The following is a 55,657-nucleotide window of genomic DNA, read 5'->3' as shown; positions in this document are numbered from 1 at the left end:
TGTTGCGAAGCGATCAAGCCTGTTACGAAGGATCGCTTCGATGAGTGACACATCCGGAAGCGTGTATTCGATAACGTCGTCGAAACGACGCAAAAGCGCCCGGTCCAGTAGTTCGGGATGGTTCGTCGCAGCGACGATTAAGGCCTGGCTTTCATCCTGTTCTACGAATTGAAGGAAGGAATTGAGCACACGCCGGATTTCTCCGACGTCCTGCCGGTCTCCCCTCTTCGCTCCGATCGCATCAAACTCATCAAAGAGATACACGCCGCGGGTCGCGGTCATGGCATCGAAAACCAAGCGCAACTTCGACGCGGTCTCGCCCATAAACTTTGTGATGAGGCCGTCCAAGAGAATGGTGAACAAGGGAAGATGCAGTTCTCCCGCCAAGGCGCTCGCCGTCATCGTCTTGCCGGCGCCCGGCGGACCGACGAGCAAGATCTTGCGGCGCGGCTGAAGTCCGTGGCTTTGGAGGCTCGCCTGCTGCCGCTGCTCGGCTAAAATACGATCGAGACGTTGGCGAAGGGGTTGTGCCAGAACCATGTCTGTTAGGCGGATGTCGGGGTAACGGGCACTCAGCAGACCGGCGAGTTCACCCTTCGGCTGCACAAGTACGATCGCCCCGCCCGCCCGGCGCATGCTCGGCTGGCGCGTCTTTGCTGTATCAACGAGATCTTTAACCTCCTGCGCCAGCTTACCATGCCCCTGCCGCGCCTCATGGGCGGCCAACTGGAGAGCCGTCGACAGGAAACGGTCCTCATCGCCGGCGATGTGGCTTTTCAGAAGAGTCACAATGTGGCGAGCGGTGGTCATCGTAATCTGCCGTTTCGTTCTGCTTTTGGACTATCAGCTGCAGCGCAATTTGCAACGCAATTCCCCCAAGGTTAACAACCAATCCCTTACTATACCGTTCCGCGGAACTAAGTGACGGTCTAGCGGCCCCGCCCCGAAGTTAGCATAACCTTTTTATGTCTGCCGGTCAGAACTCATAAAATCCCCCACGCCCGAAACCTTCCCCTGCCCGTCATCTCGCGAAGACCGAGCTCCTGCACGATGCGCCTCGCTCCTTGAGGCGTGACCTCAAGCGTCTTCGCCACCATCCCGGCCGAGATCAACGGCCGCGCCATGACCAACTCGACCAGCTCCGGCAGCCTGGACGACGTTCGCCGTCCCTCCAGCTTGCGCATCATCATCTGCCGCGCCAGCACCAACCGGTCATGCTCCTTGAGCCCCGTCTCGGCGGAGATTGTCAGCGCCCTTGCTATCGCCAGCAACCGCGTCTCACGGTCACGATGCCGGCGCCGCTCGACCGGAATGGCCTTGAGCCCGAGATTGATCGCTGCGTGATGACCGCCAGTGGTAACGCCGCCCTCGCGCAGGACCGAGGCGGCGAGCAAACGCCCTAGCCAAGGCGCATGCTGGAGGACAGCGATCTGGTTCCAGGCATCCAGCGCCACGATTGCCTGCAGGACCGGCGGCAAGTCCTGGGCACGCGCGAGCACGGCCCGCCACTCCTCCAGCCGCTCGTCCTCATCCCAGTCGAGGTCATAAACGAACGGATCCTTTTCCGGAGCGTTTTTGGCGCTCCCCGGCTTCTTCGCCTCTTCGATCGCGACCCCGGATCGGGCGAGTACTGCATCGATCGCTGCAAACGCATCACCCAGACCATCAATCTCGGGATCTTCCGCATCCCCTATCTCGGCCGGAGCGTCGCTCACCTCAACACTGCCATCCCGCACCCCCTCCCTGTCTCCACCCAATGATGCTCCGGCCCACGACCGGCCGCGGAGGGAGGCGAGGCCTTGATCAGAGAGGGCCCAGGCGGGGGGATGGGCGGCGATGCGACGGCGAGTTTTCAGGATGTCGCGGGCAATGGTGAGTTCATGGGTGGGAGCACGGATATCCCGGAGCGCGTCATGCAGGACGAGGTCTTCGAGATGAACGAGTTCACCGTCGACCCAGAGCGAGGCATGCGCGTCGAGGAAATGCGACCGCTCGAGAAAGCCCTCGCCGACGGGGGAGCGGGCAATGCGCTCGTCGAGACGGGCAAGAGCAACAGCGGCCTCGGAGATCGGCCGCAGCAGGCTGTGGATGGGCAATTTGGCGAGATCGTAAGACATTGAATTTATGGTAAATGATTTGTTAAGCGAAAGCTATATCCGCAATAGCGTTCTGTACTCCTCACAGCTATGCCGATGGTCTATGACCTCCGATAAGTATCTCTTATCGGATGTGATTGATTTCGAATCGCAAATCAGAAAGAATCCGGTAAATCCACGGCCGCTCGGCCGTTAAAAGCCGCCGATCCGGAGTTTCTCTGTGGCCAAACCGTCCATTTCCAAGACCGCAGTCGATCGTCGCGCCGACGAACTCGACACCATTGCCAGCGTGCTGCCGATCGATCGGCGTGACGAACTGGCCGAATTGTTGACCGACCAAGACATCGAAACGCTGCGCCATCTGGTCAACGAGGGCATGGGCGAAAACACCTTGCGCGCCCTCACCTCCGACCTTGGGGTCGGTTCCGGCTGGGGGCGGAATGACACCCTAAGCGTTTGCCTCCGTGGGCCAAAGATATTCGCCGGTCAGCAGGATATGCGCCCAGCCCAGAGGAGAGATGTGGGCTAAAAGTTCGGGTGGCACATCGAGGCCTTCGTTTCGCCGTTCGGCGACGGCGTGGCCAAGGTGGACGGTATTCCAGTAGATGATGATCGCCGTCAGCAGATTCAGCCCGGCGATCCGGTAATGCTGCCCCTCAGTGGTTCGATCACGGATTTCACCTTGACGGCCGATGCGCAGGGCACTCTTGAGGGCATGGTGGGCTTCGCCCTTGTTGAGGCCAATCTGGGCGCGGCGCTGCATATCGGTATCGAGGATCCACTCGATGATAAAGAGAGTGCGCTCGACGCGGCCGACTTCCCGAAGCGCGGCCGCAAGATCGTTCTGTCGGGGATAGGATGCGAGTTTCCGGAGCAACTGGCTCGGTCTGATCTTTCCGGCGGCCATCGTGGCAGCACAGCGGAAGAGATCAGGCCAGTTTGACACAATCAGTTCTTCGCGGATTTTGCCGCCCACCAGCTTGCGTAAATCTTTGGGTGTCCCCGCGGGATCGAAGACATAAAGCCGTTTCGACGGTAAGTCGCGGATGCGCAAGACGAGCCGGTAGCCGAGCATGGCACTGGTCCCGAACAAATGATCGGTAAACCCCGCCGTATCGGCGTATTGCTCGCCGACCTGCCGGCCGACTTCATTCATCAGCAGGCCATCGAGGATGTACGTAGCTTCACTGACGGTTGCGGGAATAGTCTGTGAGGCGAACGGCGCGAACTGGTCATTGACGTGGGTATAAGCCTGGAGCCCAGGCTCACTGCCGTACTTGGCGTTGATCATGTTCATGGCCTCGCCCTGTCGTGCCGAAGGGAAAAACTGACCATCGCTTGATGCGGTTTTTCCCATGCCCCAGAACCGGGACATCGGCAGCTTGCCCTGCGCGGCCACGACCATCGCCAGCGCCTGGTTCATGCCCTCGCTTTCGACATGCCAGCGGGCAAGGCGCGAGAGCTGCCAGTAATCATGCGTGTTCGAGGCTTCCGCCATTTTTCGAAGGCCTAGGTTCAGCCCTTCGGCGAGCAGAACGTTCAGCAAGCCGACCCGATCGCTGCATGGCGCTCCGGTTCTGAGATGGGAAAAGGCGTCCGAGAATCCGACCGCCGCGTCAACTTCCAGCAAGATGTCAGTGATCCGCACAGGCGGCATTCGACGATAAAGATCGAGGACCAGTTCCTCTGCGCTTTCGGGAACGTCTGCGGTCAACCGGTCGATCCGCAACGTTCCATCTTCAATGCTACCATGGGGGATGGTCCCGTCGCGAGCGGCACGTGCCAGCCGCGTCAGACCATCCGCAAGGCGACCCTTGCGGTCAGCCAGCCAAGCTTGAGGATCGAGAGGAACAGCCATCCTGGCATTCGCCTGCGCCGAGGTCATCGGAACAAGCACCTGCTTGAGATCGCCGTAGCGGCGGGAATGATCCAGCCATATGTCTCCAGACCGGAAAGCATCGCGAAGATGAAACAGCACCGCGACCTCCCATAAACGACCATCGCCTCGGTCTTGCGCTCGGAGATGGCGATGCCATTTCGAATTCGGCCGCAGGAATGATATACCTGTTGATGTCGGCGCACGTGTTTCGCCGATGGCTTTCGCGGCTGCAATCAATGGCTCCGCCACCGACGCAGCCTTGAGCTTCAGGCATCGCAACATCCGCGGCGCATATCGGCGAAAACGATGATACCCTTGTCCGACGTGAGCCAACGGCTCGTCTGCCAATGTACTGGTGAGTTGCGTCCCTACGGCAACCAGCTGTTCAAGCTGATGCCATTCGGCCGACCGTGCCAACACATTGTCCAACGGAACACCATCGTCGCGAGCTTCCAGCAAAGAGGCTCCCAATGCCGTGAAAGCGCGAAGCGTATCGGTGACTGCGGCCTTGGAACCGGCAATCCGCTCGTCATGTAGCCGTTTCGCCTCTCGCCAAGTTTTCCCAACGATGCGGTCGTGGGTTTCGATGATGGCATCGGCGATCGCGGCTTCCCATTCGACGACGCAAACGGCGAGGATCGCCCACCGCCGATCCGAACTGATGTCGCGCAGGCCATCCGTGAAGTAACGCTCGCCCTGCCGACGCAGGCGCGCGATGCGGTGTGGCGGTACGCCTAGGAGGATCTGGGGATCGACTTCCAGACCGCGCAGGAACTCCAGCCGATCAAGCAAGCGGTTCGCTGATGCGGAATTGCTGCCGACTTCGAACTGGCGAAGCCAGATGAAACGGCTGATGTTTCCGTCAACCATTTCGGTCAGAAGCCCGTCCAGTTGCTCGCGCACACTAAAGTCGAGCCTTTCCGCTATCCGTGTCTCAATGCATCGCTCGGCGGCAACAAGGGCATCGGCGCACAGACGCTCGATCGTTGACGCCGCCGGCAGGATGGTCACCATTTTCCTGCATTGCGCGACGAAGCGCCGCGCCAGATCTTCGTTCGACCTGGCATCTTCAGCCTGATCGAAAAGCCAATCCCGCAGATCACGGGCCCCGCGCCCCGTGAATGTCTTGTAGCCGTAGATCTCGCGCAACGCCTCCATATGTTGCTGGCGGGTCTGACGCCGGGCGGCATAGGTGAGAAGCGCATCGGCCGGAACGCCGAGCTGAGCTCCGATGAAGGAAAGGACTTCATGCGGAATCATTTCGCCCGGAGCCAGCGCGCGCCCTGGATAGCGTAGTGCACAAAGCTGCAGGGCGAAACCCAGCCTGTTTTCTGGTCTGCGGCGTTCCTGAATGTTTGCCAGATCGTCGTCGCCCAATGTGTAATGCTTCAGCAGTGATAACTCGTCCGTCGGCAGGTCGAGCAACGCCGAGCGCTGTCGCTCGGCGAGAATATGTCGTCTTGGCATGCGCGCGTTGTCCCTGTTGAAGTACAGTCTGTTTTGGACAACAATCGCCCCATGCAAATCAAGGCTTTGCGAGCCACAAAACCACGAGGGTTCAATTGGGACAACGCGTGGCCATCTATTGCCGGGTTTCGACGGCTGATCAGTCCTGCGAACGACAGGAGCGAGATCTGACCGCCTTCGCCGGACGTGCCGGATATAAAATTGCCGGCATATATAAAGAGACGGGCTCGGGCGTGAAGCTGGACCGGGCCGAGCGCAAGAAGATCATGGCGCTCGCTCAGGCCAGACATATCGACGCCATCCTGGTCACAGAACTCTCCCGCTGGGGACGCTCGACGATCGATCTCCTCAACACGTTGCGCGAGCTGGAAAGCTGGAAGGTCTCAGTCATCGCCATGAACGGCATGACCTTCGATCTGTCATCTCCTCATGGCCGTATGCTGGCGACTTTCCTCTCCGGTATCGCTGAATTCGAACGCGATCTTATCAGCGAACGGGTCAAATCGGGCTTGGCCGTTGCCAAAGCGCGCGGCAAGAAACTCGGTCGACAGCGGGGGCAGCGCCCGAAGTCGGACCGTCTGGCTCCGCGAGTTCTGGCGCTCGTTGCTGAAGGCCGCAGCTATCGGCTCATTGGTCGCGAACTTGGGCTCAGCAAGAACACCGTCTCCGATATCGTGCAACGTAACCGCAACGCTATCGTCGCTCGCGAGCCAAATCGTTGAGCCCGATAAAGGTCCCGATGACATCGAGCGAGAACCGGAACGCCGGTTGATCGCCGGGCAACGCCGGCTCCATGACCAGAGATACGCCTACATCGTCTCCCGTTCGCCAAAAGCGAACTGATTGTTTCGGTGTTACCGGCTCCTTAGCTGGCGTACTCTGAGCCAGACATTGAGAAAACTGGCGGCGATCAAACCAGAGATGCCGACGTAGGCCAGGACAAGGCTTGGCATGAGACCGAGAAACACGACCGCTATCGCCAGCGTACTGAGCCCCCCGATGATGAGAGCCCACGGTTGATGATGGCTGCGTGTTCCAAGATATAGCCCGAGTAGGGTGACGGCCAGAAACGCTGCTAACAATGGGAACAGGATCGCATCTCTTTTGATGAAGCCAAGCCCGACGGCCGATACAATCGAAAGGAGTACCGGGGAACCGAGGCAGCAGAGCGCCGCGAAGACCGATCCGGCGGCCCCGAATTTGTCCAGGTGCCGTTTCCAAAAGGTACTTTGCTCGATGGTGTTCGCGGCCATAGCTGCAGTCTCCTACACACCTGCAACTTCGCACCCGCCGGGTGGATATTTTCGACGGCGCCGTTCACCCTTTGAGGCAGCAGCGTGCCGATGTGGAGCAGCGAAGAGAGGTGATACCGCTCTCCGCCCGCCGCCGCCAATCAGCCGGCGGCTATTGCGCCACATGCGACGGATAGCCGGCGTTGGTCGTCGCAGCAATGAGGGTCGGTACGCCGGTGACTGCGTCATCGAAAGAGACCGTGGCGACAGCACCCGACATTGCGTCGGCTTCCTTTGCCTGGACCGCTGTGACACCCGAGACACGAGAGAGGGCCGTTTTGACGATGGGGGCGCAGAGCGCGCAGGTGGCGTTGTCAACGTTCAGTATAACAGTCTTCTCGCCGGCCACGGCGGCGAGCGGGGAAAGCAGAGCGAGGAGAACGGCAACTGCGACAGGGCGGATCATGGGATCATTCTCCTTTGGCTTAGAGGAACAGGGGCGCAAGTCTCGGGAACCCTAGTCCGACGATGACGAGGACGGTGGCAACCCAGAGGCCGGCTTTGGCGATCCGTCCCGACTTGGGCTGGGCGCAATAGGAGCCCTCAGCGCAGGCGACCTTTGGCTCGCGATAGACGAGATAGAACCCGTAGCCGAGGATACCGAACGTCATGGCGGCAAAAATCGGTTGATACGGTTCGAGGGCGGTGAGGTTGCTGATCCAGGCTCCGCCGATGCCCACGGTGAACAGGGCAAACGGGATGACGCAGCAACTCGAGACGGCGATCGCCCCGAGAATGCCGCCGGCGGCGAGCAGTTGCTGGCGTCCGCCCCGCTGGTGTTCCGATGTCACGTGGATGGCGGCGGTCGCCGACGTTCGGGATCCTTTGAGACCTGATGATGCCTCCATAATTGCTCACTTTCTGCATCGTTGAACAGCGATTTGCGAAGTAGCCTACGCCTTGTAGTCACTACAGACTCAAGGGGGATTTCAACGATTTGCGATCACGCTTCTGTGAGGGCGTTGGAAAGTGGAACCCGTTGAGCAGTCGCTGTCGTCTGAAGACCGTAGCTGGGGTTTTCAAGCATCATGAACCGTGGCGCTACCAATCTCTGTTTCCGCAGTGCCTACGTGGCCAAGCGATCAAGATTTTGTCTTGACCCTGTACCGAGTACAGGGTGTAACGAATCTCTTTGGCAGCGATCGCGTCATCGGGATACCCGACGCGGTCGTGCTTGTGATTAATGGACCGCGCCGCAGCGATGCTATGGATCTGCGATCAGAACGGAGAGCGCCTTGGACGACAAACCGACCGCCGGCATCGTGACCGCGATCATCATCGCGCCTTTAGTCGCGCTTTGCTGCCTTGGACCGGTAGTCATCGGCTCGGCGGTGGGCGGCGTTTTGGGCTGGTTCAGCGGGCAAGGTCTCGTGATAGGGGGTGTGCTGACACTCCTGGCTGGAGCCGCCGGCTATGCCCTCATGCGCTGGCGCCGGGCTTCATCTCGTCGGGAAGATGCCTCCCCGACATGCACATGTGACGAGCCCAAAGCACGGCCCGGCAGCCGCCAACCACCAACCATCCTTTGAGCCGGCACACTCCAATCGCGAAATACCCCGTACACTCGGAGATACGCCCTTGCCCATGACCACGCCGGCCGCGGACCTCGCGGAAACGATCGAAGAAAACTCCATTCTGACGCCGCAATTCAACGCGGATGGGCTCATTCCTGCAGTCGCCACGGATGCGGCGAACGGTGTGGTGCTAATGCTGGCGTGGATGAATGCGGAGGCGCTGGAAAAGACGATCGAGACCGGTCAGGCCTGGTACTGGAGCCGGTCCCGCAAGTGTCTTTGGCATAAGGGCGCGACGAGTGGGCAAGTCCAGCAGGTCGAGGAACTGCGCATCGATTGTGATCAGGACGCGGTGTGGCTCAAGGTGCGCGCTGGCGGAGACGGCGGATGTTGCCATACCGGCCGGGCGAGTTGCTTCTATCGCCGGATCGTTACGGCGCCGGGTCGCCCGACGCTCCGCCGGGTGCCGGATGCCCCGCCGAGATAGGTCCTCAGGGTAATATCGATGTTTTCGAGCGCGACCAGGCGCTCCAGTATCACGGTCAGAAGACCGACCAGCCGCCGAAAACCCTCCAAAGCCACCTCCGGAAAGCCGTTCCGCCGGCGTGTCGCGATGGAGAGAGTATTGATCGTGCCATCACCGAAGCGCAGCGGAACGATAAGATAGTCGGTAAAGCCGTCAGCCCTAAGTTCGCCGTAGAGGTCGCACCGAAACGCTCGGACGTCCTGCAGGCGAGGAACGCGGAGCTCCGTGCGCGTCGTGTGCACATGATGATCCGGGGAAGCGAGATAGCCCGGTCGGTTCTTCAGACCATGCGGCCAATCGATGACACGAACTCTGTCGTCGTCGGCAAGCCAGAGATAGGTCCGGGCACGGAAGGCCGGATGCAGCGGCTGCGCGCTCACAAAGATGCGATCGACGCGAAGCGTTGCCGCGGACAGCAACCGTCCGATATCGCGGATCACCGCACGCGCGTCGGTCGACGCAGCGGCGCTGTCGGAGAGACCGAGTGCGAGGCGGCCGAGATGCATGCCCGGATCGCCGTAGGGTGCCTCGGAATCACAGACCCGGCGCTTGGTCATGGGCGTAATCCTGCTGAACGGGCAGGACTAAGACGCTCGACCGTCGGGAATCGCTGACTGGGGGACATTCCTTTGCTCATGCTGTCCTCGATGGTAAGGCCGTTGGCCGTTCGAAACGATCGTGTGTCTGCCGGTGGGGCGCCTCCCAAACTCTGCTCCCCGTCGCGTCGAGCGTTTTCAGAGACGCCCGCAATCGAAATGCCAGCCTTGCCGCATCAGCTACACCATCGAACTGATGTCCGACGCATAGCTGGGATAGGCGAAGATGATGCCCTTGATCCTGTTCGCGGTCAGCCCTGCGCCCATAGCCATGGCAAAGAGATTGATTTGTTCCTCCGCTCCGGGGCCGATCAGATGTGCACCAAGAATATGGCCGGTCCCGTTCTCGACCAGAACCTTGTAGGCACTGTAGCGCGCCCCGACCCGCAGCGACGAGTACCAGCCGGCGGTCTTTTCGAAATGCGTGTCAAAGGCCAGCCCCTTGTCGCGTGCTGCGGCTTCGGACAGGCCGACCGAGGAAAGCTGCGGCAGCGTGAAGACAACGCTTGGGATCGGCGGATAACTGACCGCGCGCTCATCCTTTCCTGCGAGCAGGTTCTTGCCTGCAATCCGGCCTTCGTTGGCCGAAACCGGGGTCAGATTAGGCCCACTGTCGGCACAGTCGCCGGCTGCAAAAATGGCGGAATTTGTGGTCCGCATGTAGGGGCTGACCTTGATGCCTTTGCGGCCGTATTCCACGCCCGCGGCCTCCAGGTTGAGATGCTCGATGTTGGGCACGCGCCCGGTGGCATGAACCACCAGATCACAATTGATCGTCTGCTTTCCTTCCGGCGTCTTATAGGTAACGGTGAAATCCGACCCGTCTTTCTCGATCTTCAGAACCTTGGCCTCGGTCCGCAGGTCAATCCCCAGATCGGCGGTCGCCTCGGAAAGGATACCGACCAGGTCGGGGTCGAAATTGCCCAGCGGTCGCTCCATCATCTCCAGAACCGTGACTTCCCGCGCCCCTGCGCGTTTGGAGATATGGGCAAATTCCATCGCAATGAATCCGCCGCCGACGAACACGACCCGGTCCGGCCGTTCGGGCAGCTCGAGAAAGTCGGTGCTAGTCGCCAGCAACTCCTCGCCGGGGATATTCAGCGTCATTGGCCGAGCGCCGGTGGCGATATGAAAGTTCCGGGACGACAAGATCTCGCCATTCACCTCGATCTTGTCTCGCCCGGTGAAGCGTGCCTCGCCATGCAACACGGTGATACCGGCTTTCTCCAGCCCGCCCTCGATGCGACCAGGCATCGCGTCGGTGAACGTGCGCTTGAAGGCGATCATGTCCGCCCAGTCGACGGATGTCTGTGCTTCCAGCCCCTTGCCGCTCAAGTTGCGGGCCCAGTCAATGCCCTCAGTCACGGCGATCAGCATCTTTTTGGGATCGCAGCCTCGCAATGCACAGGTGCCGCCGAAAGGAAGGGCGTCGATGCTGGCGACCTTCCAGCCAGCGTCAGCGGCCATCCGGGCGACACCATTTCCACCCGTCCCACCTCCGATCACGATCAGATCGAAGCTTTTGTTATCGCTCATGCAATTCTCCTCTCCTAAAAGACTACTTTTCCCCCTGACAAAAAACCTAACCCCCACAGCAAGGTTTGCAACGCCCTGCCTGCAATAATACCCTTCTCAACATGACATCCGGCGACGCTTTTGAGCAGAACTACTTGCGCCGACCGTATATCGGTTGACCGACGGGGCCTTTGCCGTCGGTCTTGCCATTTGCCCGCGCGCGGTGCCGCCACAAGTAGATTCCGACAATGGCCAAGACGGCCGCTGCCAGCCAGAAGTAGCCGCCGCCGACCAGCCAACTGGCAAGGCCGGCAAAGCTGATCGCGCCTGTTGCTGCCAGTACAATCGCGCCGCAGCAGACGATCTTAGCCGCGAGCAATCCCGCAAGGCCGTATCCGTTCGAAGGTTCCATCGAAGCCTCCTATCCGGCGCAGCATGACAGCTTCGCCACGTCCTTGCCGAAGCCCTGCGCCGCCAGTTTCAACCCTTCGACCGTGGTGAGATAAGGGAAGATTGTCTCGCCGAGCGCCTTCGCCGTCATGCCGTGCTTGATGGCCAACACCACCGTCTGGATGCTGTCGGCGCCCTCGGGCGCGAGGATCTGTCCACCAAGCAATCGGTCGCTTTTGGCGTCGGCAACCAGTTTGATGAGCCCGCGCGTGTCGCGCGCGGCCAGCGCCCTCGGGACCTGGTCAAGAGATACGATCGAAGTCTTGGTCTCGAAGCCGGCGTCGCGAGCCGCCTGTTCGGTCAGGCCGACGCCCGCGACCTGCGGATCGGTGAACGTCACCCACGGCATGGCCGCATTGTCATAGACAAGGCTGTCACCGTTCAGTGCGTTTTGGGCAGCGAGCTTGGCGCCATAGGCTGCCATATAGACGAACTGGTCGCGACCGGTGACATCACCTGCCGCATAGACGCCAGGCTTTGAGGTGCGCATCCGCTCATCAACCAAGACGCCGCCATTACCGCATAGCTTAACTCCCGCCTCGGCAAGGCCAAGACCGCCGGTGTTCGGGGACCGCCCAGTGGTCAAAAGCACCTGCTCGGCCGCGATCACTTCGTCCGCTCCGTCGATGGCGACCGTCAGTTCGACACCGCGGTCCGTGCGCGCGATCCGGCGATAGGAGAGGCCGGTTAGGACGGTAATGCCCTCGTCGCGAAGATAACCGGTCAATGCTGCGGAGATTTCCGGCTCGGCTTCCGGCAACAGGCGGCGGCGGGTTACAAGTGTCACTTCCGCCCCGGCACGGGCGAACATCTGCGCCAGTTCACAGCCGATATAGCCACCGCCGATCACCAGCAGCGAACGCGGCAGCTCGGAAAGCTCGAGCGCGGTCGTGCTGGTGAGGTAAGGCACATCCCCAATGCCGGGAATGTCCGGCAGGGCCGGCGCTGATCCGGTAGCAATGATGATTTTGCCAGCCATGATCGGATCGCCGTTCACAATCAGAGCGCCCTGACCATTCAGGCGCGCTTTCCCTTCCAGATAGGCGACGCCGTTGTATTGTGGCAGAAGGTCGACATATTTCTTCTGCCTGAGCGTGGTCACCAGGTCGTCCTTGGCGGCGACCAAACGGCCCCAGTCAGCGACGTTGGCTTCCCCGGCAAGACCGGGAAAGCGATGCGCGGCGCGTGCACCATGCAGCGCCTCGGCAGCGCGGATCATCGTCTTCGACGGTACGCAGCCGACATTGACACAGGTGCCGCCGATCGTGCCGTGGCCGATCAGGGCGACATTCGCCCCCTGCTCAGAGGCCGTGATTGCGGCCGAGAACCCGGCCGAACCGGCACCGATCACCGCAAGATCGTAGCGGCCATTGCCTTTTTGGGGCGCACAGCAGTCAGACATGAAAATCTCCTAATGTTTCCTGGTATCGATGTGTGAACGATGTCGCCACAGCAGGTAACCGGCTGCGGCAATGATGAGGATGAGAATTGGCACCAGACCGTAGACCGCTGTTGTCAGCGCTCCCACGCCGATCAAACCTGCCGCCACCAGCAGGATCGGCACCAGACAGCACAGCGCCGCGATCAAGACGCCAACCACTCCGACGCCAAGCATGGACCGGTCAGGCACGGACTCAACTCCCGATCGCCTTGGCAGGATAGCCAACATTGGTGGAAGCAGCGGCAATGGCCGCGACCGTCGCGGTCGACGGGTCATAGGCAACCGTCGCCGTCTTGGCCTCGAAATCCACCTTGACCGACTTCACGCCCGCAACGCCTTCCATGGCCTTGCGCACGGTGACCGGACAAAGGGCACAATACATGTTCTCGATTGCGAAGGTCTGCGTCAGCTCCTTGACGGTAACCGTTTCCGACGCGGATTGTGCGGACGCGGGAAGGGCAAGTGGCAGCATAATAGTACCGCTCAAGCCAAGCGCAGCCGCGGCGACCAGATGTTTCGACAGGTATTTCACGTGGTTATCTCCTCGTTTCAATAGAACAGCGGCGCCCACCAGCCGATGGTGCTGGCGAGCACGATGAGGATCGTTGCGATCCAAAGCGCGGTCTTGGTGATGATGGCGGAGCGCGGACGGGCGCAGTAGGAACCCGGCTCGCACGCGGCTTTGGGCTTGAAATAGACCTGCCAGAAGCCAAACCCGAGCGGCACGAGTGTCGCCGCCGCGATATAGGGCTTATAGGGTTCGAGCATCGTCAGGTTGCCAATCCATGCGCCCGATACACCGAGTGTCACCAGGAGCAGCGGGACGATGCAACAGGCCGATGCCAGAAAAGCGCCGATAACGCTTATCGCCGCGAGCCCGCCCTCGCGCCGATCCGGTTCGGCGGCCGCCTTCGAAGAATTCAATGTCTTGCTACCAATTTCGTTCATCGCAAACCATCCTCGATTTCTGACTGAAAACAGGATAGGCTCTGTAGCCAGTACAGACTCAAGAGGTATTTTCACCATGAATTCTCTTCTTTCCGCCAAGGGACTGCAGCGCCACCAATTGGCCCGTGCGACCGGCTGCCATCTGGAGACCATCCGCTATTACGAGAAGATCGGCCTGCTACCCGACCCGCCGCGCAGCGCCAGCGGTTATCGCATCTATGACGAAACCGACGTCCGCCGCCTGCGCTTCATCCTCAGGGCGCGCGAACTCGGCTTTGGCATCGACGAGGTCCGCGGCCTGCTTCATCTTGTCGATTGCAGAAGCCAGACCTGCGCGGAGGTGCAGCGCCGGACCGAACCGCATCTAGCCGAGGTTCGCGCCAAGATTGCCGACCTCCAGCGCATTGAAGCGGTGCTCGTGACAATGATCTCGCAATGCTCTGGCGAAGACGTGCCGGAATGCCCGATCCTTAACGCGCTCGCCGCTTGACGGGCGCTTAGGGTGTCATTTCGCCCCATACCGGAACCGACCCCACCTTGCCTATCTGCAGGCATGGTCGCTGGCCGCAACCGGGGCCTCCCTCCCCTGGCCGGCGCCCGAAGCCTTGGCTCTGAAATTCGTCGCCCACCATCTCTGGCAGCCCGACCAGCGCGAGATCGATCCTCACCACGGCATGCCAGCTGATGTCGAGCAGAGCCTGCGCGAGCAAGGCTTTCTTCGATCTTCAGGACCGCATGCACCCGACACGGTGCGGCGGCGGCTCTCCAGTTGGTCGACACTGACGAAATGGCGAGGGCTGTCAGGCGTCTTCTCCTTCCCTTCGCTGAAATCCGCGATACGCCTCGCAGTTCGGGCGACGCCGCGGCCAAGGAAACGCAAGAGCGCGAAGGCCGTCACCGGCGACGTCCTGGCAAAGCTGCTCGCGACCTGCAGCACCGACAGCCTTCGTGACATCCGCGACCGGGCAATCCTGATGGTGGCTTTTGCCTCGGGCGGTCGTCGTCGCAGTGAGATTGCCGGTCTGCGCAGGGAGCAGCTCACCGTCGAGCCACCCATCACCGTCGAGGGTGTCCCTCCCCTCCCCTCTCTCGCCATCCATCTCGGTCGCACCAAGACGTCAGGTGCCGAAAGCGATGAGGCCGTTTATCTGACGGGCCGGCCCGTGGATGCTTTGAACGAATGGATGGCGGCTGGAAGAATCGAAAGCGGGAGTGTTTTTCGGAAGATCGATCGTTGGGGCAATGTCTCGAAGCGGGCGCTGGAGCCGGGCGCGGTCAATGCGATCGTCAAGCAGCGGGCCGAGATGGCTGGACTCGACCCTGCGGAATTCTCGGCGCATGGGTTGCGGTCGGGATATCTTACGGAAGCCGCCAACCGCGGGATCCCCCTCCCCGAAGCAATGGAGCAGTCGCGACACCGTTCGGTGCAACAGGCCTCCAGCTATTACAACAACGCGACCCGCCGAAGCGGGCGCGCTGCGCGTATGCTTTGAAGACGCGGATCGGCCGGCACTGCCTCGACAGGATTGTTCGCCCGAAACAACGCCGTCTCCGTTGGCCCCGGCGAAACGGCGTTCACCGTTATTCCGCCCGCAGCCAGTTCAAGGGCCCAGCTCCGGGTGAAGCTGACAAGCGCCGACTTTGCTGCGGCGTAGCTTGGCGGGGCTGGAGCCTGCGAAGTTTCGGCACATGGGCTACGATCAGGATATCTGACCGAAGCGGCTAACCGCGGCATACCCCTCCCCGAAGCCATGGAGCAGTCGAGGCATCGTTCAGTGCAGCAGGCGTCGAGCTATTACAATAGCGCTACCCGTCGAAGCGGTCGTGCTGCACGTTTGCTGTGAAGGCAGGCGTCTACCCGCGATAAGCTTTCGTCGTCCGGTAGCGTGAAAGCCGCTCTCGCGTCGATTGGTATAGACCAGGCCCAGCCATCAATTCAACGAGAAATTACGCGCACTCATCTCGTATAAGCCTCAGTAATTTATGAGGAAAATTCCGAAAAAAACGGCTGACAAGATTGTAGCGGTTGTATGAGAGCCCTACCTCGTCATAGGTTCAACACATTGCGCTTATTGACATCGCTAACCCGCAAGCCGGTTGCCATCGCCGTTTGCCTTGAGCAGCGACATCAGCATAGGCCCAATTGAAAACTCTCCTCGTTCCGAGCGTTTAGTCAGGTCACGTAGATAACCACCGGCCGAGTTGATGTAGTTCGAGCGCTCTAGGATGCACGCCATTGCCGCGGCAGCATTCTCCGGCCCCATCGCATTGCAGGCCTCTTCGTAGGCCGAAGGGCTTACGCCGAGCATTGAGCGGACCACTACGGCCGCCGTCATCAACTCGCGCCAATTAGATATGCCACCGCCCGGCCCATAGTCTGCGATCTGGGGGCAAGCTCGAAGGACCATACCGAGCGGAAACGACTTGATCGGTTCTGCATTCGCCCTTTTCTGTTCAACGCCTATCCTCTTGGCCGGCGGCTCTTCCGGCAAGCTTTCGCCCTGCTCTTTTCCAGAGCTAGGTTCAAGTTCAGAGATAGATTCGGTATTTGAATTCTGTATGTGGCGTTCATTTTGAATGGCATTGCCGTGCATATAGTCGGTATTTAACTGCATCTCCAGGAGGTTGATGACTTCATTCCTCAAAAGCTCCATCTCGTCGAGTGTTGCTTCGACCTGGGTTCTGTCGGGATAACGAGGTAGTCGACCAAGAATTCCAACATACATCATCTCGACGTCCAGCCAGTTTCCTGACGCTCCTTCTTCAATCGCAGCCGTAATCAGCTTACGGACATCGCGACGGCAGATCGTCAGTGCTTCTTTTGCCCTGCGGAAGCGTACACGTTCTGCTGCGACTTCCTGCGCAAGTAGGGCAAGCTCCGCCGCGCGCGTCAGCAGCGGGCTGAGATCGAAGCCGTATGCCTGCTCAATTACGCCATCTCGACTGCGATGCGCGTAACGCTTGCCGTTTGGACTATCCCGGCGCTGGATAAGTCCGGCATCGACCAGTGCTCCGAGTTGCCGGCGGAGTGTGCTTTCTGTGATCCCATGAGCGCGGACAGATAGCTGCGCATTAGATGGAAACACGACAAGTCCATGATCCTGGTCGAGCTGTGGCTCAGGGTAGAACGTCAAGAGAGCATCGAGAACAGCGAGCGCTCTGTCTTGCAGACCGAAGCGCTCCCTCGCCTCACACACGTCACGAAACACTTTCCACTTTTCTACGCGTGCGCCTGGGCTCGGCGCTGTGATGGCCAGTTGCCCCTTAACTAGGGCAAGAGTAGCCGGTCGCCGCCCAAAAGGCGTCGTTACATGTCCCGTTTGCATTTTTTCCCTCACCTTTCTCTAGGCAAAAGAAATTCGCTCACCAAATCGGTGCCAACACTCTTGACTGCGATTCCGGGAAATGCGATTCTCGATCCTGCTAGAGATGACGAGAGAGGCTTCCACGGTTTACCGATTGGGGGCCTTTTTCTTTTGCGGTTTAATCTCCGTTGCGTTCGGTTTTTGACCGTTTGTACTCGTCATACAAACGGTCCATCCGGCCCGAAAGCCAGTCGCTGAAGGGCTTCGCTTCGACATTCGAAAGCTCAATCGCAACCTTCTTCGATTTGGTGTTCATTACGAAATTCAGTGAACTGTCGCTCGACGTCCAATCCCTCCCGGATGCGTTGCCCTTGGGCTTCTTAGCAGCCGATTTGACCTTGTAGCGCTTCAGGTAATCATGAAGTTCGTCGAACCGCTTCTCTTCTGCCAGTTCAACGAACCCTGCGGTCTCCGTAAATTCAGTGGCAACCTTCAAGAGGGCAGGAACGAGAAGTAGTTGACGCAGGCTAAGCCACTTGTCGCGCCCGATTTTTTTGGACGCACCGAGAGCTTTGATGATCGCAGCAGGGACCACTTCCACGACACCGAGCATCTTGGACAACATCGCCTCGTCGATCGCGAGAGACGACCGCACCACGTCCTTCGGCATGTTGGACGCAAGCAGGTTCTGTGCGAAGTACGCACGTTCGATGAAGGATAAGTTTGAGCGGGCAGAGTTTTCCTGCCCTTGGGCGATTGCGGACGTGATGTCGTCAAGTTTTTTGACAACCGCCTTGACCGAAATCCCGAGCTCTTTGGCGACCTTGAGACGACGGTGCCCGAAAACGACCATGAAGCGTTGGCTGTCATACGAGCTAGGCCGAACCAGGATTGGTGTCGTCTGACCGGATTCTTTGATCGCCTGTTTGAGCTCCTGGTATTCTTCGCCCTCATCCGACAGCCGATCGGCCACGAATGATACATCCAGCAGCCGCGGATCCAGCTCCACGACGACCTCGCCCTCCATGAGCTTCTTGGTGTTTTCGGCGAGATCTTCAATCGATCGCACAACCGTCTTCGCGGCGCCCGTCATCGCGTATCCAGGCTTTACGGGAGATTTGTCGGTCGATATCGACGCTATATCAAGCTTCGCAAATGGATTGTCACGCGCCATGACCGAACTCCAGCTTTGGCTTCAACTCCGCTAAGGCATTATTTCGCCTTGCAAAAATAGGAAAAAAAACGGCTGACAAGTTTGTCATTTCCGCCCCCAAGCATTGTGTATCAGGTCGACAATTTCACCATTTGCGGCATTCAGGCTTTCCATTGCTCGATCGTAAGTAGACCGAACGAACTCTCCCCGCTCGACCTCGTACAGAGTCTGCTTTTTGATTGAAGCGTCGGAAATAGCGGTAGATTTAAGAACGTGGTTTCGCAGCATCTGCTGAGCAAACATCGACTGCATGAAGCCGACCATCTGCGCTTGCGGAATGTCGGTCGGCTCAAAGCGTGTCACGAGGTAGCGGAACCATTCCACCCTGATTTCGGCACCAGCCTCTGCAACAGGGGTCATAATCCCTCCCAGCATCTGTAGGAACTGGCTCATCGACATGATGTCCAACATCTGGGGATGGATTGTAATCAGGATGCCCGTGGAAGCCATCAACGCGGTGATAGTAAGGTAGCCGAGCTGCGGCGGGCAGTCGATGACAACCACGTCATACTTGTCGTCCACTTCTTTAAGCGCATTGACGATGCGCATGTGGAACAACCGACCCTCGTCACCTTTTCGAGAAGAAATTGACAGTGGCACATCGTATTCAAATTCCTGCAGCACAAGATTCGCCGGTACAACGTCTAGTCCTGGAATATTGGTCGACTGAATTACCGCTGATATTGGCTTTCGCTCCTCATCGAAACGAAGCGCTTCGTATAGGGACGCTGTATCATCGAGTTCGGGCTGAATGCCGAACAGTGACGTTAGCGACGCCTGGGGATCTAGATCGATGGCAAGCACACGGTGACCGGTGAGGGCGAGATACTGTGCTAAGTGTGCGGCGGTCGTTGTCTTCCCGCTTCCACCTTTGAAGTTCACGACCGAAACGACTTGCATCGGCTCGCCTTCGCGACGTTGAGGAACGTAATAGCGCTTGTCGGATTTTTTGTTGGCTTCGAGATATTCGCGAAGCTCCCGCATTTGATCGGCCGTATAATATCGGCGACCGCTGACCGATTCGATCTCCGGGCCTTTCCCTTCGGAATGGATTTGTCGGAGATGGCTTTGGGTCACACCCATGAAATCGGCGACCTCGCCGAGCTGAAACTTGCGTAATCCCTTACGAGCGTCCGGCGGATACTGTTGGCTGCGCAGCATATGCAACGCGCTTGAGATCTTTGCCCCTTGCTGGGCGATCTCGACGTCAAATCTGTTGGGCAGCTGGCTCATTTTGCAAACTATTTCCTAGGTGGCGTCACTTTCGAAAAAATGGCCATAAAGCCATAATTTGCGCAACTATCGTCCGATTCCCCCTGCGCGACAAGGAATTTAAAGTTAACAATGTCTTAAGATGATCCAAGAACATCGCAAAAACGCGTGATTAGGTGTTATATTTCAGTGTGTTGAGCATTTCATCGCCATCGTCCATGTCCTTTCTTTCCTCAGATTTTTCCGCCCTTATCTGAGGCGACCCAGAAGCCCATTGAGAGAATCGATGGGAACCTGACGGAATCACCTCACGCAGGCGACCCACAAATTTGTACGTGGACATCAAAGTGTGGCGCGGCTCTTTTCCCTCACAAACCAATCAGCGAGGAGAAAGCTGCAATGCTTCAGTCGCATTCCCGCCTTGTGCGCAAGCTTCAAGAAGCACTGGGCGATCGTTTATGTATCGCCCTCGACGACCCTGGCGTCGTCGAGATCATGCTCAACCCGGACGGTAAAGTTTTCATCGAGCGGTTAGGGCAGGGCATTGCGCCCGCGGGTGAGATGGCTGCGACAGCAGCGGAAACAATCATCGGCTCCGTCGCACACGCTCTACAATCTGAGGCGGACGATGAGCGGCCGATCATTTCGGGCGAACTTCCCATTGGCGGACACCGCTTTGAAGGGTTGCTGCCCCCGGTTGTCGCGTCCCCAACGTTCACGATCAGGCGCAGAGCCTCCAGGCTCATCCCACTCGACGACTATATCGCTGACAAGGTGATGACTGAAGCGCAAGCCGCAGTCATCAGGAGCGCAATCGCGAATCGGCTCAATATCGTGATCGCCGGGGGAACGGGCTCGGGCAAAACGACTCTCGCCAATGCGGTGATCGCTGAAATCATAGCCTCAGCGCCGGACGACCGCATGGTCATTCTTGAAGATACTGCGGAAATCCGGTGTGCGGCAGAGAATGCGGTGTGCCTGCATACCAGTGACACGATCGATATGGCGCGACTGCTCAAGAGCACCATGCGCCTCCGTCCCGACCGCATCATCGTTGGCGAAGTCCGCGACGGCGCCGCACTAACGCTGCTGAAAGCCTGGAATACTGGCCATCCCGGTGGCGTCACCACCGTCCACTCCAATACCGCCATGTCCGCCTTGCGTCGTCTGGAGCAACTGACCGCCGAGGTCAGCCAGCAACCGATGCAGGCTGTGATCGGCGAGGCCGTTGATCTTGTCATCTCGATCGAGCGCGCGGGGAGGGGGAGACGGGTACGAGAGGTCATCAATGTCGAGGGCTTCAGCGGTAGCCGGTACCAGACCGAACATTACGCTCAAATTGATGAGGACATTCATGCTGCATAATCGCTCTTTTCGCCTCGGACTGCTCGCTGCGATGTTTTGCGCGGCGCTTGCCGCGCCAGCCCTTGCCAGTTCCGGTGGGAGTCTTCCCTGGGAGGGGCCGCTTGAACAGATTCAGGAATCCATCACTGGGCCAGTCGCAGGAGCAATTGCCCTCGCCGCCATGGCGATCGCCGGCGGAATGCTGATCTTCGGCGGCGAGCTCAACGATTTCGCGCGACGCCTCGTCTACATCGTACTGGTCGCCGGTATCCTGCTGGGGGCGACGACGATTGTCGGACTGTTCGGTGCGACCGGCGCGTCGATCGGCATCACTGCCACAAGTTTGCCAGGGACCGTTTCCCAGCCGATGTCCGTTGCAAGAGGGGAGGGGGCCAATGGGTGAGCCGCATTCCGCTCTCCAACGCAATCGCATTCACCGCGCTCTTTCACGACCGAATCTGCTGATGGGGGCAGACCGGGAGCTCCTGCTTGTCACAGGGCTGGTGGCGATCATCCTGATCTTCGTCGTGCTCACCCTGTATTCAGCGCTGTTCGGCATCGCCATCTGGTTCGTGATCGTCGGCGCACTGCGCATGATGGCAAAATCCGATCCCCTCATGCGTCATGTCTACGTGCGGCATTTGCGCTACCGGCATCACTACCTGCCCACGTCTTCGCCGTGGCGGCGTTTTTAGAGGTGCAATGATGGTCGCTTTGCGTTCCCTTCGCCCGTCTGCACCGTCGTTCGCCGATCTCGTGCCCTATGCCGGACTGGTCGACAATGGGATCATTCTTCTCAAGGACGGAAGTCTCATGGCGGGGTGGTATTTTGCCGGCCCTGACTCCGAGAGCGCCACGGATTTCGAGCGCAACGAGCTGTCCCGTCAGATCAATACGATCCTTTCAAGGCTGGGTTCCGGCTGGATGATCCAGGTCGAGGCCGTGCGCATCCCAACGACTGACTATCCTTCTGCGGAACGCAGTCATTTCCCCGATGCTGTCACTCGCATGATCGATGATGAGCGACGCAAGCACTTCGAACAGGAGCGCGGGCATTTCGAGAGCCGGCATGCGCTCGTCCTGACATATCGCCCTCCCGAGCGCCGACGATCTGGCGTCACGCGTTATATCTACTCGGACACTGAGAGCCGGACGGCGACATATGCCGACACGGTGCTCGACAGTTTCAGGCGCTCCACCCGAGAGATTGAGCAGTACCTCGGCAACGTCATCTCCATTGAGCGTATGCGGACGCGTGAGGTGCCGGAACGCGGTGGCACCCGCATTGCCCGCTACGATGAGCTTTTCCAGTTCATCCGGTTCTGCATCACCGGTGAAAACCACCCAGTCCGTCTACCTGAAATTCCCATGTATTTGGATTGGCTAGCGACCGCGGAGCTGGAGCACGGCCTTACCCCGAAGGTCGAAAACCGGTTCCTCAGCGTGATTGCGATCGACGGTTTGCCGGCCGAGAGCTGGCCAGGCATCTTGAATAGCCTCGATCTCTTGCCGCTCACCTACCGCTGGTCGTCGCGCTTTATCTTTCTGGATGCTGAGGAAGCCAAACAGCGGTTGGAGCGCACGCGCAAGAAATGGCAGCAAAAGGTACGGCCTTTCTTCGACCAACTCTTCCAGACACAGAGCCGATCGGTTGACCAAGACGCAATGGCGATGGTCGCGGAGACTGAAGACGCTATCGCCGAGGCTTCTTCGCAGCTGGTCGCTTATGGCTATTACACGCCGGTGATCATCCTGTTCGACGAGAGCAGAGAAAATCTTGCCGATAAAGCCGAGTCCGTTCGAAGGTTGATCCAGGCTGAAGGATTTGGCGCGCGGATCGAGACGTTGAATGCGACAGACGCGTTCCTCGGGAGCCTGCCAGGCAACTGGTACTGCAACATCCGGGAACCGCTGATAAACACCCGCAACCTCTCTGACCTGATCCCCCTCAATTCCGTCTGGTCGGGCAGTCCGCTTGCGCCCTGCCCGTTCTATCCATCCGACGCGCCGCCACTGACACAGGTGGCTTCCGGATCGTCACCCTTCCGGCTGAACCTTCACGTGGATGATGTCGGGCATACGCTTATTTTCGGACCAACCGGTTCCGGCAAGTCAACGCTTCTCGCGCTCATCGCAGCGCAATTTCGCCGGTATCGGGGTGCGCAGGTTTTCGCCTTCGACAAAGGCAACTCTATTCTGCCGCTGACGCTGGCCGTGGATGGCAATCATTACGAAATCGGCGGCGAGGCAGGGGAGGGGGCTAGGCTTGCCTTTTGCCCTCTCTCCGACCTCTCGACCGATACCGACCGCGCCTGGGCTTCCGAATGGATCGAAACACTCGTCTCCCTGCAGGGTGTCACGGTCACCCCGGACTACCGAAACGCCATATCTCGGCAGATCGGTTTGATGGCGGGGGCTCCAGGCCGGTCGCTGTCGGATTTTGTGAGCGGCGTGCAGATGCGGGAGATCAAGGACGCGTTGCACCACTACACTGTTGACGGCCCCATGGGCCAACTTCTCGACGCTGAACGGGATTCGCTAACCCTCGGTCTGTTCCAGTGCTTCGAGATCGAGCAACTGATGAATATGGGCGAGCGAAATCTCGTCCCCGTGCTGACCTATCTGTTTCGCCGGATCGAAAAACGGCTCACGGGGGCACCAAGCCTCATCATTCTCGATGAGGCTTGGCTGATGCTCGGCCACCCGGTGTTCCGCGACAAGATCCGCGAGTGGCTGAAGGTGCTGCGAAAGGCAAACTGCGCTGTCGTTCTCGCCACACAGTCAATTTCGGACGCAGAGCGCTCGGGCATCACCGATGTCCTGAAGGAATCCTGCCCAACCAAGATCTGCCTCCCGAATGGGGCTGCCCGCGAGTCCGGGACACGAGAATTCTATGAGCGCATCGGCTTTAATCCTCGCCAAATCGAAATCGTCGCAGCCGCTATTCCAAAGCGGGAGTATTACGTGACGTCGCCGGACGGACGCCGCCTTTTCGATATGGCGCTGGGGCCGCTCACCCTCTCCTTCGTCGGTGCTTCCGGCAAAGCCGACCTCGCTCGGATCCGGGAACTTCTCTCAACCTACGGCAAAGACTGGCCGACCCAATGGCTCAATGAAAGAGGGATCAATCGCTATGCTTGACCATATCCTATCGCTCAGAAGCAAATCCGCGACCGCTGTCGTGGCAGCTTTTACAGTCTGCGCTTCGGCACCAGCATTTGCCGGCTCAGCGACGGGCGCTGCGACCGAGTGGACACAGCTTGCCAACAATGCACAGCTCGTCGACCTCCTTAAAAGCTCCGGCCTGCAAGTCGACAATCAGCTGACACAGATCAGTCAGTTGGCCGAGCAGATCCAAAACCAGCTGAACATCTACGAAAACATGCTGCAAAACACGGCGCAGCTGCCCGATCACATCTGGGGCCAAGTCGAAAACGACCTGAACCGGCTGCGGGATATCGTCGATCAGGGACAGAGCATCTCCTTCTCGATGGGGAGCGCAGATGATGTGCTGAAGCAGCGCTTTCAATCCTATGCTGAGCTACAGACTGCCGCCGCCAACGGGACAGACCTGTCCTCGAGCTATGCCAGTTGGTCAGATACCAACCGCGACACCATCGCCAGCGCGCTCAAGGCTGCAAGCCTGACGGCTGACCAGTTCGACAGCGAGGAGGATACGATGGACTCCCTCCGAAACATGTCGGAATCTGCCGATGGCCAAATGAAAGCTCTCCAGGTCGGCCACGAGATTGCAGCGCAGCAGGTTGCGCAAACACAAAAGCTGCGTGGTCTCGTATCCCAGCAGATGACGATGATGGGGACGTGGCTGCAAAGCGAGCAGACCGACAAGGATCTGGCACAGGCTCGGCGGGAAAAGTTCTTCAACGCCGACACCAGTGGCGTCCCAGAAGGTCAGAAGATGGAGCCCCGCTGGTGAGCCGCGCGGTTGTCATCGCTATCGCGCTTTTGGTCGCGGCGGCTTCAGTGTCCGCAGCAACGGTGTTCATCATGAAGTCCGACGAGAGATCCGCATCCAAAAAGAGCGAGAAATTTTTCGGTGTGAAAAAGGACCTGCCCCCAATCGAAAAGGGCCAGGAAATGCGTCCGAGATGGTGAGGGCACGGATCGAGTTGATCTTTTTCGCAACCGGACTTGCCTGCCTTATGCTGGCCGGCCCTGCGTTTGCACAGCAGGGCCAAGTCCTCACAGAGCTTGAAAATCAGGTTTCTTCCGCTGCCAAGGGTTGGGAAACAACCATCATGGATGCGGCAAGGTCTCTGTTCTGGATCCTCGCCGGAATAGAGGTGGGGATTGCCGCGGTGTGGCTCGCCATTCAGTCGGCATCCCTCGACAGCTGGTTCGCTGAGCTTGTGCGGAGGATCATGTTCATCGGCTTTTTTGCCTTTGTTTTGACCCAGGGACCGACGTTTGCCAAAGCTGTTGTCGATAGTCTCTATCAGATCGGGGCCGGCAGCGGGTCAGCTTCGCCTGCGGAGGTGTTCGATGCGGGTATCCGTGTCGCTTCGCAGATGTCGGAACAGGCCAAGTTCGGTGTCTTCGAGGATAATGCCCTTGCGATCGCAGCCGTTCTCGCCATGGGTATTGTTGTCATCTGCTTCTCGCTGGTGGCAGCGATTTTCGTGGCTGTGATGGTCGAGATGTATGTCGGCCTACTCGCGGGAATGATCATGCTCGGCCTTGGTGGATCCTCGTTCACCAAGGACTTTGCTGTCCGATATCTCGTTTATGCTTTCGGCGTTGGCATGAAGCTCATGGCGTTGGTCATGATCGCTAAGATCGGCTCCGGTGTCCTCTTAGGGCTGGCTCAGGCCCCTACCGCCGAGACCGACCAGTTCATCACGACACTTGCGATCGCCGGCATCTCGGTCGTTGTGTTTATCATCGCGATGTATGTTCCAAACATCATGCAGGGCGTCGTTCAGGGGGCGTCTGTTTCCGGCGGGATGGAAGCCATTCAGCACGGTGGGCAGGCGGCGTCTTTTGCAACCGGCGGAGCCTTCCTGGCCGCAGGTGCGGCCGGAGCAGGATTTGCAGCAGGGCAAGCGGCGCGGGCCGCCGGATCATCCTTTGGAGGAGCGGCTATTCGCGGAGTGGGTGCAGGCCTTGGCTCGGCCGGGCAAGCAGCAGGATCCGCAGCCAAGGAGAAGGCGATCGGGTCGCCCGGCGCTTATGCCGGCTCCATCCTTGGCCTAGCGAACGCGAAGCTCGACCAGGCTCGTGGCAAAGGAGCCTCGCCCGGTCAGCCGCCGGAACGACACGACAAATCGTAAATTTAAGACAGGGAAAACAATATGGCAGCGCAACGCGCCCCCGAGAACCCGTACCTTGCCGCAAGGCAGGAATGGTCGGAACGATACGGCTCTTACGTGAGGGCGGCCTCGGCATGGCGAATGGTCGGAATCTTGAGCCTCGGCATGGCGGTGATCGGTTTCGGTTATTCGTTGTATCTGAGCACGCAAGTGAAGCTTGTTCCGTACATCGTCGAGGTCGACAAGCTCGGAAACACCATCTCTGCAGGATTTCCGCAGCAGATCGAATATGCCGACGCCCGGGTCATCCGGGCAACGCTCGGCGGCTTTATAACCAGTTTCCGCTCGATCACGCCGGATGCCGTCGTTCAGAAACAATACATCGACAGGACCTATGCGCTTCTCAGGACGAGCGATCCATCGACCCAGAAGATTAATGCCTGGTTCCGTGGCAACTCGCCATTCGAGAAGGCCGTGAATGCGACCGTCGCCATCGAGGTGAACAACATCGTCGCGCTGTCGAACCAGACCTATCAGATCGACTGGACTGAGTACGAACGGGACCGCAAAGGCAAGGAAATCGCGACACGCCGATTTCGCGGCATAGCCACGGTGGCGATCACCCCACCCCAGGACGAGGCGACCATCCGGCTCAATCCCATCGGCCTCTACGTCAAGGACTTCGACTGGACCGCGCAACTGTAAGGGCAGGGGACTTCAATGAATACAAGGTTAAATCGGGCAGCGCTTTGCTGCATGACTGCACTTGCGCTTTTGATCACGGCGACGACATCGGGCTTTGCCCAGAGCCTGACGACGAATGAGGCGAAAGGAACCACCCTCTCCAACAAATGGCGTGGGCAGCGGGGACTGGTGACAACTGGGGCCGACGGAAAAGTCATCTTCCTGTTCGGTGAGACGCAGCCTTCTGTCGTCTGCTCACCTTTACAGGTCTGCGACATCGAGCTTCAGGGTGGGGAGATTGTCCGCGACGTTCTTGTCGGCGACACGGTACGCTGGAAGGTCGAGCCGGCCACATCCGGTGCTGCGGGCGGACAGGCAACTCACCTGATCGTCAAACCGTCTGAGGCCGGGCTGGTCACATCGATGGTCGTGACGACGTCGAGGCGCACGTATCACATTCAGCTCAAATCGCATCCAAGCCAGTACATGGCTCGCGTTGGTTTCGAGTATCCGGAGGAGGCCGCGACGAGATTGTCCGACATCAACGCTCGCATTCAGACGATGACCAATGCCGACGGCGGCGTGCCGCCAGAGCAACTTGCCTTCGCCTATTCACTGAGCGGCAGCGCGCCCTGGAAGCCGAAGCGCGTCTATTCGGATGGGCAGAAGACCTACATACAGTTTCCGCGAACACTCTCCGGTCAAGATGCGCCGGTCCTCTTCGTGGTCTCTGGCGGGCAAAACCGGATCGTAAACTACCGGATGAAGAACGACATGATGATTGTCGATTACAACATCGACAAGGCTGTCCTTGTTTCGGGCGTCGGCTGGCGCCAGCAGAAAATTACCATTAGGAAAGGAGGCTGACCGATGCGCTTATGCATTCTTCCTTTCGTCTCCGCCGTTCTTCTCTCTGGTTGCCAGACCGGAACAGACGCGCTCACGACGAGCGCCGCGCCTTCGACTGTAACGGGCCCCGCCGCAAGCGCGATCGCTGGTGACATAGCTGGACGTTATGCGGAGCAGGCAGGGACAACCGCCACGCCGATCAGGCTTCACAACGACACATCGGATTTCGCGGCCGCGCTCGAGGCCGCGTTAAAAGGGTGGGGTTTCACTGTCGTGACAGATGACAAGGCACGCTCGGGGAAAGACACCGCCAAACCGATCGAACTGGCATATTCGTTGATCGACATCGACGGACAGGTACTAGTGAGGCTTTCCAGCGAGACGCTAGAGCTTGGGCGGGCCTATTCGGTGTCATCAGGTGGCGCTACGCCGACGAGCCCGCTTTCATTAATGAAGCGAAACTGAGGAGAGACAAATATGGTCCAGTCGCTCCAGCTCGGCAATCCGAGCAGCGCCGCGCAGGAAAAGGGCATGAAACGGCTCAATCGCCTGCCGGTGTTCTTTGGAATCGGTATCGCAGTCGTCGTCGCCGGTGTCCTTGTTTACGGCATCTCATCCCGGGGACTGCGGTTCGGCGACAGAATTCCGGATGACGCAGGCTCGAACGTCCCGGCCTCGACCTTCGCTGATCAGATGAAGCGCGGGGTGAAAGACGGCATCATCGGGGATCGCGAAGAGCAGCCCGTATTCCAGCCCACGCCCACAACCCAGACAAATGTCGAGGCCAAGCCGATTGAAGAAGAGCAGATAAGGCAGCAGGCACGGGAAGAGCGCCGACCGCAGATGGAGTCGGAAGAAGACTGGTTGGCCCGACTTCGCCGCGAGCAGCGCGAACAAGTCCTGCGTGAACAGCAGCGACAGCGCATGGCCAGCCTTCAGGCCCGTGCGACTGCGTTTGATTCGCCGCTGAAGGTCAAAATCTCGGAGCTGGGAAATATCTCCAACGACACCAGGACAACGGAGCGGCAGCCGGCCACCAATAACGGTGCCTCCGATCTCTATGCGGCAGCCATGAAATCGGGTTTGATGGGCCAGAATGCCGATCCAAACGGGCAGACTTCGAAGGAAGATTTCTTCAACGCCGACATCAAGGATCTCGGCTACCTGCCGAACCAGGTTGTACCCCTGCAGTCACGCTATGAACTGAAGCGCGGCTCGGTCATCCCTGCGACCATGATTACCGGTATCATTTCCGATTTGCCGGGCCGGATCACAGCGCAGGTGAGCCAGCACATCTACGACAGTGCCACCGGGCATTTTCTTCTCATTCCGCAAGGTACCAAATTACTCGGACGCTATGACAGCAAGGTCTCGTTTGGCCAAAGCCGCGTTCTGGTCGTCTGGACGGATGTCATCTTCCCGAATGGCTCGACACTGCAGATCGGCGGCATGGCTGGAACGGACTCGCAGGGCTATGGGGGGTTCTCTGACAAGGTCAATAATCACTATTTCCGCACCTTCGGTTCGGCGGCGCTTGTTGCACTGATTGGTACTGGCATCGATATGGCAGTTCCGGAGAGTTCCACCCTCGCCACACAGGATACAGCCTCTGACGCGGCGCGCAGGAATTTTGCGGAGACCTTCGGCCGCGTCGCGGAGCAGACAATTTCCAAGAACCTGAACGTTCAGCCCACCATCCAGATCCGACCGGGCTACAAGTTCAACGTACTCGTCGACCAGGATATTGTCTTTCCCGGAAATTATGGCGGTTGAGGCACACGTTGTCGCAACCGCCCTTTGGACAACTCCTGGATCAGGCCGATATGCGCACGGGCTCGCTGGCTGCAATTTTGCGCGGGCGATATCCTGCATAGAGGGGAGCCGCGACACCGAGCGCCTGCTGCATGCGCGTGCGAACTTCCTCTGAAACTTCGAAGATACCGCAGCAAACCGGAGAGCGACCATAGCCGTCCGCACGGCCGACCTCTTCAACGGCGAGCCCCGCCCGACGATAGACCCGCGCCAGGTGCGGCTCGTAGTTCGAGACCAGCGTCTCGATACCGTGCGACAATCCGCATTCGCACAATGCCAGCAACAGCATGCCGAAAGCTTTCCCTATTTCCAGGCTCGGAAAATCCTCGGAGAGTGTTTCCTCATCGAGGCACATTCTCGTTCCTTCGTATATTCCGGGTGCGATCAGGCTGGCACCCGCAAACGTGTCGCGGAAGACGTCGTAGAGAAGCGTCGGGCCGGTGGTTGGCATCAGCCGCAGCGTTCCGTAAAGGCGATCCGCGCGATCATTGCACCACATCAGGTAAGCCGGCCGCAGAGCATCGTACTCGTCGCGCTCGCAATCACCGTCGATTGTCACGGCCCAACCGAGTTGATCGTGAAACACGCGTTTTCGCAGGCGAAATGCCTGATCCATGAGAGGTTTATAACGGGTGTACTGATGCGCCTGAACCAGAATGAACAAGGTTTATCTCCAGCTGTTGATACTTGCTGGAAGATGCCGCTTGGCGGAGGAGCCAGATATTCCCCCATATGGTCAAGCCCATATGCGGGTATTGCCCAGAGGTATCCGGGCGATCGGCTCATATCGCGATCACGCGTAGCTTAAGGGCAAGAGTGGCCGCCGCCGAGATCGTGGCGCAACCAAGTTTCGTCCTGGCCGACTTGATGTAGCTGCGGGTCGTGTGATGGGAAAGGCCGAGAATAAGCGCGATATCCTTGTAATCCTTGCCGAGCGCGCTCCAGTAGAGGCACTCACGTTCCCGCGGACTCAAGACCGGAATCGGATCGCTCGCTCCATGTAGCTCGAACACTGCCATCTGGTGGACGAGATACGCGAGATCGACCCACTCACTCCGATGAGCACCGACCATATCCTCCCAGTCTTCGGCGGACGCGTTCGAATTCAAAGAGAGGATGGCCCGTCGGCCTGCTTTATCCGATATCGGGATGGAAAAACCAAAGCGGCCGATCCCATGGCTTATTGCGTCTTCCAGAAACATCAGCATCTCGGGCGCGACTTCGAGCTCTCGCCAATCGAATGGCAGCTGGCGCAGAAAGCCCTCGCGCGCGACAGGATCGATGGTGACATAGCCCTTCAATAGATAGGTGGATACCCACGCATCCGGGTAGGTTGTCCGCACGAACGGCGCGTCAAAATCACCAACCACCGTCGAAGCAAGGTGGTAGGTTATGAAATCGACGCGATAGACCGACTGTATGAAATGGAGCGCTTCGGTCACCGAGCCCGTCTTTGCAAGGCGCTCCTTGAGGTCGGAAAAATCGGCGAGAGGTCCTGTCAATATATGCTTCCTAAGCACTGCGGCCTGACAATCGGCCTCAGAGATCGAATGATCAGCCAAAGGAGTTCGGCAGCGATGCAGAACTTCATGGGATTGTGCCGTAACCTGATTGCTTTCTCGGTTCAAACGCAACTTCCCGGCGAGGATAGGCATTGCTATGCGGAGGTTAATTTAGTTCGACGATTGGACGATCCTTCGTTTCAGTTTGGACACCAAAACGACAGCGACTCTAGGCTCCTTCTTCAATCGCTGGCCGCGAGCCGACCTCGGACGCCAACAAATCTGCGGTGGCGCGGATGAGGTTAGGTCGCTATAAGCGCTGGTGAGGCAGTACGCGCTGCCTCCGGGCTTAGTAACCCGACGCATGCCGGTTTGGCGTCCGCCGTTAGGGCGCCGAATTCCTCGACCTATGGTCGGGGAGCCATGGACGTATGTCCAGGTTCCTCGGAACTAAAGGTCTATGGGCCGGCGCATGCTCGGTTACTAACTCCCCGATCGCCAGGGGTCAGGAACTATGCGGGGGCGCACCGCGCATTCCTGTTTTGGGAGTTGAACATGGACGCCGACGACCGATTGAATGGCGAGGCAGTCGATCTGAAGCCGCTGATAGGGCTCTTGCATGGGCTTCCGTCACCGCTCGTTGAGCGTCTCACGATCGATGCAATCCGCGAACATCGGGATCTATTGGAGCGGGCAGAAAATCTGTTCAATGAACTGCCGGCTGACGTTAAAGCCGGCAAGGAGCTTGTTAGCGATACCCATATTGCCTATCTCGAAGCAACCATCAGGATGCACGCGCAAATGTCGGCGCTGACCACCCTCCTGCACATTCTGGGCTATACGCCCAAGGCCTGACCCGCCAGATCAGCCTAAATCAGGCCGCGTCGGATAGCCAAAGCCACCACCTGCGCATGATTGGCCAGATTGTAGCGCGTTCTGACATCGTCAACCGCAGAGCGGACGCCAGCATACTTTGCCTGCTCCAGTTCAGCGATCACCTCGACCGTTTTGCCAAGCGACAGCCAGCGAATGTAGTTCACCTGCTTCGGCGTCAGGACGATCTTTTCCTCGATGGAGGGCGTGACCCGCATGTGCTCAAGACGGGCATGAAGTTGAGCGACCGCTGATGCAGCCATAATGGCATCAATCTCCATATCACTGGCAAGAGAAGGCTTCGCCGATGCAAAGGTCAGCATGGACATCGCACCGTTGGCGGTGGCGACCGGGATGGAAACGCCCGAGCGAATGTTGAAATCAGCGGCTTTCGAAAAGAAGTTTTTCTGCTCTTTTGACAGCGAGCTCTTTTCGGCTTCGCCGGACCAGGCGAAAGCGCGCCTTATCAGTTGGGCCTGCCGCATGACCGGATCGATGAACCGGTAGTCCAGCGTATCATAGATTTTCTGCCAGTCGATATCGTAGTTGGAGACCGCATAGGTCTGCCCCGGACGAATGTTGACGAAGGCATAGCCCACAAAATCGAACCGATCAGCAAGATTGGCCAGTGCGCCCTTCACCATGGACTGATCGTTTCCGATCACAGTGATATCCAGCAGCTTCTCGACCCAGTTTGACATCCATACTCTCCCTGTAAATCGCACCCGTTCCGCGGTGGCGAAATGCGTCGGCAGTCAGAAGGACCGCGACGCGCGCGAACAGTGACCTGGTAAAGAATGAAGCATATTCAATCGCGTAAGTTGACCATCAAGGAATGGTTTTCTAAATGGTTTCCGCGAGATTGAAAACCTCGGAAATTGCTTATTCGCGGAAAACGTGTCAGCTCACAAGCAGGCGGAGCGATCTAAGCTTCATGGCCTCTGAGCAGAAATCTGTCATTGTTTCGCGAAATGCTCTACATGGAAGGGGTCATTTAGAGCGATCCCATGTTGCAGCTTACCCACGACACAGAACAGCTTGCCCGAAAAATTGCGGCCCGTGTCGGTCGCAGACCGGACGATATCATACGCGCTGCGCTCGAACGCGAAGCTCAGGCCCTCGGGGTTTTCGGCAATCTGCCTGTCAGGCATCGCATGACCGTCGAACAGATGACAGCGATCGGGGAAAAGGTTTCTGCCCTGCCGCTGCTTGATACATCATCCCCGAAAGAAATCCTCGACGACCTGCATGAACCATGATTTTCGTCGATCACTTCGCAGTCATCGTCCGCGTAGCCGCAATCAGGACGCAGGAGATCAGGAGCACCATGTGCTTTACCAACTTGACGAACTTAACCAATCTTGCCATATATAGTTCACCGAACGGAGGGTGAGACATGGCATCTCTGAAGTCGAAAACCAGCATACGCGACGGCGCGAGCGGGCGCGACAAACCGGGCGCTGAATCCATGGCTTTTTTCCTGACCACAGGCGCCGCCCCGCTGGCGAAGGGGAGAGCCGCCTTCAAGATCAAGATCCCGGACAATGCATCAAAAGCGCTGACCGGCAATCCCAATCGCGTCAAGGCGCTCCTCCAGGAATACGGTCAGGCGATCGCAAAAAGCCGTTCTGCTGGCCACCCGGTCAGCTTCCGTGTCGATGTCGATTCCGAAGGTGAGATGGTTGTCACTCCCGTTGAGGCGGTGGAAATGACAACGGTGCCTGTCGTAGAGGAAAACGATGCACTGGATCCGGAGTTGGAGCAGGCGTTGGTGGCCGCACGGGCGCGGGGACGCATAAAGGCTGCTGAGGTCCTCAGCGGCACTGACATGCTGAATGCCGACGAATTCGCCAAGTTGCTTGGCACGACAAGGGTAACGGTGAATTCAAAGCGCCAGACCGGACTGGTATTGGGGCTGGATGGCGCGAAACGCGGCTTTCGCTTCCCGGATTGGCAGATCGATGCCGATGGCAAGCCGTTTGCAGCGCTTGCAACGCTCCACGAGCGACTGGGCGGAGCCTGGGCGGTTTACCGGTTCCTGGTCCAGCCCCACGGAGAGCTGGACGGACTGACAGGTCGCGAGGCATTGGAGCGGGGACGCACCGAGCAAGCGCTCGAGGTTGTCGAGAGCATTGGTCGAGATTTCCGCTGAATGGCACGTACTCTGCCGCCTCCCGGCTTTGCAAATGCAAGCCTTCACCTGCATACGGTCGCAGCCGGACTTCGGTTCGGTCGCATCTATCTGGGCACCTACCCTGATCCACTGGGCTTCGGTAAAACGCCGAGCCGTTTCAGCGATCCACGCCGGCGCAAATTCGCTAACCGGTTCGGGGTGCTCTATTTGGGCGATACGGTGAAGGTGTGCTTTCTCGAAGCCGTCTTGCGCGATCAACGCGATGGGGTCCTCGGCGACCTGCCGATAGCTGAATCCGAATTGTACGACCGCAATTTCGCAGAGATCGAGGTCATCAATCCGCTGATGATGGCCGATCTTCGAGACGACGGGCCGATCAAGATGGGTGTGCCGACGGATGTCGCGAAGGGCTCAAAGCAATCCCTCGCACGGAAGTGGGCGGTCGCCTTCAATGAACACGACAGCCAGGTGGACGGCATCATCTACCCGTCTCGGCTCAACGGCCACACCAACCTTGCAGTGTTCGATCGAGCTATTGGAAAACTGAAGGCGGTCCGCACGACGAAGCTGATCCGCGCGCCGGGTCTGGCTGATGTACTCAACGACCTCAATGTCGCAATTGTCGAACCTGATCCCTGATATTTTACCTGTCGTCGAAATCGAACCCAGCGCTATTTCTGCCCACCAATCCGGGACAAATCGACCCGAATTCCCGCAGTCCCAACCTCTTTTTCGTCTGAGGGATCCGCTTCGATCTGGGAGGGCGTGGCGTCCGCCGGTTCGTCCGTGGCATCCGGAGCAATTTCCTTTCGATCGACGATCGTTCCACCAGGATCCTCCGCCTGAAACACGCTTTGCCCCTCGAACTGGCCGGAGTTCCAGGCGTAGACGGCATCTTCGAAGATCTGTGGAAGCACCTCTTCGCTCGTTGGGTTGCCATACCACTTTGAAACGATGCGCATGATCTTGGAAAACATCTTCGTCCCCATGCGAAGGTTTTCGCAAGGCTCCATCAGATCTGATTTCAGCTCGGATGCGTCCTTCACGCCGACACCCGCCGGGAACTGTGTAAGGCCCACACGCACGACGGCTTGCCCGACATACTGGCGTATGATCTCCATAGCCTCGTCGGGCGTCTTCGGTTTTGGTACGAGGATGAGCCGTCCTCCGGCTTTCACCGTGACGGCCAGCGGATCGCCAGGACCGACAGCGGCTACGAACTGCTCGACGATGGCGGGTTTCAGGGAGGGATCGGCGCATTCCGCGATAAAGGCAGCATCCATGACGAAGGCTCCAAAGTTCAGGTATTGAAGGAAATCACAAGGGGAACGCCGAACAGAGCGGACCAGGCTTTGGCGCTCGCGCGCTGGATAGCGATGATGTTGCCACCCGTCGTCCACCAGCCATTGCCGATCAAAACGATCGCGTCGGGTCGATAAAGCATCGACTGGAGAATGGGCCACAGCACAAGCTGCTCGTAGCAGATCAGCGGCGCGATCTTTCGGCCCGCGACCTCGACGACGGGATTGGCGAAGAGACTGGCGCGGGCGCCGCCAGTCTCTCCTGTCCATCGCTCCCATGGACGCCACATCGAAACCGGCACAGGCATGCGCTCGCGATAGAGGACACGCCCCCCATGCGCATCGATGGCCACCATGACGTTGTCGTAGCCAACTGCATCGACGACCGCCGCGCCGGCGACTACAGTCACGTGCGTTCCTTGCAGCTCATTCCGCCAGAAACGTTCAAGCGTTGGCGTCCAAAAGCCCAGTGTGCTCTCGGGAAGCACGACGACGGTCTCTCGTGTTCCGGCAGCCTGCCGAACATCCGTCACCAGGTCACGTTGACGTTGAAGGGATCGATCGCGGCCAAGGCTCGCACCCATTTCAAGGTCGACACCACGCCACCCCTCCGGTAGAATCTGATTTGTCCCCGATGCGGCGGACCAAAGCCATAGACCTGGCAGGGCGATGGCGATAGCCGGCCCGATCCGGGTTACGAGACCGATCAGGACGGCTGTCAAAGCGAGCAGCCCCCACCATCCCCATCCCGGAAACAGTATGCCGGCCGCTGTCAGCGGATGCGCCCAGCCTGTGATCCCGAGTGGCGGAAAAGCAGTGAGACCAAGGACCATGAGATAGCGCGCGGGCTTTGCCCATCCGCCCCACACTGTCCAGAGTACCGCATGGACGGCAATGAAGGACGATGCCGCCGCTATCCAGAAGAGGAGGCCAACCCAGAGGTCGGCGGAAAAGAACTGGGCAACGCCGGCAGGCAATCCACGCGACGCCGCCAGGAAATAGCCGGCCGCAACGACGGCCGCTGCGATCCGCGTTGGTGACAGGGCCCACAGAAGCGGGAAGAAGGTTGCCGCAGGGAGCAGGTACGCCTGGCCGCTCCAGCCAACCGCCCCGACGAACACGGCAAGCGAAACGAGAACGGCAATCATCATGACCTCACGGCGCATAGGTCAACACCTCCTGCGCCAGACCGAGCACGCCTGACACAGGCACCGGCCCGAAATATCGGGAATCCCATGAGCCGATGAAGTCGGAGTGCAGATACACCTCTCCGGCTCGCACCATTCCGCTTTGACCGTGCCGAAGAGATCGCCTCTGTCCGTCCTTCTCCATGATGCGGGAGCCGGGGATCGGTACGCCATCAATGGCGACACGATCGGTGACGTCCACGCGCTGTCCCGCCACCGCGATGACAGTCTTTATCAACGGTGCGAACCCACCGGAGCAAATTCCCGTACGCAGATATCCGCGCTGTCGCGCCTCGCGCATGGCGGCATGGTCAGGCGGGCAGACGAAAACCGTATCCCCCGGCAAGACGGAGCGATTGAGAGGAACGATGCGCCAGAGGCCGAGCGGCTCACTCGGCGTCGTATTGATGCGCAGACCACCGATCCAACCTGCCGCAAAGAAGACGCCCAACAGGCCGGCAGCCACGAAAAGCGTGACCAATGCGGAGCTTCGTTGGCGAGGCATCGTGCCACCTCCAAGCATCATCATAATCATTTCAGGGAAAGCCCCTTGGTCTGGGTTTGCCGCGCTGTTTCAGCCTGCTTCAATGCCAGCGTGGTGCGCTCGTGCGCGGCGAGTTGCTGCACAGTGCGCATGCTGTTCCAGGCCGACTGCACTTCGCTTTTCTGCGAAGGGTTCATCCCGGCGGTCAATTTGTGAAAGGTCTCGCCGTTTACATCTTTTGCCGAGATCGGCAGCAAGCTGCGTTCTCCGAAACGCTCGGACACAGCCTTGGCAAACCCCTCCAGTTCCGCTTTGACGTTTCTGTCGGCCAGCGCATATTCGAGACCGGCGGGAAGATCGTTGCGATCGATCGCATCGCGGATCCGCTCAAGCGTTTGCTTGGCCGATGGCGAGAGGGCAGGGATGTCGATGGAGACCTTGAGACGGATTGCCCGCTCTTGCGCTTCATGCTTGCGCTCCGCCTCGACGCGCGCCGTCACATAGCGCTCGAGGTTTCGCGCCAAGGCAGGCGCGTTGACAAGTGCGGTGTCGCGCGCCGCCTTCTCATTCGCTCCGGCGAAGATGCCGGTCTTGCCCTTGAGCGCTCCAAACCTTTCCGGCTCAGCTGCGATCTTCGCAAACGTTGTCTGCGCTCTTGCCGGATCTTTCAGCATGGCATCGACATTGACCGCCTTGAACGCGGTCTCCGGCTCGGCGAAGACTTGCATAAAGCGTGTCGTGACCTCCTGCCATTGCTTCTTCAAACCCGGATCAGCGACTAGGCGATCCTCAACGGCCTGATCGATCGATTTCGGGAACGTCGTCATGCCTGATACCATCGGCCTTGCCTCCATGTCGGGTTTCGAGGTCGTTTGAATGTTCGAGCGTTTGAGACCGAGCTGTGCGCCGATCGTCGCCAGGCGGGCGGTGAGATTGACGAGCTTCTGTTTCTGGCGAACGGTCCAGTCGAGGCGGTCGCGAACGAGGGTGCGCGCGACACTGACCAGATGCAGGCCGCGCGCGTCGGCGAAGCGAAGGGCCGCGCGATAGAAGGCGCCCTTCTTGTAGTCGAGCGTCGTTTCCTTGGAGTTCTTGCGCGATAAAAGCTCGGCCAGGCCACCCGCCTTGGTGAAGGATCGCGCGCCATAATAGACGCCGAGATCCTCGCGATGACGAGTCATCGCCACATAGGTCAGGTGCCGGTCGAGGGAAAGCGAGGCCAGAACCTTGACCCTGTCGACGGTCGCGCCTTGGCTCTTATGGATCGTCGTCGCATATCCATGATCGACATTATTGTAGAACCGCTGCTCTACGCTGATAGCTTTGCGATGTTCGCCTTCACCAATTTCGGCAACGATACGCCCCGGGGTGGCTTCCACCACCTTGGCCAGCATGCCGTTCTTGACGCCCAACGAGCCCTCATTCTTCAAGAAGACGATCTGGTCGCCGGCGGCAAAATGACGAATACCGTCTTCCGTCTTGAAGGCGTGACCGTCATCGACAAGGCCGCGCTCCACCAACTTGGCGCGCGCCAGCTCGTTGAGCATCCTGACGTCGCGGCGAAGGTGTGCGAGGATCAGCGAGGACCGGGCCGGATCGTACTCGCGGTTCCAATCGGAGATAAGGTTTTCGACGGCTTGCGACTTCAAGGTCGATCCCATCATCCGACCGTTTGCGCTGTAGGACTCGACAGCCTTGGCGATGTTGCCGCGGGCGAGATCGAGTGACGCGTCGCGCATCCATTGCTCGCGCTGGCGATAGATGGTTTCGAGTTCGGCGTAGCCGATGCGATCAGTGATGGCGCGGAAGGCGGCACCTGCCTCGATCGGCTGCAACTGTTCGGGATCACCGATGAGAACGAGCTTTGCCCCGCGCACCGTTGCCTCTTCGACAAGCAGTGCCATCTGCTTCGAAGAGACCATGCCGGCTTCGTCGAGGACCATGACAGTCTTGTCGTCGAGCTGATCGCGACCTTGGGCCCAGCGGAGTTCCCAGGAGGATAATGTGCGGGAAAGAATACCCGCTTCCTTTTCCAATCCTTCGGCCGCCTTCCCCGCCAGGGCGGCGCCAACGACACGATAGCCGGCCGCTTCCCATGCCTCGCGCGCCGCCTCCATCATCGTGGTCTTGCCGGCGCCGGCGCGGCCGATCACGGCTGCGATCCGTTCAGAACCTGCAACATGCTCGATGGCCGCTTTCTGCTCATCCGAGAGGCGCTCATGGCGCTCGAACACCGCCTCGATGATCGTCTGACGGACGCCGTGTGATGATCGCTGGGACAGCCAGATCGACCGGTTTACCATCTCGGCCTCAAGGCGGATCATCTCGCGCGTCGTGTACCGCGCCGGCGTCCGGACACCAGAGGTAAAGTCGATACGCTCGCGGTCGAGACGCAGCACGTCCAGATGCTGCATGATCCGCGCCATCAGGCTCTGGAAGAGAGCCGCGTCGTCGACATAGCGATGGAGGACTTTCGCAACGTCCTGGTTGTCGAAAACGCTCTTCTCCCGAGTGATGAGATCAAGCACGATACCGGGATTGCGCTGGATGCGCCGGACGTTTTCCGCGCGCCGCTCCTCCTGCAATTCGATCCGCTCGAGCTTCCGTGACCGGGCTGTAGCCGGTCCGTTTTGCGTTTCCGATTTTCGCTCGATGGCTGTGGCGCCGACCCCGATATGAATGGTGGGTGCCAGGTCGATACCCTGCTTTTCGAAGGATCGGCCATCGATGCGGATATCCAGCCCGGCAAGCGCCAGGTGCCGATTCTGGACAGCAAACCATCCTTCACGTAAGGCATTGAAGTCCTCGGTGCCACCCGCCCAGAGTTCATAGATGATTTTGCCGGCGTCATTGCGCATGGGCTGGCCGTCTGGTCCAAGAACAGCAACCTTCTTGGCACCGAACCCGTCCTCGCTCAGAGGCCGCAATGTCGTCATCATGTGGACATGCGGGTTGCCGGGTGCATCGTGATAGACCCAGTCTGCGACCATACCCTTTGACGTGATATGCTCGGCAATGAAGTCTCGCATCAGCGCTATGTTCTGCTCGGACGAGAGTTCGATCGGCAGCGCGATGGTCACATCCTTGGCGAGTTGGGCATCGACCCGCTTTTCGAAAGCTTCGACTCTGTTCCAGAACGCTTCCGAGGCTCCCGAGACCGATCGATCGGCAATCATGGCGCGCAGCCAGTCTGGCGCATCGGCAGGGATCACGAACTCCTCGTGCAGAAGTCCCTGCTTGCCTGTGTAGTCGATTGTGCGTGCTTCCCGCTCATAGTCCATCCTCGCGCAGTGCCGGTAGGCCGCAGACAGCACTGCGCTGCGGCCAGAGCCACGGGCGACGATGCTGACTGAAAAATGCGGGGCGGCCACGAGCGGAGCGCTCCTTCTTACGAACGAAATCAACAGGTTGATCGCAAGAGGTGGCCCCGCCAGGGGCAAAAGCAGAACGTCGCGTCAGCGACGTATAATTGCGCCCTTGGATCCGCTCTTGTCGAGCGGCGGGATCATTCGCCAAATGCTGACGCTTTGGCGAGGTACAAATTTGTACCTGTCCTGCCGGGAAAAAATCGGGGACTCTCTGCCATCATTCCACGGATATCACTGGAGATTGCATCCCGATGAAGAAGCCAACGTCGAAAATCCGCGAAGAACTTGCCCGCTTGCAGGAACAGCTGAAGCAGGCGGAAACGCGTGACGCCGAACGCATCGGCCGCATTGCGCTGAAGGCCGGACTTGGAGAGATCGAAGTCGACGACGCCGACCTTCAGGCAGCTTTCGAGGACATTGCAAAGCGGTTTCGCGGAACGAAAGCCGGATCGAACGGAAAAGAAAAGGGTGCCGCTGGAGCGACCGGAACATCGTCGGCCACGTCGCTCAGCGCTGGCGCGGCTACGAGCCAGGCTGGCGAGGCTTGAGCGGATGCAGCGGCTGACCACAGCAGAGGCCAGAAAGAAGGACGCTCGCGAGAAGATCGAGTTGGGCGGCCTGATCGTCAAAGCCGGGTTGCGCTATGAGAAACGCGCGCTTTTGTTGGGTGTGCTGATCGAAGCGCAAAAGAAAATCAAGGGCGATGAGGCGGAGCGATCCCGTCTGACCGCAATCGGCGCGGAGGCATTCGGCAATGACAGCGAATAAGATCCTGCTCGCCCTTGTCCCGCCGGCGATGATGATCGGCATTGCACTGACGTTGCCGGGGATCGAACAGTGGCTCGCGACGTTCGGAAAAACGGCGGAGGCGAAATTGCAGCTTGGCCGGATTGGCTTGGCACTTCCTTATGTGGCGAGTGCTGCGATCGCACTGATCTTTCTCTTTGGCGCCCAGGGATCGGTCAATATCAAGTCGGCAGGGTGGGGCGTCGCTGCCGGATCGGGCACCGTTATTGCCATTGCCGTCGTTCGGGAAGGAATGCGGCTTTCGCAATTTGTCGGACAGGTGCCTGCGGCCAGGTCGATCCTGTCCTATATCGATCCGGCAACAATGACAGGTGCTGCGGCAGCTCTCTTCTCCGGCATCTTCGCGCTGCGGGTAGCGGTGATCGGCAACGCGGCATTCTCGCGTTCCGAGCCGAAACGAATCCGGGGTAAACGTGCGCTGCATGGCGAGGCGGAATGGATGAAACTGCCGGAAGCAGGGAAGCTGTTCGCAGAGGACGGCGGCATTGTCATCGGCGAGCGATATCGTGTCGATCGCGACAGCACGGCGGCACTCTCGTTTCGGGCCGATAAGCCAGAAACATGGGGCGCCGGGGGCAAGTCACCGCTGCTTTGCTTTGATGGCTCGTTCGGATCGTCACATGGCATCGTGTTCGCCGGCTCCGGCGGTTTCAAGACCACGTCAGTGACGATCCCGACGGCGCTGAAATGGGGCGGCACGCTGATCGTACTTGATCCATCCAATGAGGTGGCGCCGATGGTCAAGGCGCACCGGATTAAGGCCGGCCGTGATGTGATCGTGCTCGACCCGAAAGATCCGGATATCGGGTTCAATGCCCTCGACTGGATCGGCCAGCATGGTGGGACGAAGGAAGAGGATATCGCCGCCGTCGCTTCGTGGATCATGAGCGAAAGCGGCCGCGCCAGCGGCGTTCGGGACGATTTCTTTCGGGCATCCGGCTTGCAGTTGCTAACGGCGATTATCGCCGATGTCTGCCTCTCCGGTCATACGGAAAAGAAGGATCAGACGCTGCGGACCGTGCGCATGAACCTCTCGGAACCGGAGCCGAAGCTGCGGGCGCGGCTTCAGGAAATCTACGACAACTCCGAGTCCGATTTTGTGAAGGAGAACGTGGCAGCGTTCGTGAACATGACGCCGGAGACGTTTTCCGGTGTCTATGCGAATGCGATCAAGGAAACCCATTGGCTGAGCTATGCGAACTATGCCGGTCTCGTGTCCGGTTCGGCCTTCTCGACCGATGACATCGCGTCCGGAAAGACCGACGTGTTCGTCGCCCTGGATCTTAAGACGCTGGAGACCCACGGGGGTCTCGCGCGGGTGATCATCGGCTCATTCCTGAACGCCATCTATAATCGTGACGGGGCGATGCCGGGACGCGCTCTGTTCCTTCTCGACGAGGTCGCTCGCCTGGGTTTCATGAGGATCCTTGAGACTGCACGCGATGCCGGCCGCAAGTACGGGATCACGCTTCTGATGATCTATCAGTCGATCGGCCAGATGCGCGAAACCTATGGCGGACGCGACGCCACCAGCAAGTGGTTCGAAAGCGCGAGCTGGATCAGTTTCTCAGCGATCAACGATCCGGAGACCGCGGACTATATCTCCCGGCGTTGTGGGACAACGACAGTCGAGATCGACCAGGTGAGCCGCAGCTTTCAGGCGAGGGGTTCGTCACGAACCCGATCGAAGCAACTTGCCAGCCGACCATTGATCCAGCCGCACGAAGTCCTGCGCATGCGTGGCGATGAGCAAATTGTGTTCACCGGGGGAAATGCGCCGCTTCGATGCGGTCGCGCGATGTGGTTCCGGCGAGCCGACATGAAGTCCTGCGTTGGCGATAACCGCTTCCATGGAAAACGTGGACCATTGGAAATCAAGGTCTGAGGGACAACCCAGACCCGGAGATCGAGCGATGAGAGATTGGGAAGCCTGCGAGGCACAGGTCACGGCAGAAGCGGCCAACGAAGAATGCCGCATCCATCAAATTGAGGCAATCGTTCGCAATAGCGATAGCGCTTTAGTAGATGTCACGACCGGTGATGTCATCGCTCAGCCAGACCAGCAAGCCAACGATTGCGGCGCCGATATTCTCGGTTACCTGGGATACTGATCAATGGAAGTCGGCTATCACGGGAGGATCGTTACCGGGATCGGTGAAGACCACAGGTGGGCTTCGTTCGCTTCAGCGAATAGAGCCGTACGCCCAAGGCGGACCGCCCGGTGCTCCTTCTGTCCATACTTCACAAAACTGAATCGTTCCGCGACCATCGATTCGCAACTCTCATTGGACGCATGGGCACGATTGCGCGATCCTCTCACCATGATCGCCCAGCCCTATCACCTCTATATCGAACGCACGGATGCCGAGAACAACATGGCGCGCTTCTATGCAATGTCGATCGAACCGACTCTCTTCGGAGAGGCCTGTCTTATGCGGCGTTGGGGACGCATCGGAACCAGGGGCCAGCTAAAGGTTCATCACTTCGAGCAAGAGAAAGACGCGGTTGAATTGTTCCTTGATCTCGTCAGGCAGAAACGCCACAGGGGATACCGTACAATCATCTCGGCGCACCACACGTATCCGGGAAAGCCTGCAGCGGCGTTAGCGCCGGCTTCACCGAAGAGCGATATGAAAACCATCTCTGACGGGTAGAATTCAAATGGAGAACCATGGAATTGCAGAAGAATGACCATAGCCTTCGGCCAGAGGTCCGTTATCTCGTGAGAAAGATCATCGTCGCGATCGCAGTATCCGGCTGTGCGCTGGGCGCTCACATATTTGGGATCGTTCCAGTCGCCGAGGCTGCGAGCTTGGTCATCAGTCCGGAGACGACATACCGGAAATGTTTCGGTGGTGATCGCTTCGCCTGCGTCGTGGACGGAGATACTCTCTGGATTGAGGGCGCAAAAATCCGCATTGCCGATATCGACGCTCCCGAGATCAGCGAGCCGAAATGCGCAACGGAGCTGGCGCTGGGAAATCGAGCGACCGATCGCCTGATCGAACTGGTCAATCAGGGTTCCTTCAAGCTTCGCGCATGGCCCGGACGCGACGAAGACAGATACGGTCGCAAGCTCCGCGTCCTCATCCGTGACGGCAGGAGCCTCGGCGATATCCTCGTATCGGAAGGCCTGGCCAGAACCTGGACGGGCCGTAGACAGCCCTGGTGCTGAAACTGGCCCACGATTGCTGGCCGTTGCACAACGCCGTTATCGGCGCCTGCTCCAATCTGTTTCAAAGGAGATCTCGATCTCGACGAAGAACGGGATCTTGATCGCGAGCTTCAGGCCGAGTTTGCCCTTGCGGAAAAAGTGGCCGATCACCTTGCCAAGGGAAGAAAGCTTGCGGCCTGTGGCGGCCAGGAATTGTGCGAGGCGTTGCATGGTGGTTTCTCCTTGTCGATTGCGGACATCGCAGGGATCTGCCGCAGGCCGGGACAAGGAGGGTTGCATCGGTACGACCGCAGCGAAGCGGAGGACTTATCGACATCTGAATTTTGGCGCGCAAGGAGACGCGAAGCGGCGGGGAAAATTCTGATGGCGATGAGTTGCTGCCCGACGACCGGACTGCAACATCCCTGATGTCGATGACCTCACTCGACAGGACACCGTGCAATGTCTCCACCTTTCGACACCTTACACAGAGACAACGCCTGGCTGTGTAGTCTACCGCCCTCAGAAGGGCGGCCCGGCATCGACGCTACCGTCCTGCTCTGCCGTGATGATTGCCAACTCCGCTTGAGCCAGGTCCAGCTCGGTCTGGATCTCGCGGCGCTCCGCAGCGTCGCAAGCGGTCTTCAGCTCGGCCCGTTATCCTGACAGTCAACCACGATTATTGTCCGTGGGAGATTGTGACCACCTCGCGAAGAGATCGCCTGAGACTGCGCAACACGATCCCGCAGAGGTTGCCAATCGCGGCGCCTCACGTATCCTGAACGACTTCTTCGCTCGATTTACGCTTCACCTTCAATGTCAGCGCAGACGCGATCAACGTATATACGCAGCAGCCGAGTGCCTGCCATGACAGGGGTATGCCAGCGTCGATCAACAGGCCCATCATGATGGGGGACGCGCCACTGGCGACAACCATCCCCGCCTCGACGGAGGAACGCACACGGGCGAGCTCTCGGGTTCCGAACAGTTCGACCCAAAGGGCCGTTGCCAAGGTGGAGCCAAGCGCCATCGATATCGCCATGAGGATCATGTAGACGGGCGCTATCCATGGTGCGCTGACAAGACCGAGAACAAGCATTGCCAAGGCTTGCGGCAACAGGAACAGGGGCAGCAAACTCTTCGGCCCGATTTTGTCAATGATAGGTCCAATAGCGACAGATGCTACCGCCTGGACAATGGCGAAGGCGGCAAAACTTGCGGCCACCGTGGAAATATCCCAGCCCTTCTGCTCGGCCAGCCGTGCCTGATGGAAGAAGAAGCCGGTGACAATGAACGGCCCGGCGAGCACGGCTGGTAAGGTCAACAGGAGACGGGTATCGCGCCAGAGCGCCTTGACCTGCTCGTCGCCTTTGCGAGGTTTGTCTTTCCGGCTGCGGATTGCCTGGTCGCCTTGTCGCGGCAGAAAGATCAAGGCGACGGAGACACCAGCGATAACGAGACCTGCATTGATCATCCAGGCCGTGCGCCAGCCAAGGTGTTCCATCATCGTCACGCCGGCGATCGGAAAAAGACCTTGCGCGACGGAAAGACCAAGCGCGATCAGCCCAAGCGCCTTGCCAGCATCCTGCGGAAACGCGCGGGCTGTTGCGGTCAATGCTGTGTGCGTCATCAAGCCCTGTCCACCGAGACGCAGGAAATAGAAGGCCACCGCCAGCATGATGAAATGTGAACTGACTGCAACGAGAACGCAGGCCGTGGCGAGAAGCAGGGCTACGCACCAGGTGAAACGGCGCACCGTCGTGTAGTCGATTAGCCGGCCGGCCCAGGTCAGGGTCAATGCGCTCAGGAAAGTGCCGGCCGCATAGGTTGCCCCGAGACCACCGTCGCTGAGGTTGAAGGCTTCGCGGAAATACGAGCCCGATACGGAGACGAAATAGGTCTGCCCGAAGCTTGAGAGCGCCATCAGAAGGGCGCCGAACAGAAGCTGCTGCCAGTTGACCCTGGCGAAATCGATATAGGCTCTAACCATCTACGGCTTTCTGAAATATGCGCTTATGGCTCCCGCCTGAGCATGGCGAAAATGCAGAGCCGCCTTCGCGGTTCCACCTTTCTGGTCGGTAAAGCGTGAGACTTCAATCGACTTGTCGCGTGTCGGATTTTTCCAGAGCAAGTCGCCCGATGATTGTCTTCACGTCGATGAAGGTGTCGGCCGCATCGATGAGCATCGGAGGCGGCGCAATGGTTGAAGACGCATCCAGGGTCGAAATCAACGTGACCTTGATGTCATAATCCCGCAGACCGGCAAACATCGGCTCCAGTTTCCCATCACCCGCAAGCACCATCACATGGTCCCCAGGTTCTGCAAGCAAAAACGCGTCGACCGCGATCTGGATGAGATTGGTACCATATCGTTCCCGCGGGTCTCCACGATCATGGGTGCGACCCTTCACGACGAAACCGTTATGTTTGAGCCAACCAAAAAGGGGCCGCTGGCGTTCCGCTTCGTTATCATCGCGGACGTCACGATAGTAAATCGCCTGATCGACGGGCAAGCCTTCATTGGCAGCGTCAGCCAGCTTGCGTAGATCGAACGGTGTCTCGAACACTGAACGCAAACGGTCATAGTGGCTTCCGTCGATCAGAAACAAAGTCTGTTTTTGTCGCGACATGATCGCTCCTCCCAAACGCTTCGGACAAGAAGGCGGGCAAAATGCCCGCCCGTCTGTGCTCAACGGAAGATGACGACCGGCACCTTGCAGGAACGGATCATCTCGGTGGTGGTCGAGCCGATGAAGAGGGAGCGCAGCCGCGAATGGCTGTAGGCGCCCATGGCGAGAAGGTCGAAACCTTCCTTTTCCACCATGTCCGAGATCACCTTGTCGGCCGCGCCCTGCACGAGGGCTACTTCCGGCGCATAGCCAGCGGCCTTGAGGATGATCGCGGCATCATCGAGCTTCTTGCGGTTCTCGCTGGTGTCCGCACCCGCCATCACCAGTTTGGTGCCGAGGCCGTCGAGGATCGGGCTGCGGGAGACCTGGTCCACTGTCTTCATGGCCATTGTGCCGCCGTCATAGGCGATCAGCAGCTTGGCGACCGGCTTGAAGGCCCGTGAGGCGATAACGATCGCCTTGCTGGTCGAGCGCACGACACGTTCTAGGTTGGAGCCGAGATGGCCCTTGGCGAAATCCGCCCCTTCGCCACGCTTGCCGATAACGATGATATCGGCATTGGCTTCGAATTCCAGAACGGTATCGATCAGATCACCGTTGCGAAGCTTCGTCTCGACGTTTGCAACGCCAGCCTCGTTCAGCCGGGCCTTTGCCTCGTCCAGCAACAGGCGCCCACGCTTGTGGGCAACCTTGGCCTTCTGCGCATCGAGTTCAGCCAATTCCTCGAGGAGAGCCGTGCGGGCACCGAGCCCGATATTGCCGCTGAGGTTGACTGGCTCGGAGGCGAGATCCCGCCTGCCGATGACGTGGAGAAGCTCAACTGTCACGTCGGCCTTGCCCGCAATCCAGGCGATGTGGTCGCATACGCTCTGGGCATAGGGCGAGCCGTCGATAAGTCCAAGTATTTTTGTCATTGTTCGTTCCTCCCTCAGTGGCCCATCAGGCGTTCCATCGCGCCGGGCTTGTCGTGAATGGCGAGCTTATCGACGATGGTCTCGCTGGCCTGATTGAGGCCGATGATCTCGACATCGGCGCCTTCGCGGCGGAACTTGAGGACGATCATGTCGAGAGCCGCGACGCTGGAAATATCCCAGATATGGGCGTGGGTGACGTCGATCGTGACCTTGTCGAGTGCTTCCTTGAAATCGAAGGCCTTGTTGAAATCGTCGACTGAAGCGAAGAACACCTGTCCCTGGACGGTATAGGTCCGATGCGCCCCATCAGCCGACAGGGCCGAAGTGACGCGGAAGATCTGGGAGATCTTCCAAGCGAAGAAGACGGCAGACAGCAGCACGCCGATCAGAACGCCGATGGCGAGATTGTGCGTGTAAACGACGCCTACCACGGTCGCCAGCATGACGATGGAGGACGAACGGGGGTGATCCTTCAGGTTCTTGATCGAGGACCAGGAGAAGGTACCGATCGAGACCATAATCATGATGGCGACGAGTGCTGCCATTGGAATCTGGCTGACAAGGTCACCCAGTACCAGGATCATGAACAGCAAGAAGACGCCAGCGCAGAAGGTCGAGAGCCGTCCCCGGCCGCCCGACTTCACGTTGATGATCGACTGGCCGATCATAGCGCAGCCGGCCATGCCGCCAATGAAGCCGGTCGCGGTGTTAGCAATACCCTGGCCAATACACTCGCGGTTCTTGTCGCTCGGCGTGTCGGTCAGATCATCGACGATCTGCGCTGTCATCAGCGATTCCAGAAGACCCACGGCTGCCACTGCCACGGAATACGGCAGGATGATCATCAGCGTTTCGAGATTGAACGGGATCTGCGGGATGAGGAAGATCGGCAGGGTCGAAGGCAACTCACCCATGTCGCCGACGGTGCGGATGTCGAAGCCGAAACCGATCGACAGCGCGGTCAGGACCACGATGCAGACCAGTGGCGAAGGAACTGCCTTCGTCACGTATGGAAACAGGTAGATGATCCCGAGACCGGCCGCGACCAGAATGTAAGTGAGCATCGGAACATTCGTTAGCTCCGGCAACTGTGCCATGAAGATTAGGATGGCAAGCGCATTGACGAAGCCGGTCATCACCGACTTTGAGACGAAGCGCATCAAATAACCGAGGCGGAAGATACCGGCGACGATCTGGATCAAACCTGCCAGGACGGTGGCCGCCAAGAGATACTGGAGGCCATGGTCGCGCACCAGCGTCACCATGAGGACCGCGGTTGCTGCCGTCGCGGCAGAGATCATGCCCGGACGACCACCTACGAAGGCGATCAACACGGCAATCGAGAATGAGGCGTAGAGGCCAATCTTGGGGTCGACACCGGCAATGATCGAAAAGGCGATGGCTTCGGGGATGAGAGCCAGTGCCACGACAAGTCCAGCGAGCACATCCGCCCGGATGTTGCCGAACCATTCGGTTTTGAGGGTTCCTATAAAATCGCGATTCAAGTTTTTGTTCTCCATGCCGGCGACGCTTGGGAGTCCGTCCGCGCGGCGGGTCAATTGTGAATAGGTGAGCGGCGTCGCGCACACGGATCGTGAGCGTGTAGGGCACGGCAAGCGCCGTGTGGTGACCGACGTCGGTTTTATGGCGTGATCAGGCCGTCTTGGTCATTGGGGAGATCCAATCGGAATACTCATGGCAGCGATATCGAGGAAGATATGTGCAGGAGTTAGCTGGTTGCCGGGGGATAGGCGCCCGGAGAAGCCACCCGCAGGGCGGGTCCGTTGATGGTGGCAATATTGCGGCAAATAGGCGTGAGATCAAGCTCAAATTGCAAGTGGTCCCAGGCTGAGCAAAAAAACGACGAGGAAGCCGGCGGGTATAGACGCATATTCCTCGCCCCTTCGAGATCTTCTTGTGGAGATGCTGCTGTCGCTCCGGCGTGCGACATCATAAGAAAGAAATATCGCCGACCTCATTCGAGCTCAGCGAGATAGAGTGCGATGTCGCTTGCAAACTGCTCATCCTCAGCTTGGGCCTGAGCGACGAGGGCGGCAAGCTCGGCCTCCGCCATAGCGCGTTCGGTCTTGGTGAAATAGCAGCTCCGAAGCTCCGCGCGCAGTTCGTTGATTTGATCGAGAGTGGTCATGTTGATCGTCTCCTTTTTGATGACGTCAACGGGCGACGTGCGCACGAAGCCCGGGTCAAGGAGCGCTAAGCGACCGCCAGCGGCGGCGAGTGGGGTGCCGGTTTTGTCGGAGCGCAGGGAAACGGAGCGGAGGCAAAATCGGGGGCCCACGCTCGTCCTTGAGGCGGGGTGAGCAGCCGTAAAGTAGGACGGCAGAAAGAAGAGAATCCGCGGACCCGACCAGGGGACGCGACCGTATTCCATAAAGAGCTATCGTCTTGTGACGTCGATATCGGAAAGAACCTTCTCGATCCTTTGGAGGTCTTGCTCGACGGCCAGGCGCTGAACTTCGGACAATCTCTTCTCCTTCAGCACGCCCCTGGCATTGTCCGCCGCCCCTGCCCATGCGGGGCGGTGGTGTGCCGTTATACAGGCGTTGGGGCATCTCGACGGCTCGCACAGCGAGATCATCGGAGCAGACTGGTTGCCGGCGGCATGGCGAAGACAGACGGCGGTAGCAGGATCAAAAAAGCAATCGGCCAACACGCCGACATGGAGGGTGCGCGCCGTGTCGGCCAACATGACGCGGAGGCGACCACGGTCAGCGATCATGCCGGAAAGCGGGTGCAACTCGGACGCCGCGCCGTCGAGCGACTTGGCGATCCGTACCGCAGCAGGGCCGGAAAGCCCGGAGCCCAATTGCCTCTCGTCGAAATAGGTGAGGATATCGTCCATCTGTCCGAGGCGCCGTTCAGTCTCGACCTCTGTCAGAAATCCTGATCGGCTGGAGCCCGCATAGCCTTCGAAGGTCGCAACGGAGACGTGCTTGTACTGGACCATTCCTGCGACCGTCCCAAAGGGCCTGTTGGCTATGTGCCAGGCAATTGTTCGACGGAACTGGCGCGTCGTCAGTTGCCACGGCCTTCCATCGGGGCCTGGCGGTATGATCGGCTCGGCCTCGGTTCCAAATCGATCGTTCAGATAATCGCGAAACTGGTTCAGACGGGTGACGACGTCTGTTGCGAGCGCCTGCTTGCGAGCGTGTGCGAGAGACAGGACTGGCCAAAGCGTCTGGGTGCCTCGCTGCTGCACAGAGCGGAGGTTGAGCTGTTCGAGGACTGAAATCGCCGTCGCCACGGGTGCGATGGTGATCCATTCCGCCTCTTCGCCCCGCACTTCCTTGCCCTTGTAAGCGACCGACTTCACGCGGTGCCTGTTGATCAGCCCGTCCTCGCTGCGAGTGACCGACAGACAGCCGGGACGCATCGCCTGCACTTCACTGTCGCGCATGCCTGTCAGGTAGGCGCAGACGACATAGCAGGCGGCTTGCAGCATCCGCTCTTCTATCGCCAACGCCCGCGCATCAAAACGAGACCGCCAGGGCCGGCCGGTATCAGGATCGACTGAAATCTGCGTATCCATTCCGCCGATCTCGGTCCCCAGTTCGCCGATAGCAGCTTCGACGGTGCGCCTCATCTCGTCATTGGGTTGACCGCCGGCAGATCGTTGAAGATTGGCGTCGGCGCCGATATGGAGATAGATCAATTGCCAGTTCAGAGGCGGTTCTAACCCCGAAAATGATGCTGGCCCGCCGATCCTGACAGGCCAGGCTGGAATGCCGCGACCCTGCCGACGGCGTTCATCGAGATATGCATACAAGCGAGCTTGTCGCTGCGCTCGTCGTTCGTTGCGATGCGTGATCGCATCTTCAGCACTGAGCGCCTCGTGGTGCTGTTGGAGTGCCAGCAGTTCATTGCGCGCGGCGATAATGTCGGGCGCGAATACAGTCACATATTTGAGCGACCATGCGAGCAACGGTTTGATGATCGCTTCCGGGATCCGCGGTGTACGGTTCTCCTCCGCCCTAAATCTATATCCGGCGACCTCTGCGGGCTTGCGACCATCCCATGGCTCAAAGGTGAGCTTCGCCACGATCAGGTGTTTGCGGAAGACATACAGGTCGAACACAATGCCTAATAATTGCATGACGATGATCGGCCGCCGACCACGACGAAGAAACCTGGCGAAATCGTCAAGCAGGGCCTGGTTGACGCCGCGGAGGTCGAAGACACCATGAACCGCCTTGATGAAATCGAAGAAGCAGCGCGCGCAACGGAAAAGGCGCCGGACATTCACTGGCGTCGCTCGCATCTTGTATCCCGGCAGATCAGTGTTCAGTCGGACATACAGGTAATCTCGAAGAGCCGCCGCGATCTTCGGGTCGTCGATAACACTGAAATCCACAGTAGCGTCGGAGCTACGGGCGTTCTCGCGGAAAACCGCAGGGTTCAAATCCCATCGGTCGTCGCCATAGCGCGATAGGTCCGACCGGTCGAAACCGGGGCGAAAAGCTGCGGTGGCCAGCACGGGGCGGCTGTCGAAACCGGTAGTGACGATGGGCAGATTGGCGATGGCCTTCACAGTAACGCCTCCGGGGGCATGTAGTTGGACACCGGTTCGCTGGCGAGCACACGACGTGCCTCCTCGACGGTCGCCGCACTAAAAGCTGGCAGGATCTGCATGGTGATGCGAGCGTGCGCGGTTGCGAACTTCGCCGCCCAATGGCTGGCGGAAAGCGACAGGCGCTGGTCTTCAAGGAAAGCGAGAAACGACAGAATGGCGGGGAGCTTGCGGGCGGTGATGACAGCGTTCGGACATTCGAGACAACCCCAGAAGGGTTGTGCACAAGGCGAGCCGGGATCGGCATAGGGGCTGGAAAAGAAACCGCCGCAGCTTGCCAGCCAGATATCCTGCTTTCCATCGAGAAGTGAGATCGGATCGCATCCCGCTGGTGCCGCCTTTGAAGCGACCACGGGATCGTTCCGCCAGAACTCCTCCTGTTCTGGCGTCAAAACGGTGGACGACAAAGCCGACGTGAGTGCCTCGGTGAAAGCATCAGCGATTGTGCTTTCGTGCAGCGGGAGGAGTGCTGGAACATTGGCATAGTGCCGTGCGGCCACCTCTTTGGTATGACCGACGGCAAAACGCGTCATGTGTCCCTCGGTCTTTAGATACCAGAGCGCCTTGTGCGTCTTGCGAAGTCGCGAAAGCGTTAGATGGAATGGCCGACCGTCATCATCACGAATGTTATGCTGTACCGTCCATGCATCGATGCGGTGCTGGGGATGATTGACACCGGATTTTAGCCCGCCGAGCCCGTAGTAAAGCCAAAGGCAGTCGGTCGGCCGATGTTTGCGGGCGGCGGCGGTCCAGGCGATTATGTGGCGGATAAGTCCTCCCGGCGTTCGCGGACCGCCGTCGCGCACACGAAGTGTCTTATGCTCAGCGCCACGAGCCCGCCGTTTGACATAAGCAATCTCGACCGTGCCGTTTGCAGGATTCCGAAGGCAATCGACCCTCAAGCTCTTGCAGCACTCGGGTTCCAGTCCGGTCTCGAGCGCCAGAAACACCAGGAGCGGGATGATGTCGTGAGACGTCAAATAGTGTCGTTCGTGAAGCTGATGGCAGAGCCTTTCCGAAGAGAGGCCATGAACCCTTCGGGCATCATTGAGAACGTGATATTTGGGATCTGTGTGACGGACGATACCCTTGGCCTCGATGTGCGAATGGATCTCTTTCTCCATAGCCAGCAGTCCGCTGTACGAGTTCATTGGCTTAGGATCGCGAAGGCGTTGAACGATCGCCATGATATCCGCACGGGCAGCATCGCGAAGCTGCCGTGCAATGTAAGGGCTGTATGCATCGCGTGGATGCGATGGCGGTATCGGCCTCAGCGTCACGTAGGCCAGCCGATCGCGAAGCTGCTCATCAAATGCAACAGCCCCTTCGGATGCCACTTCTCGCAGCGCCACAATGATCTTCGTCAAAATAAACAGCAGATGAATGTTCGACTTGCCCTTTTCCACTAACCAAGCTTCAAAGCCATCGATATGATCTGCCCTCAGGCGGTCAGCGGCATCAGGTTCATTTTTTGTCTCGACCAGGTACGTCAAGAACATCGGCAAGATACGCACGTAGTCCGTAACAGTTGATTTGACGGACAGGCGACCACCCAGACCAGCAAGTCGTCGTAGCGCTCGTGCGAAAGCAATCGCAAGCCATCGCGGGGCAAGATGAGCGTAGTCGATCAGGACTTTGCTGCCATCCTGTGTGTCGATGATAAATCGTAAACCGGTCACTGTCTCCGGCTCATCGCACGGGGATATGGCCAACTCGCGATTGAAAGAGACGGCTCGGCCTTTGCGAGGATGCTGGCTCATAGCCGGTCCCCGCCTGGTAGCAGTGCAAGCAATTCGGCGACAGCGGTGTCGACTGTATCTGCGCGGGTGGCGATATGATCCAGATAAATTGAGGTGGTCTCGAGACTTGCATGACCCAGAAGCCGCTGCACCTGTTGCAGGGGATCTCCGAGGATCCTGCGATAGCCTTCCGCCGGTCCGGCCGAACTCGCCAAGGAACCGCCATCGAGCTGGCGCTGAATCAGCATTGCGAGCATATGGACTGCGAAGGTGTGCCGGAGTTGATGTGGACTGATGTCGATCGGCAGTCCGTTCGCCTGGCAGCGATGGCACGCCCGTGCGAATGCGACTTCCCAGGAATTTGGGCGCACCGGCTGGCCGACCTCCGTCACCCACAAAACCGCTGTTTCGATTGGCGTGCTATCCGCATCACAGATGACCAAACGCTCCCGTTCGTCCGGCGAGAAGACTTCCAGCGGGACAGTTCGCCCGTCGACGAGTAAAAGATTCCCTGAGCACGCGGTCGGTCGACGCACCAGAATTGGACGTTCTACGAGGTTCCAACCTTCGCGGGCCTTGAACTTTGTGACTGCGTGGGTGCGCTCAACACGAATGTAGGTCTGGAGCCGCTGAAGCAGACCGTCGGGGATGAGGATTGCCCGTCCGCGCTCGCCCTTGGTGAGTCCTGCCGGCAAATTGAGCCATGTCTGACGACGAGACGCATTCGCCGCAGGCAAAGCGTCGAGCTCGAACACCAGAAGAAATGAGGCCTCTTCGAGCCTCAAGCCGGTTACCACCAGCATCTCCGCAAACAACGCGTTGCGAAGTCCGTTCCTGTCGCGTGCGCCCGGGCGCTCCGCTCCGTTTGCAGAAAGGCCGCGTAGCCCGACGTCCCGGAACTGTCGAAAATCCTCAAGCGTGACAAAACGGATGGTGTTTTGATTGGCACGTCCTTCGAATGCATCATTGCGCGTGATTAACTTGCCTTGACCACGCGTCCGATTGCGTCGCCAGATCTCGCGATGCGAAAAAGGGCTCGAAGGCAGAAGTCCCTCGCGCACTCCCCACTCATACAGCTTGTCGATTGCTGCGATTGATCTGTTCCACGACGCCGCCGAGATCCGGATTCCCGGTTCGCCTCTTCTACGAATGCGGTGGAAGGCTACGACATCAGCGCGGGCAGCTTCCCAGACGGTCTTGTCGCAGACTTCCGTGAGGAAGCGCAACCACACCATGATGTCGTAGCCGTAAGCGCGAAGAGAGTGCCGGGAGCGAACTCCGTTGAGCGGCAGGTCGAGAAAGAAACGGTCAACGTCGGCGTCGTACAGTTCACCGTCGCATAAAATACGCGGCACATAGGCATCGAGGCCATCGGCGGCCCGCCGCTCTTCGAGCGTGACCTTTGATGAAGTGTCAAGAATATGCATCGTTTGTCCGACCCTCCCCCAGACCCCCACCCGGGAGCCCGCGTCTACGGGAGGTGCTAGAGCCGCCGGCACTCTCCAGGCCGGCCTCCGCCAGCTATTTGGGAGCGCTGCGACCGGCCTGGAAAGCGCCTTCCCT

58 protein-coding genes, 3 pseudogenes and 1 other annotated feature (1 of these 62 cut by a window edge) are annotated in these 55,657 nt (G+C 59.1%); of the genes and pseudogenes, 28 read left to right on the top strand and 33 right to left on the bottom strand.

Features of this window, described 5'->3' with window-relative positions; genetic code table 11:
• A protein-coding gene (locus tag ACSQ3I_RS22960) for an AAA family ATPase (RefSeq protein WP_097143403.1) crosses the window boundary here: on the bottom strand, positions 1-810 show its 5' portion. 195 nt of this gene lie to the left of the window's left edge; only the first 810 of its 1,005 coding nucleotides appear in the window; the start codon lies at positions 808-810; the stop codon falls past the left edge of the window.
• Between the two features lie 173 nt (positions 811-983).
• On the bottom strand, positions 984-2,126 hold the full coding sequence (locus ACSQ3I_RS22955; RefSeq protein WP_165909441.1) for an RHE_PE00001 family protein: 1,143 nt from the start codon (positions 2,124-2,126) through the stop codon (positions 984-986).
• Positions 2,127-2,316: 190 nt separating this feature from the next.
• On the opposite strand from ACSQ3I_RS22955, the pseudogene ACSQ3I_RS22950 reads away from it, so the two are divergent.
• Positions 2,317-2,532: pseudogene (locus ACSQ3I_RS22950) on the top strand (integrase); the annotation flags it as partial.
• 12 nt (positions 2,533-2,544) lie between these two features.
• Here ACSQ3I_RS22950 and ACSQ3I_RS22945 read toward each other — a convergent pair.
• A complete protein-coding gene (locus ACSQ3I_RS22945) occupies positions 2,545-5,442 on the bottom strand; it encodes a Tn3 family transposase (protein ID WP_436002769.1) in 2,898 nt (965 codons plus the stop codon).
• 107 nt (positions 5,443-5,549) lie between these two features.
• Between ACSQ3I_RS22945 and ACSQ3I_RS22940 the strand changes: the two genes are divergently transcribed.
• Positions 5,550-6,164 (top strand): recombinase family protein, encoded by a 615-nt coding sequence (locus ACSQ3I_RS22940; protein WP_245292647.1) that lies wholly within the window; start codon positions 5,550-5,552, stop codon positions 6,162-6,164.
• Positions 6,165-6,296: 132 nt separating this feature from the next.
• Here ACSQ3I_RS22940 and ACSQ3I_RS22935 read toward each other — a convergent pair whose 3' ends face one another.
• The 3 genes from ACSQ3I_RS22935 to ACSQ3I_RS22925 form a co-directional block, all read right to left on the bottom strand.
• Complete coding sequence (locus tag ACSQ3I_RS22935) at positions 6,297-6,695, bottom strand: MerC domain-containing protein (RefSeq protein WP_052642519.1); 399 nt, start codon at positions 6,693-6,695, stop codon at positions 6,297-6,299.
• Between the two features lie 151 nt (positions 6,696-6,846).
• The gene (locus ACSQ3I_RS22930; RefSeq protein ID WP_125302869.1) at positions 6,847-7,140 is read right to left on the bottom strand and encodes a cation transporter; all 294 of its coding nucleotides are present in this window, start codon (positions 7,138-7,140) and stop codon (positions 6,847-6,849) included.
• Between the two features lie 19 nt (positions 7,141-7,159).
• Positions 7,160-7,525: a mercuric transporter MerT family protein gene (locus ACSQ3I_RS22925; RefSeq protein WP_225246253.1), complete on the bottom strand. Its 366-nt coding sequence runs from the start codon at positions 7,523-7,525 to the stop codon at positions 7,160-7,162.
• Positions 7,526-7,969: 444 nt separating this feature from the next.
• Between ACSQ3I_RS22925 and ACSQ3I_RS22920 the strand changes: the two genes are divergently transcribed.
• Positions 7,970-8,263, top strand: a complete 294-nt coding sequence (locus tag ACSQ3I_RS22920) for a hypothetical protein (protein WP_077472850.1) — start codon at positions 7,970-7,972, stop codon at positions 8,261-8,263.
• Between the two features lie 55 nt (positions 8,264-8,318).
• Positions 8,319-8,735 (top strand): phosphoribosyl-AMP cyclohydrolase, encoded by a 417-nt coding sequence (hisI, locus tag ACSQ3I_RS22915; RefSeq protein WP_077472851.1) that lies wholly within the window; start codon positions 8,319-8,321, stop codon positions 8,733-8,735.
• Here the strand turns inward: hisI and ACSQ3I_RS22910 are convergent.
• The 7 genes from ACSQ3I_RS22910 to ACSQ3I_RS22880 form a co-directional block, all read right to left on the bottom strand.
• Positions 8,666-9,331: a hypothetical protein gene (locus ACSQ3I_RS22910; RefSeq protein WP_052642511.1), complete on the bottom strand. Its 666-nt coding sequence runs from the start codon at positions 9,329-9,331 to the stop codon at positions 8,666-8,668. The genes hisI and ACSQ3I_RS22910 overlap by 70 nt on opposite strands.
• Positions 9,332-9,550: 219 nt before the next feature.
• Positions 9,551-10,906, bottom strand: coding sequence for a dihydrolipoyl dehydrogenase family protein (locus tag ACSQ3I_RS22905; RefSeq protein WP_052642509.1), 1,356 nt, complete (start codon positions 10,904-10,906; stop codon positions 9,551-9,553).
• A gap of 130 nt (positions 10,907-11,036) precedes the next feature.
• Positions 11,037-11,297: a hypothetical protein gene (locus tag ACSQ3I_RS22900; protein WP_052642507.1), complete on the bottom strand. Its 261-nt coding sequence runs from the start codon at positions 11,295-11,297 to the stop codon at positions 11,037-11,039.
• A 9-nt stretch (positions 11,298-11,306) separates the two neighbouring features.
• The gene (gene merA / locus ACSQ3I_RS22895; protein ID WP_052642505.1) at positions 11,307-12,737 is read right to left on the bottom strand and encodes a mercury(II) reductase; all 1,431 of its coding nucleotides are present in this window, start codon (positions 12,735-12,737) and stop codon (positions 11,307-11,309) included.
• A gap of 9 nt (positions 12,738-12,746) precedes the next feature.
• On the bottom strand, positions 12,747-12,965 hold the full coding sequence (locus ACSQ3I_RS22890; RefSeq protein ID WP_125302879.1) for a hypothetical protein: 219 nt from the start codon (positions 12,963-12,965) through the stop codon (positions 12,747-12,749).
• A 4-nt stretch (positions 12,966-12,969) separates the two neighbouring features.
• Positions 12,970-13,308 (bottom strand): heavy-metal-associated domain-containing protein, encoded by a 339-nt coding sequence (locus ACSQ3I_RS22885; RefSeq protein ID WP_225246255.1) that lies wholly within the window; start codon positions 13,306-13,308, stop codon positions 12,970-12,972.
• Positions 13,309-13,325: 17 nt separating this feature from the next.
• Positions 13,326-13,802: a mercuric transporter MerT family protein gene (locus ACSQ3I_RS22880; RefSeq protein WP_245292648.1), complete on the bottom strand. Its 477-nt coding sequence runs from the start codon at positions 13,800-13,802 to the stop codon at positions 13,326-13,328.
• On the opposite strand from ACSQ3I_RS22880, the gene ACSQ3I_RS22875 reads away from it, so the two are divergent.
• Entirely contained in the window at positions 13,801-14,214 is a 414-nt protein-coding gene (locus tag ACSQ3I_RS22875) for a MerR family transcriptional regulator (RefSeq protein ID WP_052642499.1), read from the top strand. The genes ACSQ3I_RS22880 and ACSQ3I_RS22875 overlap by 2 nt on opposite strands.
• Before the next feature lie 46 nt (positions 14,215-14,260).
• Positions 14,261-15,217: pseudogene (locus tag ACSQ3I_RS22870) on the top strand (tyrosine-type recombinase/integrase); the annotation flags it as partial.
• Here ACSQ3I_RS22870 and ACSQ3I_RS22865 read toward each other — a convergent pair.
• Entirely contained in the window at positions 15,169-15,459 is a 291-nt protein-coding gene (locus ACSQ3I_RS22865; protein ID WP_436002761.1) for an SDR family oxidoreductase, read from the bottom strand. The pseudogene ACSQ3I_RS22870 and the gene ACSQ3I_RS22865 overlap by 49 nt on opposite strands.
• Between ACSQ3I_RS22865 and ACSQ3I_RS22860 the strand changes: the two are divergent.
• A pseudogene (locus ACSQ3I_RS22860) lies at positions 15,401-15,568 on the top strand (integrase); the annotation flags it as partial. The gene ACSQ3I_RS22865 and the pseudogene ACSQ3I_RS22860 overlap by 59 nt on opposite strands.
• A 237-nt stretch (positions 15,569-15,805) precedes the next feature.
• Here ACSQ3I_RS22860 and repC read toward each other — a convergent pair.
• The 3 genes from repC to repA all read right to left on the bottom strand — a co-directional run bounded on the left by repC (position 15,806) and on the right by repA (position 19,475).
• Entirely contained in the window at positions 15,806-17,050 is a 1,245-nt protein-coding gene (repC, locus tag ACSQ3I_RS22855; protein ID WP_436002759.1) for a plasmid replication protein RepC, read from the bottom strand.
• Between the two features lie 157 nt (positions 17,051-17,207).
• Positions 17,208-18,203, bottom strand: coding sequence for a plasmid partitioning protein RepB (repB, locus tag ACSQ3I_RS22850; protein ID WP_436002757.1), 996 nt, complete (start codon positions 18,201-18,203; stop codon positions 17,208-17,210).
• Between the two features lie 84 nt (positions 18,204-18,287).
• Complete coding sequence (gene repA, locus ACSQ3I_RS22845) at positions 18,288-19,475, bottom strand: plasmid partitioning protein RepA (protein WP_018326379.1); 1,188 nt, start codon at positions 19,473-19,475, stop codon at positions 18,288-18,290.
• Between the two features lie 378 nt (positions 19,476-19,853).
• On the opposite strand from repA, the gene trbB reads away from it, so the two are divergent.
• Genes trbB through trbI form a run of 11 tightly spaced genes read left to right on the top strand, consistent with a single transcriptional unit; the run spans position 19,854 to position 29,374 of the window.
• The gene (trbB, locus tag ACSQ3I_RS22840; RefSeq protein WP_299502112.1) at positions 19,854-20,819 is read left to right on the top strand and encodes a P-type conjugative transfer ATPase TrbB; all 966 of its coding nucleotides are present in this window, start codon (positions 19,854-19,856) and stop codon (positions 20,817-20,819) included.
• Positions 20,809-21,201 (top strand): TrbC/VirB2 family protein, encoded by a 393-nt coding sequence (locus tag ACSQ3I_RS22835; RefSeq protein WP_015647763.1) that lies wholly within the window; start codon positions 20,809-20,811, stop codon positions 21,199-21,201. The genes trbB and ACSQ3I_RS22835 overlap by 11 nt, the downstream gene beginning before the upstream one ends.
• Positions 21,194-21,493, top strand: a complete 300-nt coding sequence (locus ACSQ3I_RS22830; protein WP_015647762.1) for a conjugal transfer protein TrbD — start codon at positions 21,194-21,196, stop codon at positions 21,491-21,493. The genes ACSQ3I_RS22835 and ACSQ3I_RS22830 overlap by 8 nt, the downstream gene beginning before the upstream one ends.
• A gap of 10 nt (positions 21,494-21,503) precedes the next feature.
• Complete coding sequence (locus tag ACSQ3I_RS22825; protein WP_436002835.1) at positions 21,504-23,939, top strand: conjugal transfer protein TrbE; 2,436 nt, start codon at positions 21,504-21,506, stop codon at positions 23,937-23,939.
• Positions 23,932-24,735, top strand: a complete 804-nt coding sequence (trbJ, locus tag ACSQ3I_RS22820) for a P-type conjugative transfer protein TrbJ (RefSeq protein ID WP_436002753.1) — start codon at positions 23,932-23,934, stop codon at positions 24,733-24,735. Before ACSQ3I_RS22825 ends, trbJ begins: the two co-directional genes overlap by 8 nt.
• On the top strand, positions 24,732-24,914 hold the full coding sequence (gene trbK / locus ACSQ3I_RS22815) for an entry exclusion protein TrbK (RefSeq protein WP_436002751.1): 183 nt from the start codon (positions 24,732-24,734) through the stop codon (positions 24,912-24,914). The genes trbJ and trbK overlap by 4 nt, the downstream gene beginning before the upstream one ends.
• On the top strand, positions 24,908-26,089 hold the full coding sequence (trbL, locus tag ACSQ3I_RS22810; protein WP_436002749.1) for a P-type conjugative transfer protein TrbL: 1,182 nt from the start codon (positions 24,908-24,910) through the stop codon (positions 26,087-26,089). Before trbK ends, trbL begins: the two co-directional genes overlap by 7 nt.
• Before the next feature lie 21 nt (positions 26,090-26,110).
• Positions 26,111-26,773, top strand: a complete 663-nt coding sequence (locus ACSQ3I_RS22805) for a conjugal transfer protein TrbF (protein ID WP_035227080.1) — start codon at positions 26,111-26,113, stop codon at positions 26,771-26,773.
• Positions 26,774-26,788: 15 nt separating this feature from the next.
• The gene (trbG, locus tag ACSQ3I_RS22800; protein WP_436002747.1) at positions 26,789-27,619 is read left to right on the top strand and encodes a P-type conjugative transfer protein TrbG; all 831 of its coding nucleotides are present in this window, start codon (positions 26,789-26,791) and stop codon (positions 27,617-27,619) included.
• 3 nt (positions 27,620-27,622) lie between these two features.
• On the top strand, positions 27,623-28,066 hold the full coding sequence (gene trbH / locus ACSQ3I_RS22795; protein WP_436002745.1) for a conjugal transfer protein TrbH: 444 nt from the start codon (positions 27,623-27,625) through the stop codon (positions 28,064-28,066).
• A gap of 12 nt (positions 28,067-28,078) precedes the next feature.
• Entirely contained in the window at positions 28,079-29,374 is a 1,296-nt protein-coding gene (gene trbI, locus ACSQ3I_RS22790) for an IncP-type conjugal transfer protein TrbI (RefSeq protein WP_436002743.1), read from the top strand.
• A 40-nt stretch (positions 29,375-29,414) separates the two neighbouring features.
• Here the strand turns inward: trbI and ACSQ3I_RS22785 are convergent, their stop codons facing one another.
• A complete protein-coding gene (locus ACSQ3I_RS22785) occupies positions 29,415-30,077 on the bottom strand; it encodes an acyl-homoserine-lactone synthase (protein ID WP_436002741.1) in 663 nt (220 codons plus the stop codon).
• Positions 30,078-30,195: 118 nt separating this feature from the next.
• Positions 30,196-30,915, bottom strand: coding sequence for a helix-turn-helix transcriptional regulator (locus ACSQ3I_RS22780; RefSeq protein WP_436002739.1), 720 nt, complete (start codon positions 30,913-30,915; stop codon positions 30,196-30,198).
• Positions 30,916-31,470: 555 nt separating this feature from the next.
• Here ACSQ3I_RS22780 and ACSQ3I_RS22775 point away from each other — a divergent pair.
• Positions 31,471-31,770 (top strand): transcriptional repressor TraM, encoded by a 300-nt coding sequence (locus ACSQ3I_RS22775; protein ID WP_133036883.1) that lies wholly within the window; start codon positions 31,471-31,473, stop codon positions 31,768-31,770.
• A 14-nt stretch (positions 31,771-31,784) separates the two neighbouring features.
• On the opposite strand, the gene traR is transcribed toward ACSQ3I_RS22775, so the two are convergent.
• On the bottom strand, positions 31,785-32,489 hold the full coding sequence (gene traR / locus ACSQ3I_RS22770; protein ID WP_436002736.1) for an autoinducer-binding transcriptional regulator TraR: 705 nt from the start codon (positions 32,487-32,489) through the stop codon (positions 31,785-31,787).
• Between the two features lie 306 nt (positions 32,490-32,795).
• On the opposite strand from traR, the gene ACSQ3I_RS22765 reads away from it, so the two are divergent.
• The 3 genes from ACSQ3I_RS22765 to ACSQ3I_RS22755 all read left to right on the top strand — a co-directional run bounded on the left by ACSQ3I_RS22765 (position 32,796) and on the right by ACSQ3I_RS22755 (position 34,561).
• The gene (locus ACSQ3I_RS22765; protein ID WP_436002734.1) at positions 32,796-33,047 is read left to right on the top strand and encodes a type II toxin-antitoxin system VapB family antitoxin; all 252 of its coding nucleotides are present in this window, start codon (positions 32,796-32,798) and stop codon (positions 33,045-33,047) included.
• A gap of 137 nt (positions 33,048-33,184) precedes the next feature.
• Complete coding sequence (locus tag ACSQ3I_RS22760; protein WP_436002732.1) at positions 33,185-33,940, top strand: XRE family transcriptional regulator; 756 nt, start codon at positions 33,185-33,187, stop codon at positions 33,938-33,940.
• Positions 33,941-34,561, top strand: a complete 621-nt coding sequence (locus ACSQ3I_RS22755; protein WP_436002730.1) for an RES family NAD+ phosphorylase — start codon at positions 33,941-33,943, stop codon at positions 34,559-34,561.
• Positions 34,562-34,593: 32 nt separating this feature from the next.
• Here the strand turns inward: ACSQ3I_RS22755 and ACSQ3I_RS22750 are convergent, their stop codons facing one another.
• From ACSQ3I_RS22750 to traA, 4 genes are read right to left on the bottom strand one after another with little or no spacing between them, the layout of a single operon-like run.
• The gene (locus ACSQ3I_RS22750; RefSeq protein WP_436002728.1) at positions 34,594-35,205 is read right to left on the bottom strand and encodes a TraH family protein; all 612 of its coding nucleotides are present in this window, start codon (positions 35,203-35,205) and stop codon (positions 34,594-34,596) included.
• A 17-nt stretch (positions 35,206-35,222) separates the two neighbouring features.
• The gene (locus ACSQ3I_RS22745) at positions 35,223-36,389 is read right to left on the bottom strand and encodes a conjugal transfer protein TraB (protein ID WP_436002726.1); all 1,167 of its coding nucleotides are present in this window, start codon (positions 36,387-36,389) and stop codon (positions 35,223-35,225) included.
• Entirely contained in the window at positions 36,379-36,945 is a 567-nt protein-coding gene (traF, locus tag ACSQ3I_RS22740) for a conjugative transfer signal peptidase TraF (RefSeq protein ID WP_436002724.1), read from the bottom strand. The genes ACSQ3I_RS22745 and traF overlap by 11 nt, the downstream gene beginning before the upstream one ends.
• A complete protein-coding gene (traA, locus tag ACSQ3I_RS22735; protein ID WP_436002722.1) occupies positions 36,942-40,265 on the bottom strand; it encodes a Ti-type conjugative transfer relaxase TraA in 3,324 nt (1,107 codons plus the stop codon). The genes traF and traA overlap by 4 nt, the downstream gene beginning before the upstream one ends.
• A 248-nt stretch (positions 40,266-40,513) precedes the next feature.
• Here traA and traC point away from each other — a divergent pair, with 248 nt between their 5' ends.
• The 6 genes from traC (at position 40,514) to ACSQ3I_RS22705 (ending at position 44,244) form a co-directional block, all read left to right on the top strand.
• Positions 40,514-40,810 (top strand): conjugal transfer protein TraC, encoded by a 297-nt coding sequence (traC, locus tag ACSQ3I_RS22730; protein WP_436002720.1) that lies wholly within the window; start codon positions 40,514-40,516, stop codon positions 40,808-40,810.
• Between the two features lie 4 nt (positions 40,811-40,814).
• Positions 40,815-41,030, top strand: a complete 216-nt coding sequence (gene traD / locus ACSQ3I_RS22725) for a type IV conjugative transfer system coupling protein TraD (protein ID WP_046797658.1) — start codon at positions 40,815-40,817, stop codon at positions 41,028-41,030.
• Positions 41,017-42,954, top strand: a complete 1,938-nt coding sequence (traG, locus tag ACSQ3I_RS22720) for a Ti-type conjugative transfer system protein TraG (RefSeq protein WP_436002717.1) — start codon at positions 41,017-41,019, stop codon at positions 42,952-42,954. The genes traD and traG overlap by 14 nt, the downstream gene beginning before the upstream one ends.
• Positions 42,955-42,982: 28 nt before the next feature.
• Entirely contained in the window at positions 42,983-43,180 is a 198-nt protein-coding gene (locus ACSQ3I_RS22715) for a hypothetical protein (RefSeq protein ID WP_436002715.1), read from the top strand.
• Positions 43,181-43,390: 210 nt separating this feature from the next.
• Complete coding sequence (locus ACSQ3I_RS22710) at positions 43,391-43,723, top strand: WGR domain-containing protein (protein WP_174007840.1); 333 nt, start codon at positions 43,391-43,393, stop codon at positions 43,721-43,723.
• Between the two features lie 17 nt (positions 43,724-43,740).
• On the top strand, positions 43,741-44,244 hold the full coding sequence (locus ACSQ3I_RS22705) for a thermonuclease family protein (RefSeq protein WP_436002713.1): 504 nt from the start codon (positions 43,741-43,743) through the stop codon (positions 44,242-44,244).
• 36 nt (positions 44,245-44,280) lie between these two features.
• On the opposite strand, the gene ACSQ3I_RS22700 is transcribed toward ACSQ3I_RS22705, so the two are convergent.
• The 9 genes from ACSQ3I_RS22700 to ACSQ3I_RS22660 all read right to left on the bottom strand — a co-directional run bounded on the left by ACSQ3I_RS22700 (position 44,281) and on the right by ACSQ3I_RS22660 (position 55,521).
• Positions 44,281-44,454, bottom strand: a complete 174-nt coding sequence (locus tag ACSQ3I_RS22700; protein WP_174007836.1) for a hypothetical protein — start codon at positions 44,452-44,454, stop codon at positions 44,281-44,283.
• 538 nt (positions 44,455-44,992) lie between these two features.
• A complete protein-coding gene (locus tag ACSQ3I_RS22695) occupies positions 44,993-46,213 on the bottom strand; it encodes an MFS transporter (RefSeq protein ID WP_436002710.1) in 1,221 nt (406 codons plus the stop codon).
• Positions 46,214-46,316: 103 nt separating this feature from the next.
• A complete protein-coding gene (locus tag ACSQ3I_RS22690) occupies positions 46,317-46,853 on the bottom strand; it encodes an NYN domain-containing protein (protein ID WP_436002708.1) in 537 nt (178 codons plus the stop codon).
• A gap of 59 nt (positions 46,854-46,912) precedes the next feature.
• Complete coding sequence (locus ACSQ3I_RS22685) at positions 46,913-47,767, bottom strand: universal stress protein (RefSeq protein ID WP_436002706.1); 855 nt, start codon at positions 47,765-47,767, stop codon at positions 46,913-46,915.
• 14 nt (positions 47,768-47,781) lie between these two features.
• On the bottom strand, positions 47,782-49,287 hold the full coding sequence (locus ACSQ3I_RS22680) for a SulP family inorganic anion transporter (protein ID WP_436002704.1): 1,506 nt from the start codon (positions 49,285-49,287) through the stop codon (positions 47,782-47,784).
• A gap of 214 nt (positions 49,288-49,501) precedes the next feature.
• Positions 49,502-49,553 (bottom strand) — a sequence feature (sul1 is cis-regulatory element that is thought to sense ions involved in sulfur or methionine metabolism; They are found in Alphaproteobacteria).
• 189 nt (positions 49,554-49,742) lie between these two features.
• Complete coding sequence (locus ACSQ3I_RS22675; protein ID WP_436002702.1) at positions 49,743-49,916, bottom strand: hypothetical protein; 174 nt, start codon at positions 49,914-49,916, stop codon at positions 49,743-49,745.
• A 249-nt stretch (positions 49,917-50,165) separates the two neighbouring features.
• On the bottom strand, positions 50,166-52,316 hold the full coding sequence (locus ACSQ3I_RS22670) for an integrase (RefSeq protein WP_436002700.1): 2,151 nt from the start codon (positions 52,314-52,316) through the stop codon (positions 50,166-50,168).
• Positions 52,313-54,115 carry a hypothetical protein gene (locus ACSQ3I_RS22665; RefSeq protein ID WP_436002698.1) on the bottom strand — a complete coding sequence of 601 codons (1,803 nt, stop codon included), beginning with the start codon at positions 54,113-54,115 and terminating at the stop codon, positions 52,313-52,315. Before ACSQ3I_RS22665 ends, ACSQ3I_RS22670 begins: the two co-directional genes overlap by 4 nt.
• Complete coding sequence (locus tag ACSQ3I_RS22660; RefSeq protein ID WP_436002696.1) at positions 54,112-55,521, bottom strand: tyrosine-type recombinase/integrase; 1,410 nt, start codon at positions 55,519-55,521, stop codon at positions 54,112-54,114. The genes ACSQ3I_RS22665 and ACSQ3I_RS22660 overlap by 4 nt, the downstream gene beginning before the upstream one ends.
• Between the last annotated feature and the right edge of the window lie 136 nt (positions 55,522-55,657).

This window comes from Rhizobium sp. LjRoot30 (assembly GCF_964253915.1).
In the GTDB taxonomy this organism is placed as follows: Bacteria; Pseudomonadota; Alphaproteobacteria; order Rhizobiales; family Rhizobiaceae; genus Metarhizobium.
This window is presented reverse-complemented; position numbering and strand designations above follow the sequence as displayed.

What these genes read in the sequence shown, in the direction of transcription:
- ACSQ3I_RS22675 (WP_436002702.1), bottom strand. Translation starts at nt 49,916, where the DNA reads ATGACCACTCTCGATCAAATCAACGAACTGCGCGCGGAGCTTCGGAGC.
- repB (WP_436002757.1), bottom strand. Translation starts at nt 18,203, where the DNA reads ATGGCGCGTGACAATCCATTTGCGAAGCTTGATATAGCGTCGATATCG.
- traD (WP_046797658.1), top strand. Translation starts at nt 40,815, where the DNA reads ATGCAGCGGCTGACCACAGCAGAGGCCAGAAAGAAGGACGCTCGCGAG.
- hisI (WP_077472851.1), top strand. Translation starts at nt 8,319, where the DNA reads ATGACCACGCCGGCCGCGGACCTCGCGGAAACGATCGAAGAAAACTCC.
- merA (WP_052642505.1), bottom strand. Translation starts at nt 12,737, where the DNA reads ATGTCTGACTGCTGTGCGCCCCAAAAAGGCAATGGCCGCTACGATCTT.
- traC (WP_436002720.1), top strand. Translation starts at nt 40,514, where the DNA reads ATGAAGAAGCCAACGTCGAAAATCCGCGAAGAACTTGCCCGCTTGCAG.
- ACSQ3I_RS22875 (WP_052642499.1), top strand. Translation starts at nt 13,801, where the DNA reads ATGAATTCTCTTCTTTCCGCCAAGGGACTGCAGCGCCACCAATTGGCC.
- trbL (WP_436002749.1), top strand. Translation starts at nt 24,908, where the DNA reads ATGGTGAGGGCACGGATCGAGTTGATCTTTTTCGCAACCGGACTTGCC.
- ACSQ3I_RS22945 (WP_436002769.1), bottom strand. Translation starts at nt 5,442, where the DNA reads ATGCCAAGACGACATATTCTCGCCGAGCGACAGCGCTCGGCGTTGCTC.
- ACSQ3I_RS22660 (WP_436002696.1), bottom strand. Translation starts at nt 55,521, where the DNA reads ATGCATATTCTTGACACTTCATCAAAGGTCACGCTCGAAGAGCGGCGG.
- ACSQ3I_RS22755 (WP_436002730.1), top strand. Translation starts at nt 33,941, where the DNA reads ATGGCACGTACTCTGCCGCCTCCCGGCTTTGCAAATGCAAGCCTTCAC.
- ACSQ3I_RS22935 (WP_052642519.1), bottom strand. Translation starts at nt 6,695, where the DNA reads ATGGCCGCGAACACCATCGAGCAAAGTACCTTTTGGAAACGGCACCTG.
- ACSQ3I_RS22760 (WP_436002732.1), top strand. Translation starts at nt 33,185, where the DNA reads ATGGCATCTCTGAAGTCGAAAACCAGCATACGCGACGGCGCGAGCGGG.
- ACSQ3I_RS22710 (WP_174007840.1), top strand. Translation starts at nt 43,391, where the DNA reads ATGATCGCCCAGCCCTATCACCTCTATATCGAACGCACGGATGCCGAG.
- ACSQ3I_RS22695 (WP_436002710.1), bottom strand. Translation starts at nt 46,213, where the DNA reads ATGGTTAGAGCCTATATCGATTTCGCCAGGGTCAACTGGCAGCAGCTT.
- repC (WP_436002759.1), bottom strand. Translation starts at nt 17,050, where the DNA reads ATGCAAACGGGACATGTAACGACGCCTTTTGGGCGGCGACCGGCTACT.
- repA (WP_018326379.1), bottom strand. Translation starts at nt 19,475, where the DNA reads ATGAGCCAGCTGCCCAACAGATTTGACGTCGAGATCGCCCAGCAAGGG.
- ACSQ3I_RS22775 (WP_133036883.1), top strand. Translation starts at nt 31,471, where the DNA reads ATGGACGCCGACGACCGATTGAATGGCGAGGCAGTCGATCTGAAGCCG.
- ACSQ3I_RS22700 (WP_174007836.1), bottom strand. Translation starts at nt 44,454, where the DNA reads ATGCAACGCCTCGCACAATTCCTGGCCGCCACAGGCCGCAAGCTTTCT.
- ACSQ3I_RS22900 (WP_052642507.1), bottom strand. Translation starts at nt 11,297, where the DNA reads ATGGAACCTTCGAACGGATACGGCCTTGCGGGATTGCTCGCGGCTAAG.
- ACSQ3I_RS22835 (WP_015647763.1), top strand. Translation starts at nt 20,809, where the DNA reads ATGCTGCATAATCGCTCTTTTCGCCTCGGACTGCTCGCTGCGATGTTT.
- ACSQ3I_RS22930 (WP_125302869.1), bottom strand. Translation starts at nt 7,140, where the DNA reads ATGATCCGCCCTGTCGCAGTTGCCGTTCTCCTCGCTCTGCTTTCCCCG.
- traF (WP_436002724.1), bottom strand. Translation starts at nt 36,945, where the DNA reads ATGATTATGATGATGCTTGGAGGTGGCACGATGCCTCGCCAACGAAGC.
- trbG (WP_436002747.1), top strand. Translation starts at nt 26,789, where the DNA reads ATGAATACAAGGTTAAATCGGGCAGCGCTTTGCTGCATGACTGCACTT.
- ACSQ3I_RS22830 (WP_015647762.1), top strand. Translation starts at nt 21,194, where the DNA reads ATGGGTGAGCCGCATTCCGCTCTCCAACGCAATCGCATTCACCGCGCT.
- trbI (WP_436002743.1), top strand. Translation starts at nt 28,079, where the DNA reads ATGGTCCAGTCGCTCCAGCTCGGCAATCCGAGCAGCGCCGCGCAGGAA.
- ACSQ3I_RS22825 (WP_436002835.1), top strand. Translation starts at nt 21,504, where the DNA reads ATGGTCGCTTTGCGTTCCCTTCGCCCGTCTGCACCGTCGTTCGCCGAT.
- trbJ (WP_436002753.1), top strand. Translation starts at nt 23,932, where the DNA reads ATGCTTGACCATATCCTATCGCTCAGAAGCAAATCCGCGACCGCTGTC.
- ACSQ3I_RS22880 (WP_245292648.1), bottom strand. Translation starts at nt 13,802, where the DNA reads ATGGTGAAAATACCTCTTGAGTCTGTACTGGCTACAGAGCCTATCCTG.
- ACSQ3I_RS22905 (WP_052642509.1), bottom strand. Translation starts at nt 10,906, where the DNA reads ATGAGCGATAACAAAAGCTTCGATCTGATCGTGATCGGAGGTGGGACG.
- traR (WP_436002736.1), bottom strand. Translation starts at nt 32,489, where the DNA reads ATGTCAAACTGGGTCGAGAAGCTGCTGGATATCACTGTGATCGGAAAC.
- ACSQ3I_RS22750 (WP_436002728.1), bottom strand. Translation starts at nt 35,205, where the DNA reads ATGGATGCTGCCTTTATCGCGGAATGCGCCGATCCCTCCCTGAAACCC.
- ACSQ3I_RS22910 (WP_052642511.1), bottom strand. Translation starts at nt 9,331, where the DNA reads ATGACCAAGCGCCGGGTCTGTGATTCCGAGGCACCCTACGGCGATCCG.
- trbB (WP_299502112.1), top strand. Translation starts at nt 19,854, where the DNA reads ATGCTTCAGTCGCATTCCCGCCTTGTGCGCAAGCTTCAAGAAGCACTG.
- ACSQ3I_RS22685 (WP_436002706.1), bottom strand. Translation starts at nt 47,767, where the DNA reads ATGACAAAAATACTTGGACTTATCGACGGCTCGCCCTATGCCCAGAGC.
- ACSQ3I_RS22765 (WP_436002734.1), top strand. Translation starts at nt 32,796, where the DNA reads ATGTTGCAGCTTACCCACGACACAGAACAGCTTGCCCGAAAAATTGCG.
- ACSQ3I_RS22690 (WP_436002708.1), bottom strand. Translation starts at nt 46,853, where the DNA reads ATGTCGCGACAAAAACAGACTTTGTTTCTGATCGACGGAAGCCACTAT.
- ACSQ3I_RS22805 (WP_035227080.1), top strand. Translation starts at nt 26,111, where the DNA reads ATGGCAGCGCAACGCGCCCCCGAGAACCCGTACCTTGCCGCAAGGCAG.
- ACSQ3I_RS22705 (WP_436002713.1), top strand. Translation starts at nt 43,741, where the DNA reads ATGGAATTGCAGAAGAATGACCATAGCCTTCGGCCAGAGGTCCGTTAT.
- trbH (WP_436002745.1), top strand. Translation starts at nt 27,623, where the DNA reads ATGCGCTTATGCATTCTTCCTTTCGTCTCCGCCGTTCTTCTCTCTGGT.
- ACSQ3I_RS22665 (WP_436002698.1), bottom strand. Translation starts at nt 54,115, where the DNA reads ATGAGCCAGCATCCTCGCAAAGGCCGAGCCGTCTCTTTCAATCGCGAG.
- ACSQ3I_RS22745 (WP_436002726.1), bottom strand. Translation starts at nt 36,389, where the DNA reads ATGCGCCGTGAGGTCATGATGATTGCCGTTCTCGTTTCGCTTGCCGTG.
- traG (WP_436002717.1), top strand. Translation starts at nt 41,017, where the DNA reads ATGACAGCGAATAAGATCCTGCTCGCCCTTGTCCCGCCGGCGATGATG.
- ACSQ3I_RS22715 (WP_436002715.1), top strand. Translation starts at nt 42,983, where the DNA reads ATGAGAGATTGGGAAGCCTGCGAGGCACAGGTCACGGCAGAAGCGGCC.
- ACSQ3I_RS22865 (WP_436002761.1), bottom strand. Translation starts at nt 15,459, where the DNA reads ATGCCGCGGTTAGCCGCTTCGGTCAGATATCCTGATCGTAGCCCATGT.
- ACSQ3I_RS22680 (WP_436002704.1), bottom strand. Translation starts at nt 49,287, where the DNA reads ATGGAGAACAAAAACTTGAATCGCGATTTTATAGGAACCCTCAAAACC.